Genomic DNA, 57,671 nt, shown 5'->3' on the forward strand with positions numbered 1-57,671 from the left:
GGGTGGCAACGTTATGCAAGATATCAATGGTGAATGCCACTATGGACCTGCTGATTAATAGCCTGCTGGTGTGGATCCAACTTCACACTGAGTACGACACCCGCAGTTTGCCCCATCCTCAGGTAATCATGATGACGCCGAAAGAATTGACTTCAGAACTCTATGCTGACGCGCCAGCGCTGGCCCCGGCTAATGGCATTGATCATCGCATTAATGCCCTGTACGCCTTTGAAACAGGAGAGTCTGGAACCATTTTTATTAAACACCCGACACTGGTTGAAGATTCCGACCGATTTGCTTCCCCTTTGGATAACCCAAAGTTTCGCGAAATCCTGCTACATGAGTTAATTCACCATGTTCAGTGGCACACCGGAGAAGCCCAACAGTGGCAATGCCCCAAACAGGGGGAAACCGAAGCCTATTTACTGGGGGCGAAATACCTTGAACAGCACGACACCGCAGATCCACTGTACGACAGATGGTTTTGGGCGAATAGCTACGCCATCTGTTAACTACTGATTTATTGGATAAATTCCAGCCAGCTTTGCAGCAAGTGCTTAAACTCAACTAATCCGCAGCCAGCCACAGGGCCATCAGAGAATTCTTCTTCAAACTCCTGGCCTGATAACTCGGTATTATTTAAAAATAAATCCACTTCGTCATCGGCGATCACCAAATGATAAATCTTACCGGTGATTTCGGCATCTGCAGCACGTTTAGCCAACAAGCCATCAACAGTTAGCAGTAAATCGCTAATCGCTTTAGTATTGGTGCCCAGGTCATGACTTAACCAATCGCCAAAGGCTTCACTTTCGATATCACATTTGGCCAGGGGCTGGCCCGTTACATCGGTAACAAATTCAAAATCCATGACGATTCTCAGATCAGGTTGTTGGGGAAGAAAAAACGTACCCGGTGTTATCCAGCTCTGTAAGATAAACCCGCACGTCAAATTCCAGTTGATGATAGTCGGGTAACATGTGCTGGCATAACTGATAAAACGCTTTGTTATGGTCTTTCTCTTTGAGATGCGCGAGCTCGTGCACCACAATCATATTAAGAAAAGGCTCAGGCGTATTTTTAAACAGTTCGCTTACCCGCAGTTCATTTTTACTCTTAAGCTTACCGCCTTGCACACGGGATACATACGAATGTAGGCCCAGAGCATGATTAACCACATGAATTTTGTTGTCGAACACGACCTTACTGAGCGGTTGTGTTTTTTTCATGTACTGGTTTTTTATGTCCAGCGCATAATCCCGCAGGGCTTTGTCATTGTTGATGGTATGAATTGTACGATAGCGGGAACGCAGCCAGTCACCCAATTTGTTTTCATCCTGCAAACGACGGATTTGCGCCTGCAAATGTTCAGGGTAATGTGCCAGATAGGGAAGGGGCGTTGCCATGGAATAATCACGGGTTGTCATCGGGGCTGGCATTATACACATCTTTGTATAAGAGGTGATTCAGATTATAAATGAGCCTGGCGCATAATTTATCTAAAAAATGAATAAATGCGACCGGCTATTATCTGATTGTTTGGTGTTTTCATCAGGTTACGCTGGAGTACTAAATCACAAATCCCTGATAAATGGGGCTGCATAGGGTTTATGGAGTGCGATTTCCTCTTTTGACAAGCCTTTTAGCTCGTAAGGAAAGACCAGCCAGTCAGTGGTTTGATGAAGGCAAAAATCCGGCGTCAGGGCAGTGCGGTTATAATCTTTTCTCTGATACAGCGTGGCGATTCTCACCTGCTGTGGCATGTTGCGTTTTAGCTTTGATTGCAGGCGATTTATTACTGCATTGATATTGTGGCCAGAACTAAACACATCATCAACAATCAGCAAGCCATCGTCCGCGTTAAGCTTTTCTATCAGGTATTGTGTGCCATGAACGCGGATTTTGTCCGGCGTTTCCACCATGTTGTGGTATTCCGGCAGACCAGGATAGGAGGTTCTGAGGGCAATGTGATCGGTGTTAACGCCCAGGGTTTGCAAACATTCCTGCACGTATATGCCAACCGAACTGCCACCACGCCAGAGCCCCACAATAAAACTGGGACGAAAGCCACTTTCAAAAATCTGTACACCTAAACGAAAGGCGTCTTCGATAATCTGCTGTTCTTCCAGGAAACGCTTTTCCACTGGGCTACTCCATTATGATACGATGACATCAGGTTATCATAGCACCTGACTGATTGGGCGGGTAATGTCTTTTCTGTAGGAAAAACAATGAAAAGTAAAACATATCTTAGTGCACAAGGGCTGTTGGAAGACTCGTTTAAACTGGCACAAAAAGTGTTTGATTCAGGTTTCAAGCCTACCTTCATTATTGCCGTATGGCGAGGCGGAGCGCCCATAGGTATAGCCGTTCAGGAATACCTTGCTTTTCATGGGATCGAAACAGACAACATCGCTATTCGTACTTCGTCTTATCAGGGTATCGATAACCAGGCCAAAGAGGTCAAAGTGCAAGGCTTAAACTATCTGGTTAAAAACATTCAGCATCATGACCGCCTGTTGATAGTGGATGATGTGTTCGATAGTGGTCGTTCGGTCGAGACCATCATTGCCAGGTTAACCGAGCTGTGCAGGCTAAATACACCAGAAGATATTCGTGTTGCCGTGCCGTATTACAAGCCCGAACGTAATCAAACTAACCTGATCCCCGATTACTACTTGTATGAAACACAAGAATGGCTGAAGTATCCCCATTCACTGGAAGGACTCTCCCCACAGGAAATCGCTGAACACCGGCCAGAATTGTTCGAAATCATTAAACATCACTTACCGGAGTAAGCAGCTGCGGGTTGCTTTACTAGACGAACTGGGCGATGAACAACGCAATGTCTTAACCACGCTGCATCCCATTGGCCGGTTAGGCAAACCAGAAGAAGTTGCTTTGTTGGTTCTGTTTCTGCTTTCCGATCACCCATCTTTCATTACCGGCAGCTACCACCTGGTAGATGGCGGATATACCGCAAGTAATACAGCGGAAACATAAAATTGGTAGCAGTGCATATCAGGTACCAATTTGATGCGTTTCGACAGTCTAAAATCCAGACGAATAACATTATGTTAAATTGAGCGTGAATTTACTTTTAACGTACATTGTTACTAGTTGGGGAAAATACAGATACTCATTAAAATTGAACAAATTGAAAAGTGATACAAATAATCTGACCCTGCGTAATAGCTTTCAATCATCAGATTAGCATTCAGCGCCAGTTGGTGACACTGAAACAAGATTAAGAAAAATAACAGACGTAGGTATTTTAATGTTTGGATTGTTCAGGAAAGACCCCAGCAAAAAACTCAGAAAACAATATGATGTAAAACTAGAGCAAGCAATGCACGCTCAGAGAAATGGCGACATTAAAACCTATTCAATGTTAACGGCTGAGGCCGAAGCCTTGTGGGCAGAGATAATGGCTCTGGAGAGCAAGAAGCAGAATTAACAAAGAAATAAATCACCAGTAAGCCGCGAGTATCAAGCCCGGATATTTGACAACGGTGTTTACAATCGGATTGGTTATTTTATTAATGGCAAGCTGTATATCGATTTAGATTCCGGTGCAGAAAGCAGTGTGATAGTGGCTGACTAAAGGAAGCAGATACACAGCTAGGCCCTCTCAACCGTTCACATATACAATTGCGCATAATGTATATTATGTTAAATAATGTATTTTAATAGCCTTGCAGCAGTAAGTCTTTGAAATTTACAACACAAAACGAGATTTTCTGCCAGCAAGAGATTTTTCTTCTTCATTTTTATGATTCTTCAACTACCAATTTCTCCTTTAGTTTCAAAGTAATGGTTCACAGTCAAAATACTGTATCTGGCACTTCACCAGATATCGAAGAAATGGACAATGCTAATTAGAGATTGGAAAGCGGCCATGAGTCAGTTTATGATTATGTGCAGTGACCGCATATCACTATGATAAATAGCCACTTACACGGAGGATCATCTTACAGTCTCCAGCTGTTTTTCGAGTACGGCCATATGCTGTATCAAATCCTGATGTTTAATTCGAGAAGATTCTAATCGGTTCATAACTTCGTCGTAATTTTTTGAAACATGATAGTAATGCTCGGTCAATTGATTGTCATTGATATGTTCATCACTACCCTCATGGAACATCTTATTTCTATATTCGTTGAAGCTACTTTTTTCGTTTTCTAACATGTGCCTTTTTTCTTGAAGCATATTTATTTCTTTTTCGTACTTATACATTTGATTCCGAACGCTTTCCAACTCTTCTGCCAAATGCATCTGTTGCATCTTCCGGTGTCTATATAGCTCTATCTCTTTATTTCGTTGCTGCGCCAATTTATCACGGCGCCTTACTTCTCTTATTTCTTCGACAATCTCTTCGCTTACTTGTTCGCCCAAATTCTCTCTGGCTAGTTCTAGAAAACGGTCAGCCTGATACATATGAAATGTTTGATTAGCTCTGTCCTTAAACTCCTTTACCAGCTCTGGACGAGGTCCCACCGTCTTGCCTTTGAATTTTTCCCACCAGTCTTCCTTTTTATCATCAGTTACTAATACCACGCCTGTACCTAACTCGATCGCTTTATCTATTACCTGAGTCCACACAATAAGGTCGCCATACTTTCTGCATTTTTCAGAAAAAACCTCACTATCACCCTACTTTGAACCATCTTTAAAGCCGGGTGGTATTTTTTGTTTATATCGTTCTTCACCATCTGCAATTAGTTTCTCTATCTGCCCCTTCTCGTAAGGAAAGCCAACATTATTCTCAAATATTCTTGCAATAGCGTCTTTAATTTCGTCATTATTAATGCGAGTTGTATGGACTAATTTATTGTTTTTTAACTCACGACAAAGCTCATCAAAAACACCACTAACTTTTTCCATAATATCTTTACTTACAAAGGGGTGTTGACGGGAATTTTCTAAATCTCGTTTTAATGACTCAATTGATTTTTCAGTGTCATCATAAGATTTTTCTTGCTGGTCGATTACCGACAAGCGATTATTTAAGTATTCCTCAGCAGCCCTATGGGGGAGCCAAGCTCTATCTCTAATTTTATCCAAAATACGAAGAAACTCTTTACGAGTCGTATCTGAATATCGATAGAGGTTCAGAAGGATATTAGCATCAAATACAAATAGTGACGTTTCCCATACTTCTCTTAGGCTTTTATCGCTTTCCTTAAAATGACCAGGAAATAAATCCTTCATGTTGTCTCCCAAAATGAACAGTTTTTTACTAATACTTCATGGTGACACCGTTTCCTCTGAAAAACCATATCCTGTGTTTTCATGGGAAAGAATATGAAAGTCTGCTTCACGTAAAAAGCCGACCATAGGAAGCCAGTATCAAGATGACTGCTTTTAAACAAAAGCTGCCTTAGCAACGGCAAACCAAAACTATAAATCTTCATCACAACTGGATCAGAGTATCTTGCCTGCATATACATTGTCACATGGTAGAGCACCCTAGTTTCATTAAAAATTATCGGACTAAAATCGGTATTCGAGGTAGATTCCCCGCCCGCTGATACTTCTTACTACTATTGACCTTTCCCCTAATCACAAATAAACACCCGCCCCTTATTCATCCACTCAATGCGGTATCGTATAAGTTTGCAAAAATTCTGGGTAATTGAATTGCTGTTTTTGGTAAGTCATCGATAAGTTGATTCCTTTAAACAACTTCTTAATCAATGAATACTGTATTCCTAAGTGGGAAGATTTGGACTTGTCCCAAGGTAAGAAACCTTGAGTGACGTTATTTTCGATGGCATTTAACGAGGTCATTTTAAACATCCATATAGTGATTAATATTTACTTCCTTGTTCTTTTTATTCCACTACTGCTTAACGTGACTGCTCAAAATTAAAACATATTGACTATTTAATCAACAGTGGCTACGTTAAAAAATACTAAAAAGCCACTTATTCCTAAATGACGATAATCTTGGAATCGGATGCGCTAAGTCATATTGGATTGACCAAGGAAGCAAATTTATGGCCCGAACTTACAAAGAACGTCGAGCTAGTATTGCAATTGCAAGGGGGGAAACGAAAGACTATTTGACTTATCGCAGAATGATGCGAACTCTTTCAGAAGACCGAATCAATATCGTTACTCAAGGCGATTCTTGGTTTGATTTCCCAAGAATAGAGAGCCTTAGTTTAGGGCCTGCGAATATAATAGATTGGCTTGTCAGCATGACGAACTTCGGTGATGGGAAGCTTAAAAAATGTACTTTTTATCGTCTCGAAGAAAATGGTGAAGAAATTGCTACGATGTCTGAACGTGAAGAACTCGAAGATTTAATCGATGCACTGGAAGTACCATGGGATATTCATTATGTACTCCTAAGCGGTGGTGGGAACGATTTTACCGGTTTCGAGCATATTCACGATGTTATTTTGAAAGAACCTAAAGGCGCTATAAATGAACCTGAATCATGGATAAATGACGAAGAGTTTAATCTACGATTAAAGCAAGTAGAGCTATCATTCAGCACTATTATCAACAAAATTCTTAAATACAAACCTGATTCTAGGATTTTATCTCACACCTACGACTACCTAATGCCTTCCGATGTTGGCGTGGAGTTACTTCGTAGAGTAGATCTCAGTAGCATATTCTCAGGCCCGTGGGTCAGCCCAGGTATGTCTAATATTCCAGAAAATCTTCGTCTTTCGGTTGTCAAACTAATGATTGATCGATTTGTTAACGTTTTAGAGACGGTCAAACAGTCTTATCCAAATAATTTTGATTTTGCAGATTTAAGGAACACCTTAACACCTGGGGATCAAACACATTGGTTGAATGAGATGCATCCCACATCAAAAGGGTTTGAAATGCTCGCAGTTAAATTATTAGAAAAGCTACCTTTACTTCAAAATTAAAATTACAAAAGGAATTATTGTCATGTCAGAAGGAAGAAACTTGGTTGTTTGCTGCGATGGTACTTGGAATTCATCCAATAATATGGATGGTGAATCACCTGCCCCTACGAATGTACATAAGCTCTTTTCATTACTTGAAACAGATGATCCACAACAGTTGACTCGTTACCAAGCAGGAGTTGGTACAGAGGGTTACATTGACCAAGTTACAGGTGGATTGCTTGGGATTGGCATAAATGAAGACATACGCGACTGCTACCAATGGTTGAGTGACAAGTATCAACCTGGAGACAGAATATTTTTGTTTGGCTTCAGTCGAGGCGCTTTTGCAGCTAGAAGTTTAAGTGGTTTAATTACGAAAGCCGGATTAATAGACTTTAAGAAGACAAATGCAAACACCAATGCATCAAGACAAGACATAATTAGTGACTTGTATCACTGCGTTTATAATGATGTAGATATAGATTCAGACTACTCGTTCCATCCAACTTCTCAAGGTATCTATTTTATTGGTGTTTGGGATACAGTTGGTTCATTGGGTATCCCAGATGATAAAGCAATTCTAGACTTATTCGATAATCCCGATAAGTACAAGTTTCACAACACAAAACTTAGTGAATTCGTCAAATATGCTCGACATGCAGTTGCATTGGATGAACGGAGAAGTAGTTTTAGCCCTACTCTTTGGACTGAAATTCCTGAGGTCTGTGACGTAAAGCAAATTTGGTTCCCAGGAGTTCATTCCAACATAGGCGGAGGCTATAAAGAAACAGGACTGTCGGATTGTACTCTCTTATGGATGATAGAAGAGCTGAAGGAATTACCTAACAAATTGTTGTTTGATATGCATATGGTCAAACAAATCATACCGAACCCTTTTGGCAGACTGCATAACTCCTACTCTGGTGTTATGAAGGTGCTTCGAAGTTTACCCAGAGCAATCCCGAATATACTAGCGAGTAAAGACGTAAGTGAATATGCAAGGCTCAGGTTTCAAAAACCGCCAATTCAGCAAGGTAAATATCTTCCTCATCGTCAGTTTGTCGAAAACAAAGTGACTGTTGACGTCTATGCAAAACACCGTTGGTATTGGACTGGTATCTATTTAGAAAAAGGAGTTTACGAGTGCACTGCGGAAGGTGAATGGGTAGATAGAACAATACCGTGTTCACCAAAAGGAATGAACGACGGTAAATTTCATATTGGTGAATTGGTACAAATGTTGGGCACTGCAATTGGCTGGTTTGAGTCAGCCTGGAATTGGGCGCGCAGAAACGAACACAAGGATGACCTTATCTCTATAACCAAACGGATAGAAGATGCGGACTGGTTCACTTTAATTGGTGTAATTGCCAATCAGGAGTGCCCTAAGCAAGATGGAGATCCACCCCCTCCACAAATTGAAGTTATCGGCGACTCTGCCAAGTTTACAGTTAACAAACCTGGTTATTTGTACTGTTTCGCTAACGACGTTTGGGCCATGTACGACAATAACCGAGGTTACGTCACTTTAACAGTCGAAGTTCTTCCATCGACAGAATAGATAGGAATGCTGAATAATTCAATGATAGTAGGGTTGCCGAAATTACCTCGAAAAGCGGAACGAATTTTCGATCTGGAATTCAGATTGTGATGAGGGAAAAGCTGTGTTTTGATCATATATTACTTTGTTGACCTTTTACGTTTTAAATTACAAATTATGACTGCCAAAAAATGACAAGAAATATATCAACCGTTTTAATGAACAAGTGCTTATTTTTATTCGCCGTAGTTGCAATTCAAAGTTTCAGTATAACTCACGCTGCGGAACTGAAAGTTGATGAGAACATCAAAGAGGGTAATCGCTGGGAAGCTGTCATTCCAAAAAATGTATCTGGCTCTTTCCGGCTTGTTTCTTTTACTTTATCTCGATTGGCATCGTACTCAAGAGACGATGTTCTCGCCTTACATGTATATGTACCTGAAAAAGGTCAAACGCATATAACTGCGAACAATATTGTAAAAAACAATGTGAATTACCAGATGGAGGTTAAGAAAACGGATTTTGAGCAAGGCTGGAGTGTATTTACACCGTGGTCAGTTAATGATGTCTTGCTTCCAAATGGTATCAAAGCTAAAAATTTAGGAATAGAAGCTAAATTAGATGAGCAAACATATTTACCTACGGTTTTGAGAAGAAAAGGAGTCAATGATGTTAGCAGCGAGCGAGCTTATGCCCTTCATTTTTTTACTCCTGCGAATATCAAATCCATTCACTATCGTGTTGTTGAAGGAAACCAGAAGAAGCTAGAAGGAGTTCTAACAGATATTTTTGCCGCATCTACCTTTCGTCTTGATCTCAACATGGAGAACATGAGTAATGGCTTCTATAAATTAATACTAGAAATTACTTGGATTAACAATCGAAAATCAATCAAAACTTATCCTTTTTATCATTTAGAATATGAAGATAATTGAACTTAAACAAGAGTTGCCACTTTTGTTCGCAATCATTTTTGTGGCTGTGATTATTGTTGCTATTCTTACCCTCTTTAACAAAAAATCGGACGTTCTAATATCGCTGCAGGTGGAGGCGCTTTCTTTTAAAACTCAGAATGATCTTATTAATTTGTTTGCCTTGAGTAGAACAATTGATAAAACTTCTGTTTTTGTCCAGCATTTTTCTTCATTTGAAGCTCACCACTGGACTGATGAAGGGGGACTGGAAGTAAACAATACAACTTCATCCGACATTTCTGATCGCCTTATACTCAAAAATGTCTATGTCGACGAACTGGATATACCGAAAGGGGTAAGTATTACTCTTTCATCGACCGATTCTGAAATCGAACAAGTGAGTGTTCATTTTCAGGATACTGAGTCGAACTTTAACTTCCACCCTATTGGCAACGATTCATCCTATAATTTTAATGATTTAGGAAGAGAGAAAATTAATGAAGATGGGAAATTCACAGTTAAGCCATCAGATGGGAAATTAAATTTGAGCTTTAGATTCGAGTCTGAAGCAGGGCTTATGGAGAGTGAAATAATAAAAATTGACCATCTTGTTGTTAATAAAATGATAAATCCAACGTTGCAACCTTCTATAAAGTCAGGAAAAATTGAAATATTGAGTACAGGGGAAGAACTCAGCATTCACAAAAATGCTCGCCTCTACTTTCAGGAAAAAGACATTTTTCTTATAACTGATTTGTTCGTTAAAAACGGACTAATCAATGTGGTTTTAGAAGGAAGTACATCGAGTATTTACTATGGCTCGAATAGATCAAACATAATTCCAAACTACCTCTACTTCTTTGCGAAGAATAACTTTGTGCTCATAATCTTTAATACTGTATTTGTACTGATTACTTTCATGATGGCTTTAGTAAGATTTACCAATGAAAATTAAAAATATATTCTTGCTTTTAATCCTTATATGCTCTCAAGCCAAAGCCAGCGCTTCTGTGGAATCGCTTGTTAAAATTCAAAGTGGAGATATGTCTACTAATGGGAACGGAGTGATTTTAGGCCATGATGACAATCATGTTTATTTGGCCACAGCTATGCACGTCATTGATGGTATTGATCTTTCAAAAGTGTTTTTTTCATTTTACCAATATACAAATTATCCGAACTTTAAAAAACTGGAAATTGTCGGTGGTGAAGTAGTCGAAAGTTTTAAGGGTATTGATTTATCCTTTATAAAAGTGCAAAAAACATCTTCTCAAAAGAGTTCTGCTAAGCTCTCTGTAGAGCTTGGTGATACACAACTCTGTAGGAATAGAGAAAAAACGACAATTTTAGGATTCTCAGGTGCAGCTACTAACACATTTCAGAAAGTAGAATCTGAGTTGATGACATTTGACTATTATGATAGTCCTGAGTTTTTTAGGATTACTTCTCCTAACATCGAGGAAGGTATGTCTGGTTCTCCGGTGCTAGGTAATCAAAGTATATGGAGAGGGATTTTGTTATCAAAAGCAAATTCTAACCAAGGTCAAGTCCTACATGTAAATGAGATCATAAAAAAGATCGACTCTTTGAATATCCCAAAAAACAATATTGGAAACCACCTAAAATCAGGAGTGACATGGAACTTGTCTTCAATTTATGTTAAAGCTAAACACGGTAGGCAAGAGATTAATGTCGATGTGATAAAAGAACTAAAAATCAAATTGAATCCAAATGGAAAAACAACCGGAACAATTTCAGCCACATATTGCTATACCGAGACCGGAATCAGGTTTAGTGATGTTAAGGGAAACGGATACACTTTCAATACTCCTAGTTCAAATAATCCAGCTTTCTTTAATCCACATTTCATTTTTTCTCCCACGATATTAGCTCACAATTACCGAATTACTGAGCCTCCTTTCGCATTTAATTTCAATACAGGAAAGGGATCAGAGCCAAAACTTCAACTGGAAGATGAAAGTTACAGACTTCTATTTAATAAATTAAATTAATGTATCAGTTTGTTGTCGCCAACTTCGTATAAGGGAGTCTGAATCGTTTACTTGCGTTGATACTTGTCTGCCCTCACTCTGCCTGATGCATTCTGCGTGTGGTATGTTTGAAGATTGGTGCTAATTCAGGGGAAAGGTCAATTCACCGCCCGCCGAGACTAACTAAATCAGTAAGCAAAGCTATGAACCAAGCAGTATCAGGATGTCAAATGACTATTCAAAAAATAAATCTCATTTTATGTGACAGTGTTTTTTTTGGTAAATTTATAACTCATTGATAATCGTTAGATCTCGGTGGCAGAGATTCTCAAGTTAAGTGGCAGTCATCATTTGAAATTTACAACACAAAACGAGATTTTCTGCCAGCAAGAGATTTATGACTGCCCCACATTTTTCCTGTTTTAGTGATTACCGTTCTTAAAGTTGAGGCAACTTAAATGTTACAGCGCGATTATCTATATCGACGCTTGTTGAATGTTATGCGTAGAACAAGCGTCCGAAGCAGTTCGTAATGTCAGTATTGTTGACACCTGCTCTGGTGAGTCGCTCGCAGACTCGCTGGTACAATAATACGGCCGCTATGAATCAGTTTGTGATTATGTACAGTGAACGCGTATCACAATGACAAACATCCATAAAAAAGCCACTTCAACCGAAGTGGCTTTTTATAGAAGACAACGCCTTACAGTGCATTTTTAAAGATTTGAACAACCTCATTAAGCGTCGCTTTACGAGGGTTAGTCAACTGACAAGCGTCTTTTTTCGCGTTTACAGACATTACTTCCAGGTCTTCTTCTTTCACACCTAAAACAGTGAGGTTTTCTGGAATACCAATAGATAGCCCTAACGCTTTTATACGTTCAATTGCTTTTTGTGCCGCCGCAGTGGTAGAGAGTCCTTCTACGTTCTCACCTAATGCACGGGCGATATCGGCATAACGCTCAGGACATGCAATGAGGTTGAATTGACACACATGAGGTAACAATACGGCGTTACAAACACCGTGAGGCAAGTTATAGAAACCACCAAGCTGGTGCGCCATCGCATGGACATAACCCAGGCTTGCATTGTTGAATGCCATACCAGCAAGGTACTCGGCGTATGCCATCGCATCGCGGGCTTCCATATTTTCACCGTTTGCTACGGCAGTGCCTAAATGTTTACCGATCAACTCTATCGCTTTAACAGCACAGGCATCAGTAATTGGGTTTGCAGCAGTTGAAACATAAGCTTCTACCGCATGGGTCAAGGCATCCATACCCGTCGCCGCTGTTAATGATGGCGGCATGCCAACCATTGAACGAGGGTCGTTAATCGCGATATTTGGTGTACAGCGCCAGTCGACAATCGCCATTTTTACATGGGTATCGGTGTTGGTAATAATACAGAAACGCGTCATTTCACTCGCTGTTCCTGCAGTGGTATTGATAGCCAGGAATGGAGGCATGTTGTGCTTTGATTGATCCACACCTTCGTAGTCACGAATATGACCGCCGTTGGTGGCAACGATACCGATACCTTTTGCACAGTCGTGAGATGAGCCACCACCCAGAGAAATAATGCCATCACATTCGTTCTCGTGATAAACCTTAAGGCCATCGTGAACGTTTTTGTCTGTCGGATTTGGCTCTGCGCCATCAAAGATAACAGCTTGCAAGCCTGCTTCTTCAACATACGATTTAATTTCGTCAGCCATGCCCATTTGATTGATGCCTTTATCAGTCACAATCAGCATTTTTTTAGCGCCTAACGCTTTTGCCTGAGCGCCAGTTTCTTTTGAACAACCTACACCCAGAAGAGAAACATTAGGGATGTAGAAGCCGTAGGTTTGGTCAGCAAGTGCCACAATCAATATCCTTGCGTTGTAGTGAATTCGGTGTCGTTATACACCTTAATATCGGTTACCAGCTTGATTTACATCTATATTTTCAGCGTTATCGCAAGGGCGAACTAAAAAACTGATTTGATTGGATCTGAGCTAGTACACTCCTACTCTTCTCAACTGGCCTCTGCAGCTTGTGCGTTAGTTAAAAAATCAAAACGAATAGCTAACGCCGATTGTTATGCTGTCCCAGTCTCTTGACCTAAAATCAGGGAGTACCTGATAATCTACAAACACATCGAATCGTTCGCTGATTTGATAATCTAATCCAACACCGTAGGTAAAACCGCCTTCTGTTATTGTTTGCTTGTAAGGTACGTTCCCTGTGATGTTGCCTTCTGCATCGTTTTGCTGCGCTAAGCCATTTATTTCGATTTCTGTGTTGGAGTAACCGGCTAACCCGTAAAGCTTAATGGCTTTAAATATTGGGTATTGGGCTTTTAGTAATAATGAAGCCTGAGTATTAATGTCTTCACTGTAATTACCCCATGGTGCGTCGGGCATGCCATAAAAACCGGAATACCCGGATGTTCCGGCTAAAAACCTGACCTCCAGGCCAACATATTGATTATACAGGTAACCTGCTGTCAGTCCCGCAGCATCAAAGTCTCTGCCGTTAATATCAACTTCTTGAAAACTGTATGTTGCGCCTATGCGCCAGACATTTTCAGCATTAACAGCAGATACAAAAGTTAATAGCAGAACTGCACTCGCAATATTCAGTGTTTTTCTCATTTTAAATCCTTTTAATTTTACCAGTGAAGGCATCGACATCATTACTCAAAGAATTCATGCCTGAAGAACGTATGTGGCATAAGGAACTTTCGATTATATTCCTCTATCAAATTTAAGCTAACACAACAGCCTCCAAAATAAGCAATCCTATCCGGTTTTTTGTAGCAAAATCACCAGTTTAGTGTCCGGTTTTTATACATATTAGAATTAAATTAAGTAATATTTAATGGTTAACTTCTTGTAATAAAGGAATTTCTTATTTATGGCCGGAAATATGCTTTACGAAAATGTTACGTGAATCATAAATCTCGTTTAATAGATAGGACATTATCTATCAAAAAAAACAACATTTTTGCTCACGTGATATTTGAAAAGGTCTAATTCAATAAATAATAAAAGGAACATTACATGAGAATAATGAAAAGCGTTGTATTTACAGTCGTACTCCTGTTTGGTGGAGTGGCTAATGCCAGCATAATGTTGTGGCTGGACCCCGCGGTTCAATCAGACGTTGCAACGGGAGATGAGGTTTCTCTCACGCTTATGGTTGGCGGTCTGGGCGATGGCGTGCCCGATTCACTGGGGGCGTTCGATGTAGATATCATGTTTGACGAAAGCCTATTAACTTTCATGAGTTATGATTTGTTCGATGGTTTAGGTGATATTGATGCGTTTGAAGCCGATGATATTAGCTGGGGTTACGATGGTGCAAGCACAATCAATTTGGCCGAAGTTAGCTACCTGTTCGACTTCGAACTGGATGCACTGCAATCTTCTTCTTTTGCCCTGGCAGATATCGTTTTTCAGGTTGGCGCTCTGGCTGCTGGTGAATCAACAACCGTCTCTCTCTCGCCCTTGGAATTCAGTGATAGCTCTGGAGTCAGCCTTTTGGTTGATCTGGGTGATGACGCCGTTATTACCGCAGCTCAAACTGCCGTTTCCGCGCCTGCATCTTCCGCTTTGTTAGGCTTCTCCTTTTTGTTGCTGTATCTAAGACGCCAAACACGTACAGCACACACGAAGAATCTCTCCACTACAATCGCTAACTGCTAATAAAAATTAATGTTTCAACACGCTTAATACATACAGATAACTGTTGTATCTCACTTACGTCGAGATAGTTCTGCTGTTAAAAAGGAAATTAACATGCGTAATATCAGTAAACTTGTAGTACTAGTATCACTAGCATTGAATGCCAACAGTGCATTTGCTAAAAAACCCGAGGGAGTGTCTCAGCTGTTAACCGACACTTCAGGCAATGCTAAAATAAGTATCGATAAAAAATCTGGTAAAGCCCGTTTTATTCGGCTACCCACCTACTCTCCACTCAGTGCACTTACCGTTAACAAAAATAAAGCGGGTGTAATTAATATTGCCGACAACTCAAAGTCCTTTTTACGGGATTACGGCAGCGCTTTTGGTATCAAAAACGTTGATCGTGAGCTGGAATTAGTCAGCACAAGTCGCGATAAACTGACTGGTGAACACGCCACTTTTCAACAATTTTATGAGGGTATTCCGGTATTTGGTGGCGAGATTCGCACTCACTATAATTCTGCCGGTCAGTTGATCGTGGTAAATGGTAACTTCTTATCAGATATCAAAGTTAGTACCAAGGCAACGGTTAAACCCTCTCTTGCTGCCAAAATAGCTATCATGACGGTTAGCAAGGATCCGGCCCAGGCCCTAAACACCGAAGCTTTAGTCTGGAAAGATAAAGAAACGGTATTAACCGGTTCTGAGCTTAGCGCTAAATCAACTAAGTTGATGGTGTTTCGTGAAGGTTTATTAAAAGGTGTACCGGGTAAGGACCACCTGGTTTATGAAGTTGAGGTGACCAACAAAGACACCAGCGTTCGCGAATTTATCTATGTTGATGCACACAGTAAAGATATCGTTGATCAGATTACCGGTATTCACGACGCACTTGATCGCCGCGCCTATGATGCGGAATCACAACCACACCCAGGCCCTAATTACCCGGATTTTCCGTTTTGGGTTGAAGGGGATGCATTCCCAACGGCAAGCTCAGAAGCTGATAATATGATTCTCGCATCTGAGGAAACGTATTCATTGTTTTCCAATGCATGGGGACGCGATTCATTTGATGGCAGTGGTGCCATTATGGATGCCATTTTTAACCGCGGAGACAGTTGCCCCAATGCGTCATGGAATGGTGTTTATATTTCATTTTGTCCGGGTTTAACCAGCGATGACGTTACCGCCCACGAATGGGCTCATGCTTACACACAATATACCAATAACCTGATTTATCAATGGCAATCAGGGGCGTTAAATGAATCCTATTCAGATATCTGGGGTGAAACCGTTGATCGTATAAACGGCCGTGACGATCTCTCTTTACCGAATACACCACGTTCTGACGGTAGCTGCTCCGTTCATGGCGCAGGCTCTCCTAGTGTAGACGACAGTGTTCGTTGGCTAATGGGTGAAGATACATCAGGATTTGGCGGTGCCATTCGAGATATGTATACCCCAACCTGTTATGGTGATCCCGGTAAAGTAACCGATTCTGAATATTTTTGTTCTACAGCAGATTCTGGTGGTGTGCATTATAACTCTGGCGTTCCAAACCATGCTTTTGCGTTGATGGTCGATGGTGGCAGTTACAACGGTTACGCTGGCAGTGGTCTTGGTCTTACCAAGTCGGCGCACATTCACTGGGTGGCACAAAACTTACTCACCGTTTCCAGTAACTTTGCTGATCATGCCGACGCGCTGGAAGCAGCTTGTAGTACCTTGATTGGCGATGATCTGGTTGGGTTAACGGATGGTCTGCCTACAGGTGAAGTGATTACCGCTGCAAACTGTGCTGAAGTTGCCGAAATTATTGACGCGGTTGAACTACGCACACCACCTGAGCAGTGTGGATTCGAGCCAATTTTGGAAACGCCGGCACCAGCACTGTGTGATGGTTTAGGTGTTGTTCAACCGATCTTTACGGAAGATTTCGAAAATGGTTCTGTGCCCTCGGGCTGGACAGTTAGTATGCACGATGTGGCTAATCCGTCGACGTTTGACAGTACTGGATGGGAAGTTACAGGCGATTTACCAACCGGCGCTCTGGGTAGTTTTGCTGCGTTTGCCCCGGATTTAATTGCAGGAGACTGTGCTGCCGATACCGAAGCTGGTGTAATTGCACTGGATAGCCCGGTAATTGTTTTACCAGCAGACGAAATTCCTCATGCTGCCTTTACTCACTGGGTGGCTACTGAGGCTGGCTGGGATGGCGGTAACCTGAAAATCAGCGTTAACGGCGGCCCATTCACTGTAGTGCCCTCCTCGGCTTATAGCTTCAATGCTTACAATACAGCGTTATCAGCAAGTGATAATCCACTGGCTGGCGAAGAGGCCTTTACCGGTGCCAACGAAGGTGGACTTACCGGTAGCTGGGGGCAATCACAAATTGACCTGTTAAACGTGGCAATGCCAGGCGATAGCGTTCAATTCAGGTTCGATTTTGGTACCGATGGTTGTAATGGTGTCACCGGTTGGTACGTTGATGACATTGAAGCCTACTCCTGTTCTGAAGAGCTGCCACCGGTGTGTGGTGATGGCGTGTTAGACATTGGTGAGATGTGTGACGACGGCAATGGTGACAGTGGCGATGGTTGCTCAAGCAGCTGTCAGGTTGAAAGCGGTTACTCCTGTACCCTGCCTATTCCGTCATCAAACAGTAGCAACCTTGTGGGCGACTGGAGCTTTGAAGCTGGCGTACCAAACCCGGATTGGACGCCAAGTTCAACCTTTGGTGGCGTAGCCGGATTCCCTCTGTGTGGACCTGGTAACGGTTGTCCGGTTGATCTTGGTAATACCGGTAGCTGGATGGTGTGGATTGGTGGTTTATCCGGCGGCGTAACCAGCAGTGTTTCACAAGATATTACTTTGCCTGTAAGCGCAACTGAGATCAGTGTAGAAGTACTACGAGGCATATGCGCGGCACCGGATGACACCATCACAGTTACAATCGATGGTAACGAGATTGGTGATGTTGTTTGTGATGCAACGGATGGTGACTATGTTACCCAAACCTTCTCTATCGTGCCCTTCAATGATGGCGGTGAACATACACTGGCTATTGGTGGAACAGTAGGTACCGAAGATAGCCATACTAACTTCTTTGTTGATGACGTTATCATAGAAGACAATATGGCTGTGCCTGGCACACCAAGTGTTTGTACGCCAGTTGTTACAGAGATAGCTTGTAATACCGGTATCGTTGGCTTTGACAGTGGTATCGCCCCTAGCTGGACTGTTGTAGACAACGCTGGTGAAGGTATTGTCTGGACTACAATAGCTGACTCAGGCGTTGGTGGGAACTTCACCGGCGGTGACGGCGATGCTGCCACAGCCAATAGTGATGCTATTCCTGGTGAGTTTGATACTGAACTGCAATCTAACTCGTTTAGTTTAGCAGGCATGTCGTCAGCGACCCTGGAATACCTGGTTAATTACCAAAACCTGGCCGGTAGTGATTTTCTGAATCTGGATATCAGTACCGATGGCGGCAGTACCTGGGCTCAGTTGCTAAGTTGGAATGAAGACCATCCTCCAGGCAGTGCGTTTATCAGTCCTGGAGAGCAAGTATCTGTTGACTTGTCTGCCTACTCTGGTGAAACCGATCTGAAACTACGCTGGCATTACTTTGATCCTAATTCAGGTGATTGGGATTGGTATGCCCAGGTTGATAATGTAGCCTTATCCTGTGAAGAAGGCTCGCAACCGATGCAGTGTGATATTAATGGTGATAATTTTGTTGACCGCAGTGATATACGGTTAATCACTCAAGCACGCAATCAACCTGCTCAACCGGGCGATCCTCGCGATAACGACGGCAATGGTGTAATTAATGTATCTGACGCTCGTCAATGTACACAACTTTGTACTTTACCGCGCTGTGCACCAGCACCATTATAATGGTGGTTAAGTAAACCCTGATTAAGCCCGGCGTATGCCGGGCTTTTACGTGGTATTAAAATTATGTTCAGACTTATATTTTTATTTTTGTTTTCTTTAACAGCCTGTACTGGTAACGCAAAAGCGCCCACCAATGCCGTTTCCGATGATGACAGTTCAACAACCCAGCAACAATCAGGCTCTCAGCTGATTTCAGCAGAAAAACTGGTGTTAGCCGTTAATCAAACCGTTAATTTTAAAGACCTGATATTGCGTGTAGTCGCCATAGAAGATTCACGTTGTGCCATTGGCGAAGAGTGTATTTGGGCCGGACAAATGAAAATCGATCTGGAGATTAGCAAAAATGGCAGTAATCCCGAACGAGTTACGCTAGAACACCAGCGAGAAGCAAAAGCGTATCAGATATTTGGGTACACCTTCAAATTGCTTAACCTTACCCCTCATCCTCAAAAGGGCAAACAGATAACGCTAGCCCAACAATCCGTTGAGCTGCAAATAGCAATAGCAGACTGAATTACTGCCGTTATCTGGCTTTTTAGAAAAGTAAATGCCTCTGCCATAAACGACAAGAGGCACTTATTCATTTAGGTTTTTAATTTAAGCTCGCGAAGGTAACTATCCAGTTTACAGTAGAGCAGTGTCATCAGAGCCACCGCATAAAAATACTTCGACGTAAAAATATAGTCACCACGGCTGAGCGCTAAGTAAAACATCATAACTGCGCAATATATAATATTTAATAACACTAAAAGCTGGCCAAATCGGAAGAGTCTGGAAAAGTCATTAGTGCGTGGCATCATAAAACCCAGCTCCTTTACCTGCACCAATGTTAGTTGCGACCTTTAGAGAACCAATGTTACAGGCAATATCCGACCAGTCCCATAAACCACCATTAATATTCACTGTGTCTGCATAATCAATTTTTTGCATCACTGTCACCTGGTTAACTAATTAAATTGCTTTAAATGAGCTAAGGCAGCTTAAATTAAAGCTAGGCATGGGAACCACTGTCCCTGGGTATAGAATTCACCCATGATCGTCATTCGCTGTAAATTTTGACTGAACTAACAGTATTTAATTTTTGGGGGGCTGTAATCTCTGCTTCTGCGGCATTGCATTAATAAGAAAGGTGCAAATAGAAAAATAAACCTGAATATTGATTGTTACTGATTGTCATTTATTACCTGCAGCAACGAGGTAAAAGCAAACGCGGCGCCTGATAGTACTTCATCCATAGCTTCTTCAGGTACGTCATTTTCGTTTATCTGCCGGGTGATGTAATTCAGTGTTTGCGCGAAGTTACGGGTTTTATTTTTTCCGTAACACTGGTAAAACGCTGTTACATCACCCCTGCCCAACTGCTTTGCCACCCTGGGACCAAGCACCATTCCACCTAAAGCAGAACCTTCAACCACGTACAACATGCCAAGATAAAACAGAGAAGATTTTGCTGGTATTGCTAATGCATTTGCCGGGCTGTTGATTAATGCCTTCGGGCAGACAGATAATGCCATCAGGTCCTTTTCAATAAGTAAATCCTTGGCTTCATAAAACGGTAAGTCCCGCGCTAGATTTAATTTAGTAACTAATGCGTTACCTATGGCTCTGTACCAACAGAGCATGGTAAGTAAAACGCTGGCATAGGATTTTTCTGAAAGATTGGCAGACATAAGAATGCTGATACTATAATGAGAGTCCAGCTGTCTGTGTAAATCGCCAGTATGTGCTTTCAGTAAAGTATGTAGTTGTGATTGCTCGTAGATTACGCTAGTGCTCATGTGCATCCTGCATATTAAGGTTTATCGTTACCGTAGTACCTTTCCCCTGGAGCGAAGAAATCTCAAACTGTCCGCCCATGTTTCTTACCAAAGACTCAGCAATAGAAAGCCCTAGGCCAGAGCCATCCTGATTAGAAAACCGTTGATAAGGTTGCGTACATTTAGCCAGCTGTTCCTGAGTCATGCCGGCACCGGTATCCTTAACCTCAATGCGCACCGTACCATAGAGTTTTTGCACAACCGTTACTGTAACGTTGCCACCAATATCGTTGTATTTGATGGCATTTTCTAACAAGTTAATGAGTACTTGTCTTACGCCCCGAGGCTCTGCATAAACCGAAACCGTTTCACACTGTACGTCAAAACTAATCTGCTTATTGTCGGCAAGGGGTTGTATCAGCAATATAATTTCACTAATCAGGGATTGCAGGGGGATAACACGAAAATTCTGAACATCAACCGTGTCAACAAGCGCTGACGTTTTCAGTGTATAGTCAACCACCTCTTTCATCAGCGAAGCGGTCTGATGTAAAGATTCAATCATAGAAAACGTTTTTTTGTCTTCGTTACTCACGTACTTTCTGCGCAGGATATCTGACAACCCCAGCAATCCATTCAGTGGTGTCTTAAGTTCGTGCATCAGCTTTGCCATCATTTCACTGCGCAGTTTATTTTCGGTTATTGCCCGCTCTCGTGCCGCCACCAGGGAGTTTTGAATACGGGTAGCTTCGGTAATATCCAGAAACTCATACATAATAAGCCTGACTCTGTCCGGCTCTTCCGATACAAAGTGACAATAATCAAACAACAGCGCTTGTTTAAGCTCGACATTACGTACACCGGAACTGGCGGTTTTAATGGTCAGTGAATCTGAAGAATGAGACTGAATGTGTTCAATGCCCAGTAAGCTGGCAAACTCGGTCAGCGTTATCCCAATCAAATCGGTATGACTTACGTTAAAGGCCTCTGCAGTGACATTGTTAATAGCCACAATTTCACTTTCTGCCGAAGTCCCCTGCTCTATACCTATAGCAATTCCGGTGGTAATGCTGTCAATCAGATTGGTGGCAACGCTTCTTAACTGTTCCCGTTTTTTTATGGCTCTGCGCATTCCGTTACGCAATAATATTGCAAGCTCTGTTTCATCCACCTCCAGGTCTTGCCGAATATTGGCAAACGAACTGATAAACGCTTTTTGGTGCACCTCACTCCAAGGGACAGACTGACCTTCGACGTTTTCTACCCAACGTTTAAAGCTCTGTCGGGGCGAATAACGCAGGGTTTCCTTTTCTTTTTGCGCAAAATGGCGCGGATCCCCACCCCAGCATATGGTTTGATTAAGCATTTTTCTGAACACAAAAAAGCAGCTAAAGGGCTTTACCGACAGACAGTACATTGCCATACCGGCAAGACCATGAGAAATGGGGAAATCGAACGGTGATTTATCCCAAAAATAAAAGCCAGGTGAATACTTAGCCTTAATACGGCTGACCATTTCTCTTATTTCAGATAGGCCTGGCACAATACCAATGGAGACAATCTCTTCATCAATAACCATTGTTATCCCCTGTGCCCCAACAATTTTATGCAGTGCTGTTTCTGACAGGAGTAACGTGTTGAAGGGTTCGAGATCATCTCGCAGATTTGTCATCAGCCGGTCTACCGCTTTAACACTTTGTTTGGCCAGGATCTCTTTTTCGCGTTCGATTACATCGGCAAAAATAGGGTTAATAAAGTGCACCAGCTTTTGAAAATACACATATTCATCAATGCATGCTGCTCTGGACCGGGCAAAGTGCAGAGAAATTAACCCCCACAGTTTACCGTCCAGAATAATTGCGCAGGAAACCGTACTGCCAGTGCCCATGTTCTTCAGATATTCAATATGAAATGGCGAAATACTGCGGGATACACACTGGGATAAATCTACCGTGGTTATGTCATCGTTATCACAAGCAACAATATCTACGGCTTTATTTAGTGAAAATAAATGGCGACTTTTTAATTCCAAATAAAGTGAACGGGCAATTTTGGGAATATCCGTCGGCGGGTAACGCAGGCCCAAAAAGCTTTCGTAATGCCCCAACACCCTCTCGGCAATCACCTCACCCGACCAGTCCTCATGGAACTGATAAACCATGACTCGTTCAGCCTTGGTTTTTTCGCTGAGTAAATGGCATATTCGATCAGAAAGCTTCCATATGTTTGCCATTTCCTTGCTGGCAATGTCTTTAAATTCTTCAGGCTCAAATGCAGCAAAGGAATGTTGTTCGGCACTTCTCTCACAGATAACGTAACCATTTTGTTCGTGCCTTAACCATTTGCCTTGCTGTTCCACTTCCACTATCTGGTGGCCTGAACCCAGGATCTCAGCACCGGGGGCAGACAAAATTGCTGGTGCGGACTCAATTAACGGTGAAGATGAGCCAGTATCACTGGCAATGAGTTTCCCATCTTTAAAAATAAGCACATCAAACCCTGGCTGAACAGCGCCAGTCGCCCTTAAATTTTCACTTTCGCATTCTGCAAATTCTTTCTCGTACTCAATATTGCTTTTAATCATGAAGCAACCTTTACATAGGCCGAGATCCGCCGCTCGAACTCATCAAAAGCCATGGGCTTTAAGAAAACGTCGGTAAACCCAAGTGCCTGAAAATGATCGATGTCAGCTTGCTGAGAGCGCGCGGTAAAGGCCAGTATCGGGCAACTAAATCGCGCTTTTATGGCAGGCAAAATTTGCGTGGAATTACCGTCTGGTAACATTATGTCAAGCATAATGAGGTCGTAGTCTGCCGACGGGTTGGCGTTGAGACTGTTCATGAGTGATTCCAAAGTGGTATGGTGCTCCACATCCGTGATTTCCATCATGTCCAGCATCTCTATCGCTACCAGGCTGTTCATCGGATTATCTTCTAAATAAAGTACACGGGTATTCATTTAACGTAACCTCTTTATCCTATTCGATAGTCGGCATTTTCTGAACAACCAGTTAAAGCAGTCACTGAGCTAAACAACAAGCCAGCGATGCCGTGCTGCCTTCATCAATTCATTAAGATAATTGTTTTTAGTGGGTAAAACGTATAGCGCTTTAATAAAAGATAGATTGGATTTTGTGAACCCACAATAAACTTTAGGTTGAAATACCAGACCTGCCTAGTCATCCGTAGTGGCAGTTAAAAAGCATGAGTTTCTGCTAATACAATCAGGCTGCTCAGTAATACTCACTGCGTTCCCCTACACAAATTCAATATCACGTCATTTTCCAGCAACTGATGATTAGAAAATGGGCGAAACCTTAGATAAAACAATAACAAAGCTAAGCGAGAGTTTTAGGCAATAAACTCAGAGCATCAGTCAAATCCGTTCTAGAGGTAATTACGAATAAACAAGTACACAAGTTAAGTCGGTACGACTAAACGAGTACAAGCGTGTCAGCAAGCGTCACTCTGCGCGTATCTATTTTAAATACGAAATAAGGAGAGCATCATGTTGAACGACTATTACACACTAGCCAACAACGTAAATATTCCCAAAATTGGTCTGGGTACCTGGATGATTGAAGATGACGACGTAGAACAAGTCGTTATTGATGCGGTAAAAGCGGGTTACCGTCACATTGATACGGCGCAGGCCTATCAGAACGAAGCCGGGGTAGGACGAGGCATTAAAGCCTGCGGTGTACCACGCGAAGAACTATTTATCACAACCAAGCTGGCAGCCGAAGCCAAAACGTACGAAGAAGCCAAACAGGCTATCGATGAATCGCTGGCCAAGATCGATGCTGGCTATATCGACATGATGATCATTCACAGTCCGCAACCCTGGGCTAATTTTGGTGATGACGATCGGTACTTCGATGGCAACTTACAAGCCTGGAAAGCACTGGAAGAGGCCTACAAAGCAGGCAAGCTGAAAGCGATTGGTCTGTCTAACTTCCAGCAACAGGACATCGAAAATATTCTTAAGCACTGTGAAGTTAAACCCGTGGTAAATCAGTTGTTAGCGCACGCCAGTAATACGCCTTTTGAATTGATTGAATACGTGCAAAAGCAGGAAATGCTGGTAGAAGCTTACTCCCCTGTTGGTCATGGCGAGCTATTTAAAAACGACACTATCACTGAGATGGCTAAAAAGTACGGTGTGTCTGTGCCACAGCTGGCCATCCGCTATGACTTACAGTTAGGGTTGTTACCGCTGCCTAAGTCTACCAATCCGGATCACATGAAAAATAATGCAGACGTAGAATTTGAAATCAGTAAAGAAGATATGGAAACGCTGAAAAATCTACCAAAAATTAAAGATTATGGTGACGCCAGCAACATGCCGGTGTTCCAATAATCTAAAGTAATTTAATCAGGGCTGCCCATGGGCGGCCCTTTTTTTGTTACACCAAAGTGGTGCTTGAATGGCTAACAAATGAACCAAATTAGTTCATTACCAAGCCACGAAACCAGCATAAAATGCCCAAGTAATTGATTTTACTTCACTATTTTTACTGGCATCGAATGTGCTTTAATAATCGATGAAATTTGATTAAAAGCGCAACTTACGTGCTTGAGCAAAGACGCTCACGCTGCTTCAACCTGTTGAATGCGGCTGAGCGTTTTTTTGTGCCCAAAATAAACTAACGCGACACAGGATAACTATCATGATTACAGATCGTTCTCAGGTTACTGCTTTAATTCAGTCAGCCAAAATCACAAAAGGGATTAAATGGTCAGAAATAGCCGAAGTAGTCGGGCAATCCAAAGAATGGAGCACGGCTGCCTGTCTGGGGCAGATGGCAATGACCAAAGAACAGGCCGAGGGCGTAGGTGCATTACTTGGTCTGACTGATGAAGCCGTAGCATGGCTGCAAATCGCCCCTTACAAAGGGTCGTTACCTACAGAAGTCCCAACCGATCCGCTTATTTACCGCTGGTACGAACTGGTTAATGTTTATGGCACCACATTAAAAGAACTGATCCACGAAGAATTTGGTGATGGCATCATGAGCGCCATCGATTTCTCCATGGATTTACAGCGCGAAGAAGATCCTAAAGGCGATCGCGTGCACGTTGTCATGTCTGGCAAGTTCTTACCTTACAAAATGTACTGAGTTTTATTGGCTGTTCCCTGCCAACTCCGCAGCCTGAATTATCAGGCTGCGCTTTTTACCTTAAATCCCGTGGCGACGACCCCAACACCATCACAAGTAATAACATAATCTGGTATATTGCCAACTATCCGTTTGCGCGCAGCGCGTTATTACTCTCTGAATTGACTCATAAATGACCCAAACTTCTGTTTTTACGCCTCGTTTTACCTGGTTTTTATTTGGACGGGGTATTTTTAGTGCCATAGAATCCATTATGGCTGTGGCTTTTGCCTGGCACCTGTACGAACGCACCGGCGATCCTTTCGATTTAGCCCTGGTGGGATTATTTCAGATAGTACCTGTATATCTACTGTTTCCCATTACCGGTTGGGTGGTGGATCATATTTCCCGCAGCAAAATCCTGCTGGCTGGCGCAACAATGCAACTGCTGGTGTTAAGCGGTTTCGCGTTATTAATGATGACCGCTGATTTTAATAAATGGTTATTGCTTTCACTGATTAGTATTCATGGCTGCAGCAAAGCTTTTATGTCACCTGCTCTGCAGGCAACGCTACCCAATCTGGTTCCACCCCATCATCTTAATCAGGCCGTTGCTATTACCAGTACGGTATGGAATATCGCCCTGACCGTTGGCCCCTTTGTCGCCGGTATTTTAATTGCCCTGCTGGACCGTAATATCTATTGGCTCCTGGTGAGTGGAGCAGCTATAACTTTGTTGTGTTTTTATCAAATCCCAGCCATTGGTGCAGCCAATACGGGCACAGGCAAGCGGGACTTAATGGGGGGGCTGCGGTTCGTAAAACAAAATAACATTGTTTTAGGCAGTCTTAGTCTGGATCTGTTTATTGTTTTATTGGGCAGCGTGGTAGCACTATTGCCAGTTTATGCGGCGGATATTCTTAAAGTGGGGCCAGAAGGCTTAGGCCTGTTACGGGCGATGCCCGCGGCCGGTGCAGTATTGATGGGCATCTACCTGTCTAAATTCAAAACAGAGTTCCAACAAACCGGCTCAACGCTGTTTATTTCGCTTAGCGTTTTTTCGCTGTCAGTGATTGTTTTCGCGCTGTCAGAAACCATGTGGCTGGCTGCGACGGCTTTATTTGTTTACGGCGCGTCAGACATGATCAGTGTGGTCATTCGCGGCGCAGCGGTGCAACTTAATACACCTGACGAATTAAGAGGCCGGGTCAGTGCCGCTAACTCCATTTTTATCGCCTCTTCCAATCAGCTTGGCGATTTTCGTGCTGGTGCCGTCGCCGCCGCTATCGGCCCGGTAGCAGCCACGCTGTTAGGTGGTGGCTGCGCACTGGCCATTACGCTGGGTGGTGCCATCTGGTTTAAAGAATTACGTCAGCTCAAAAGCCTGAAGAACTAGCGGGTACGTAATCGTACCCCAACACACCAACATAAGCACAATTGCCATAAAGACGGCGGCAGAGCCAATGTCTTTGGCTTTACCGCTGAGTTCATGAATTTCCGGGCCAATGCGATCGACAACCGCTTCTATGGCACTGTTGAGCAGCTCAACAATAATGATCAGCAAAATCGAGCCAATCATTATGAGCCGCTCGAGCCCGCTAACATCCAGCCACAAACTAAGCCCGGTACCCACTACCAGTAATGCCATTTCCTGGCGAATTGCCGGTTCACTCAAAAAAGCGGCTTTTAACCCTTTAAGTGAATACATGGTTGCATAATATAACCGCTTGTATCCGGTTACTTTAGTGACAAACATAACTTCCCTTCTTACTGCGCTTCGCTAATTTACCGCACAATCTGAATGTGTGGTGTATAGATTGCAAATAGATTACAAATAGATAGCAAGATAACATTTTGGTTCATTTTTTGTAATCTGGCATGTTTAGATTAAGGGAATCTTAACCTATGGAAATTATTGATGTTTTAACATCTAAACAAAGTCTCCTCGCAATCGGTTGCCTGGCAGTAGTAGTGGTGTTGTACATTGCTAAGCGCCTGTTTCTGGTGCGTTTACGCGCACAAATGTTGCAGCAGGATGCTGAACATAATCATTTTTACCAGGTGCTTATCCTTGCCCTGAATGCTCCACTCAATCTTACGATCATCACTATTTTACTGTGGTTGGCCCGTTATGGCGTTACCATTACCGGTGTATTGCCTAAAGAAGATACCGAGATACTTGGTCATGTGGTTCAGGCGCTGGTAATTATCACCCTCATCTTATTTATCGAGCGTTGGCTCACCTATGCCATCAAGGTTTACGCATCACGCTCGCCGTTATTGAATAACACCCGTAGCATTGCCAGCGGCGCTATCAGAGCGGTGTTAATTGGTCTTTGCGTACTGCTGGTATTAGGCTCGCTGGGCATTTCCGTTACGCCACTAATAGCATCACTGGGTATTACTTCTCTGGCTGTAGCACTGGCACTACAACCTACGCTGGAAAATTTCTTTTCCGGCGTGCAAATATTAATTGATAAACCCTTCAGGATTGGCGATTTTATTGAGCTGGAAAGCGGCGAGCAAGGCTTTGTAGATAAGATTGGCTGGCGTTCAACCTGGATAAAAATGCTCCCCAATAACATTGTGATTGTGCCTAACGGAAAAGTATCGCAGTCTAAAATTATTAATTATTACTATCCCGAAAAAGAGTTATCGGTGCCGGTTGAGGTGGGTGTGCATTATAATTCTGACCTGGATTTTGTTGAGCAAATTACACTTGAAGTAGCTAACCAGGTGTTGTTGGAACACGAATGGGGAGTAGAAAGTTACGAACCCTTTGTGGTGTATCATACCTTTGATAATTCCAGCATTAACTTTACCGTTATGCTGAGAACAAAGGAATATTTTAACCGCTTCTTTGTCAAATCAACGTTTATCAAAGCGTTACATAAGCGCTTTAATCAGGAAGGCATTGTTATCCCATTCCCGATTACCGCATTAAACTTACAACAGGAAGGCGCTGAAGAAATATTGGCCGCACATCACAAACCTTAAGCGCCAAAAATAACTAAGGCGCTCAGCCAGTAATAGCTAAGCGCCCTCGCTTTATACTTTTACAGCAAGTAAATCGCACTCAATACCATGCAATACAGAGTTAGCGGTAGAGCCAAGCAGAAGCTGCACACCACTTTGGCCATGGGTGCCCATCACAATGAGATCGGCATTCAATTTTTTCGCCATCTCATGAATTTCCTCTGCTGCTGAACCAATAGCAACATGTAAATGCGTACGAGGCACGTTATGGCCGTCGGCAATACCCTGCAGTTTTTTCATCGCCTGATCACGTACTTCTTCAGAGAAGTCGCGCTCTAAAAACAAGCCGTAGGGCTCAAAGTTGGTTTGTGGATAAGCCACATAAATCAGATTGAGTTTGCTTGCCGCTCCGGCAAGTTCCAGGGCCTTTTCCACTACCTTTGCGTGCTCGTTAGCAAACACGTCAATTGCGACTAAAACGCTATTATATCCACTCATTATCAGCCTCCTTAATGGCTGTTTGTTTACTATAGTGTAATCCAGTTTCTATAAAACTATTTGACGTTTATCAATAAATTACTATTGAGGTAAAGCTTAACTGCCATTACACCGACTGAGTTTCGTGATTTATCTCAGCCAGGGTATTTGCGGGCTTAAAGGTTGACGCACAGGCTTCTTTAAGGTGCAACTGGTAACGTTTTGGTGCCGTTTCTTCGTTAATAAAGCTACCAGGCTCGATTAACGGAAACAGTTCGTCGTAACGCATGATCGTTTGTTGATCCACCCGTCGAAAGATATGCGTACGATTTAATTGTTCGGTACTGCCATGACCCGTTGACGACAGAATATCCACGGTAGCCAGTATAGTTTTTTTATGAAATGTCGCCACCCGGGTACTTTTATGGTTAACATCCAGCCCTTTATAGAGTTTAGGATCCTGAGTAGCCACGCCCGTTGGACAAGTATTGGTATTACAGGACAACGACTGTACACAGCCAATCGCAAACATCATGCCTCGTGCACTGTTACACAAGTCTGCACCCAAAGACAGATTTTTCACAACTTGAAATGCCGTAATAATTTTTCCGGATGCGATTAACTTGATCCTGTCCCGCACACCAAAACCCACTAATGCATCGTCGATAAACGCCAGCGCTTCTCGTAACGGAAAGCCGATAGAATTAGAATACTCCAGTGGAGCTGCACCAGTGCCGCCCTCGCCGCCGTCTACGGTGATAAAATCCGGTGTGATACCCGTTTCTATCATGGCTTTACAAATGGCCAGAAACTCACTTTTTCGCCCCAGCGCCAGCTTAAAACCTATGGGTTTACCATCGGACAGCTCACGCAGTTTCTGGATGAAATGGCACATTTCAACAGGTGTACTGAACGCTTTATGGGTAGGCGGCGAAATAACGTCCTCACCAGCAGTAACACCGCGAATTTCGGCAATCTCGGGGGTATTTTTATGTGCCGGTAATATGCCACCATGCCCGGGTTTAGCCCCCTGAGACAATTTAATCTCAATCATCTTAACCGCAGGTAATGCGGCTTTTTCCTGAAAAGCCAGCTCATTAAAGTTACCGTCTTTGGTACGACAGCCAAAGTAGCCGGTGCCAATTTGCCAAACAATATCCCCACCGTTTTCCAGGTGATAAGGCGTTAAGCCGCCCTCTCCGGTATTTTGATAAAATCCCCCCAGCGCAGCCCCTTTATTAAGCGCCATGACTGCATTTTTACTTAATGCACCAAAGCTCATGGCTGACACATTTAAAATACTCGCCGAATAAGGCTGCTTACAATCAGGCCCGCCGATGGTGATTCGCGGATTGTGGTCTACCTCATCCACACTGAGGGCGGATAACGAATGGCCAATCCACTCATAGCCGGATTTGTAGGTATCAACCTGGGTACCAAAAGGAACACTGTCCACACTGCCCTTCGCCCGTTGGTAAACGATTGAACGAAACATGCGACTGATAGGCCGGCCACTGGTTTCGGTTTCCAGCAGATATTGTTGAAAGAACGGCCGGAAATCTTCGATTATCCAGCGCATTCGGCCAATTAAGGGAAAGTTAACCAGTAACGAGTGACGGTGCTGCATCGAGTCGTAAATGCCTACACATAACAAACCACCGCTGATAAGGGGTAGCCACCATAAACCCGAAAGCCATAAGGCAAGACCCAGAGTTAAGACAAATATCCCAATGAGGTAACTAAAAATAACGTGTCGCATAGCAACTCCCTGTTGGCCGCTTTACGCTGGCTCTATGTGAATGATGACATCATACAGATCAAATTCTTGTTTGAGGCGGTCTTCGAACGCATGAGACAGTTCATGTGCCGCAGTTAGCGATAGCTGAGGATTAATAAGCAAAGTTAAATCACAGATAATCTGCTCACCCATAGCCCGACTGCGAATATCGGTGACATTTTTTATATCGGGGAATTCCGCCAAAATAACTTTTAGTTCTGCTGAGGAGAACTGTTCTGCGGTTACATCAGCATCCGTCAGGACTGGCAATGCTTGCTGAAACAGCTCCCACGCGAGCTTGCCAACAAATCCGGCAACCAGTAAACAAAAAACGGTATCCAGCCAGTAATAACCCAGTGCAGACAGTTGCCAGCCTATCAAAACGGCTACTGAGGTAAGCACATCACTAAAGGTATGCTGAGCATCGGCGGCAAGTAACTTAGATTGCAGCTTTTGCGCCTGGCTGTGTTCCCAGCGACTCAGTGCAAAGTTAACCACGATGGCCAGAATAAGAATAACCAATCCAGTGTAACTCTGCTCCACCACCTGACCGTGATTGTCGATGGCATAGGTCACCAGTTCAAAGGCAACTACGCTAAGCAGAACGGCTAGTATGAAAATAGCGACGTATTCAAACTTTTGATGGCCATAAGGGTGTGTGTGATCCGGTGGTTTATGGCTAATTCGAATAGCAACAATAGCGATAAAGTTATTGGCTAAATCCGTGAGGGAATGAAGCGCATCAGCCAGTATTACGGAAGACTGAGTAATTAAGCCAATCACCAGCTTTACCAGGCTCATTAACAAATTTACCGAGCCTTCTATGAGTAGCACACGGGTGACGCCACGGCTTTTTGACGCTCTATCGTCCATTTTCTGCACCTTTAAACATCTTTACAGGTCAAGTTATTTTAATGAAAAAATCAAACAGTTAAACGCAAAAAACACAAATACTGATTATTTTTTAGTCAAAAGTTTGACTTTTGTAGCATTGCGTGCTCAATTATCAACCTGTAATATCCGATAAGAAATCAATAGATTTACGATTTTTATACTCATAATAATCCATAACAATAAATTCTGACATTAAATCAGTCAGATAAAATAATAAGTGCGCAAAAATGGAAAAATTAGAAACCGTAAAACGACTTGTTCGTCAGAACAATTACAAAAATAATGACATTACCTTTAAGCAATGTCAGGATTTAGGTGTCACGGTAAACCGGGTGGGATTAGAAATCTTTGCCCGTAAACTGCGGGCCATGGATCGCGCAGAGGAAATCAACCTCTATAAAGAACAGCCCATGGAACAAGCACACACCAGCGTACAGCCTTCTGCCACGCTGTCATTCGAAAAGTCATCGGTTGAATTAGGCAACTACAGCGAACACTATCGCGCTCGAACCCAGGTTTCAAATGTTACCCATTTGAGCAAAGCTGAAGTTCTTCGCAAGCCATTGCCTAACGATCCTGCTGAACGCAAGCGGGAAATTACGTTTGAGTTAGGCACCATCAAGGTTCGGGAACACGAATTGCTGCAAGAACTCAACTCTATCGAACACAAAGAAAGACTGGCTGGCGCTCATTAACCGTCATTTATAAGTAAGATAATGGTATTAATACCGCCATTTTGAGCCTGATTGTGGCTAAGTAGTTTTGCCAGTACCAAAGCTATCATGATATTTTGGTATTAAACCGATTATTCGATAGCTTTTAATGGAATATATATTTTTACTTTTCGCATTTATTTGTGGTCTTGGCGTAAAGCTTATCGGTATCCCGCCGTTAGTGGGTTACCTCGTAGCAGGCTTTCTCCTTAACGCCTTTGGTTTTGTTGCCACGCCAGCTATCGATACCTTCGCCAACCTCGGCATAACCATTATGCTGTTTACCATTGGCCTCAAGCTTAATCTTAAAGATCTCTCAAAACGTGAAGTCTGGGCCGGCAGTATAGGCCATACTGTGCTGTGGGTGGTTATCACTTCCGCTATATTACTGTTCGTGGGCACCATAGCCACAACCATGACCGGTCATCTGGACTGGCAATCCGCTGCTCTGATTGCTTTTGCGCTGTCTTTTAGCAGTACAGTATGTGTAGTTAAGGTACTTGAGGAGGCAGGAGAATCCAAAACCCGTCATGGCAAACTGGCTATTGGTGTGCTGGTTATGCAGGATATCTTTGCGGTGATTTTTCTGGTGATCGCCACTGGCAAAATCCCGAGTCTCTGGGCTCCGTTACTGTTACTACTCATTCCGGCAATGCCGTTACTCAAGCGAGTACTGAATCAGTCAGGACACGGCGAATTACTCCCCCTTACCGGGTTTATTTTTGCGCTGGGCGGCTACCACCTGTTTGAACTGGTCAACATTAAAGGTGATCTGGGCGCGTTAATCTTTGGTTTATTATTTGCTCCCCACCCCAAAGCCTCAGAGATGGCTAAGGCGCTACTGGCTTTTAAAGATCTATTCCTCATCGGCTTTTTCCTGTCAATTGGTCTTACCGCCCTGCCAGACATGAATATGCTTATCATCGCAGGTTTGCTGGTGCTGTTAATTCCGGTTAAATTTTTGCTGTTCTTCTGGCTGTTTACGCGCCTTAATTTACGCGGAAGAACGGCCTATCTGGGTGGACTGGTGCTGTCTAACTACAGTGAGTTTGGTTTAATTGTGGGCGCGCTGGCGGTTAGCCTTGGTTTGCTTGGCGAAACCTGGCTGGTGATGCTGGCTGTGGCTACCAGCATTTCTTTTGTTTTAACCAGTATTATTTATCGCTATTCGCACAGCCTGTATCAACGGATCAAAGAGCCGGTAAAACGACTGGAGAGTCCGGTCAGATTAAGTGAGGACATCTATCCCGAAATTACCCGCGCGAAAATTCTGGTGGTTGGTCTTGGCCGTGTTGGCATTGGCGCCTTTACATCGCTGAATAAGGTTGCAGATGCCAACGTGTGGGGAATGGATGCCGACCGGGGTAAAATTCAGCGCCTACAAAAAGACGGTTTAAACGTCATTAACGGCGACGGTGAAGACGTCGATCTGTGGGAAAATCTGGATATCAGGCATGTGCAGTTAGTTTTGCTCGCTCTTCCCTCTATTGAAGATGCCATCAACATTACCAAACAGCTAAAGAATGCCGGATACCAGGGCAAGATTGCAGCGATTGCCCGTTATGAAGACGAAGTATCAGCACTGGCCGAAAATGGTGTTGATAAGGTCTTTAACTTCTTTACTGAAGCCGGTTTAGGTTTTGCAGAAGAAAGTTTGTCGCTGGTAGATTAACTCAGCTGGCGATCCAAATACTAATAAAGGACAGACCGATAATTGTTATCATTTGTATGTGACTGTTTTTTAAAGCAAAACTTGAAATGCCGTACAATACAACCTAAACTTCACTAATTAAACGTACAGGAATCATTTTATGCAAGGCGATAAATCGGTCATTGCCATATTAAACGAAGTGTTAACCAGTGAGTTGACCTCGATCAATCAATACTTCCTTCATGCCCGTATGTTTAAAAACTGGGGCCTGGAAGAACTCAACGAGAAAGACTACAAAAAGTCAATTAAAGACATGAAACAAGCCGATGAACTCATCGAGCGCATTTTGTTTCTGGAAGGTCTGCCTAACCTGCAGGCGCTGGGTAAGCTGTATATCGGTGAGCACACCGAAGAAATGCTTCAGTGCGATAAGAAGTTTCAGGAAGAGCAACTTCCCCTGCTCCGTAAGGCAATCGCGCTGTGTGAGGAAAAGCAGGATTATGTGAGTCGCGATATTCTTGAATCGTTACTCGAATATGAAGAAGAACACTTAGACTGGCTCGAAACCCAGGAATACCAGATTGAAAACATGGGTATCGAGAACTATCTGCAAGCACAAATAATGGGAGACGACTAATGCAGGGTAATCAAAAAGTCCTTGAGGGCCTCAACGAACTGCTTTCCTATGAGCTGGCAGCCATGGATCAGTATTTTATTCATGCACAAATGTATCTCGACTGGGGTTTCAATAAGCTTTACGAGCGCATTAACCACGAGTTCGACGACGAAAAAGGTCACGCCACCAAGTTAGTCGACCGGATGTTAATGCTGGAATTTGCCCCGGACATGACTCAGCGTACCGGTTTCAAAGTAGGTAAAGATGTACCGGAAATGCTCGAGAGTGACCTGCGTGTTGAGTACGAAGTTGGCGCTAAGCTCAAAGAAGTGATTGCCGTGTGCGAAGAAGCCCAGGATTACGTTACGCGTGACTTTTTAGTTGAACTGCTCGACGACACCGAAGTGGACCATGCGCACTGGCTTGAACAACAGCTTAAACTGATTAAAATCTTAGGCTTACCGAATTATTTACAGTCTCAAATGTAATTACATTTGGGTGGTGAAATAAACTAAAACCGGCTCCGGCCGGTTTTTTAGTGTTATCACCATACGCCACTGCATCGTGGGTTCCGAACAGGCACCCAGCATAAACCACCCCGTCCATTCACCGTTTTCGTTGTGCTTGAGCGGCACCGGAATTTTCCCCATAAACATGTTCACCCCTTCAATGTACGCGGCGTCAATCATTTCGCCCTGGGGGAGCCTGAAGGTGAGCGGAATTTGTTCTTCAATTGTCGGCAAACGCGCCATAACCACGGTTAATATTCCTGCTGGTAGATTAACTTCACAAGAATTACCAGTTAACAAACATGACGATTTATTATCATAGTTATAGTTATTATTCTTAGTAAGAATATTTAAATTAAGCAGCACCACTGCAACCAGTAAAATAACCGCTAAAACAACTACCTGCGGCTTCTGCCACGACACTGCATTTGTTAATTTTTTGATCATTAATATCACTATTTTGTAAACGTCAAATTTTCTTTATTGACTAGGATCAAGCGCTCCTAGTTTATGGTATCTTTTTATTATTAAAAACTTTATTATCCGGCCTACCAACTGGCCTGTAGACAATAAACCATAAACTACGGGCTTCAGGGGATGTCCGCAACCTCACCTGAAAAATGTTTGTAGCACGGTTGGAAACCCTTTTTTAAAAGAAGTGGAAGATTCATTACAATGAGTGAAATAAGCCAAGCACAGCCAGATTACAACTACAAAGTTGTACGGCAATTTACCATAATGACCATCATTTGGGGTATCGTGGGAATGAGCCTTGGGGTATTTATTGCAGCGCAATTATTTGCCCCGGCCCTGAACTTCGACATTCCATGGTTAACCTATTCTCGCCTACGTCCTTTGCACACTAATGCCGTAATTTTTGCATTCGGTGGTTGTGCATTGTTTGCAACGTCTTACTACATCGTTCAGCGTACCTGTCAGGTTCGATTGTTCAGCGATAAACTTGCTCAGTTCACCTTTTGGGGTTGGCAGGCAGTTATCGTTGCGGCAGTTCTGACCCTGCCTTTTGGTTATACAACCAGTAAAGAGTACGCAGAATTAGAGTGGCCAATCGATATTCTGATTGCCCTGGTTTGGGTTGCTTACATTATTAACTTCTTTGGAACCCTTGCTATTCGCAAGGTGTCGCACATTTATGTAGCGAACTGGTTCCTGGGTGCCTTTATGTTAACGGTTGCGGTGTTGCATATTGGTAATAGTATGGCGCTTCCTGTTTCATTCATGAAATCATATTCCCTGTATGCTGGTGCTGTAGATGCCATGATGCAATGGTGGTATGGCCATAATGCGGTAGGTTTCTTCCTGACAGCTGGCTTCCTGGGGATGATGTATTACTTTGTTCCTAAGCAGGCTGGTCGTCCGGTTTACTCGTATCGTTTATCAGTAGTTCACTTCTGGGCACTGATTTCGCTGTACATCTGGGCTGGTCCTCACCACTTACACTACACTGCCCTGCCTGACTGGACTCAGTCATTAGGTATGGTAATGTCGGTTATCCTGTTTGTTCCGTCATGGGGTGGTATGATCAACGGTATCATGACCCTGTCTGGCGCCTGGCACAAACTGCGTACTGACCCTGTACTGCGTTTCCTGATTGTTTCTCTGTCTTTCTACGGTATGTCTACCTTCGAAGGCCCAATGATGGCAATCAAAACTGTAAATGCCTTATCTCACTACACTGACTGGACTGTTGGTCACGTACACTCTGGTGCACTGGGCTGGGTTGCCATGGTATCAATTGGTTCTATCTACCACCTGATCCCTCACCTGTTCGGCCAGAAAGCCATGTACTCAACCAAACTGGTTAACGTTCACTTCTGGTTCGCAACTATCGGTGTGGTTCTGTATATCGTAGCAATGTGGATGTCTGGTGTACTGCAAGGTCTGATGTGGCGTGCAGTTAATGCTGACGGTACCCTGACTTACAGCTTTGTTGAGTCACTGGAAGCATCTAAACCTTTCTACGTGGTACGTTTTGTGGGTGGCTGCTTCGTTGTTGCCGGTATGTTAATCATGGCTTACAACACTTACAGAACTGTAAGTGCACCTAAAGGTAGCCTGGTTCCAGAACCAGCCGCAGCTTAAGGAGTAGTAGAGATGCGTAATCCACATGAAATAATTGAAAAGAACGTTGGTCTGTTAACTGTTCTTATCTTAATCGCTATCAGCTTTGGTGCACTGGTTCAGATCACCCCGCTGATGTTCCAACAGCAGGTTATGGAGCCAGTTAAGGGCCTTAAGCCTTACACTGCGCTGCAATTAGAAGGTCGTGACATCTACATCCGTGAAGGTTGTGTTGGTTGTCACAGCCAGATGATTCGTCCATTCCGAGCTGAAACTGAGCGTTATGGTCACTACTCTGTTGCTGGTGAGTCGGTATGGGAACACCCATTCCTTTGGGGTTCTAAGCGTACTGGACCAGACCTGGCCCGTGTTGGTGGTCGTTACAGTGATGAGTGGCACCGTGTTCACTTGATTAATCCTCGCGATGTTGTACCTGAGTCAAACATGCCAGGCTTCCCATGGTTAGCAGAAAATACGTTAACCGGTGAAGACACTGCTAAGAAAATGGAAGTATTCCAAACTCTGGGCGTGCCTTACACAGCGGAAGATATCGCAGGTGCAGAAGCGGCAGTAAAAGGCAAAACCGAAATGGAAGCCCTTATTGCTTATCTACAATCCCTTGGCACATATTTGAAATAATATGGACCAGGGTACTGTAGGCAGCATTTTTACTGTCATCGTCTTCGTCGTCTTTATTGGCATCGTTTGGTGGGCATTTAGTAGTCGTAACAAAAAGAAGTTCGACGAAGCCGCTAACCTGGTGTTCGCTGACGAAGACAAAGAAGAATCAAAGCAAAGAAAGAATAGCGGGAGTTAACACTCATGAGCATGTTTTGGACAATTTGGATCTCTGTGATCACACTGGGAACCATAGTCGGAAGTTACTTGCTGTTACGTTGGAACCTGACCAACTACACCGGCCATCCGGAAGGCGAGTCAATGGGACACGAATTTGACGGGATTGTAGAAATCAACAATCCGCTGCCAAGATGGTGGACCATTCTGTTTTACCTAACAATCGTATGGAGTTTCTTCTACCTGGCGTTGTACCCTGGCTTAGGTTCATTTGAAGGCTTTTTGGGCTGGAGAAGTTCGAACCAGGATGTACGTACGTTAGAAGAATCTGCACAGGCGCGTATTGACGCGAAGGAAGGCGAGTATCTGGTTCAGTACGATCGGGAACTGGACTTCGCTGCAGAGAAGTTTGACCCAATCTTTGAAGCTTATGCAAAAGTACCGGTTGAAGAACTGGTTAAAAATGAAGAAGCGGTAAAAGTAGGTCAGCGTTTATTCCTGCAAAACTGTTCTCAGTGTCACGGTTCTGATGCCCGCGGTAACCAGGGCTTCCCTAACCTGACTGATAACGACTGGTTGTACGGTGGTACTGGTGCCAAGATCAAAGAAACCCTGACTAACGGTCGTAACGCGGCAATGCCAGCGTGGATCGATGCGATGGGTGAACAAGGTATCAAAGAAACCGTAGCTTACGTACTGAGCCTGAGTGGCCGTGAAATGGCAGAAAACCATGACACCCTGGCAGAAGCAGGTAAAGCCCGCTTTATGGTCTGTGCGGCGTGTCACGGTATGGACGGTAAAGGTAACCAAATGCTTGGTGCGCCTAACCTGACTGACAACACCTGGTTATACGGCGGTTCTGAGCGTGCTATCACCGAAACCCTGACCTACGGTCGTAACGGTGTAATGCCTTCGTTCAAGAAAACCCTGGGTGACAACAAAATTCACGTAGTTGCTACTTACGTGTACAGCTTGTCTCACTAAGATTTTAAAATATAATGCAAAAGCCTCGTTTTTTACGGGGCTTTTTTATTCAAGGTACATGAGTGCCGATACGCATAAACTTGCTGGTAAATTTATCCGTATCGATATTCAACCGGTTCCATAAAGTTCATTAGGAATGCAGTAATGGAAAAAACAGATACAAAACCCTGGTACAAATATTTCTGGCCGTGGTTTCTAATTGCCGTACCTACCTCGTCATTTATCATGGCGTATTTTCTGGTGAATTTTGCCGCCAATACCGAAGACTCGTTGGTCATTGATGACTATTACAAAGAAGGTAAAGCGATTAACGCCAGCATGGCAAAAGTCGAACAAGCCCGCCGTATGCGCATTATGACCGACCTGACCGTTATTGATGGCCAGATCGCATTGGAGTTCCACAGTGGTATTCCCGAGTCAGGAAATGCATTAAAGCTGAGTTTTTACCACGTAACACTGGAAGATAAGGACTTCACCATGCTACTGACCCGCGACGCCAGCGGTATTTACCGCGGCTATACCGAGGTGGATACCAACGGTAAATGGCGAGTGTCGCTCACACCAATGGATGAAGCCTGGAAAGTGCAACAGGAAGTGTCTTTACCCCGTAACGATAAGATTCGATTTATCCCCTGATGAATGTGACTGCAATAGCGTGTTATCACTGTGGTCTTCCGGCTGAAGAGAACAGCCCCTACCATGCGGTTATTCTTGGTGAAGACCGGGTAATGTGTTGCCCGGGTTGTCAGGCAGTGGCTGAGTCCATTGTTGAAAATGGCCTGGAAGATTATTACCAGTTTCGCACCGAGCCCGCAGCTCAGGGTGACGTGGAATTTCAGGATACCTTGTCCAAACTCGCCATGTATGATGATCCGTCGTTACAGGAAGATTTTGTTTACGATGAAGGTAACAATAAGCAAATTCAACTTACTGTGGAAGGGATCACCTGTGCCGCCTGCGGCTGGCTTATTGAAAAACAGCTGGCCAAAGTCAATGGTATCGCTCAGGTTTCGGTAAATGTGTCCGAACGTCGTGCTGCGGTCACCTGGTCACCTGAAACCATTCATTTAAGCGGCATATTAAAAGCGCTGAAGAAAATTGGCTATACCGCACTGCCCTTTCAGCCCGATCAACATGAAGCATCTTACAAAAGTGAGCAAAAGCAGTTTTTAAAGAAACTGGGGCTGGCCGGCATTATGACCATGCAGGTGATGATGCTGATGACCGGACTGTATTTTGATTTATTCGGCGCTATTGAGCTGGAAACCCGCCAGTATTTTTACTGGGTCGCTCTGGTTCTCACCACACCAGTCGTATTTTATTCTGGCAGCACCTTTTACCTTGGCGCCATTAAGGCACTCAGCGCCCGTACCGTAAATATGGATGTGCCGGTAACCATAGCCGTGTTTGGTACTTACATCGCTGGCATTAAATCCATATTACTGGAAACCGGCGATGTGTATTTTGAATCCATCTGCATGTTTATCTTCTTGCTGCTGCTTAGCCGCTATCTGGAACACCGCTCGCGGCATCGCGCTACTCAGATATCAGCCAATATGATGCAGTATATCCCGGTAACAGCGCACAAATTACTCGCTGATGGACAGCTTGAGCCCTGCCTGGCTAAACACCTTCAGGTGGGGGATAAAGTACTGGTTAAAGCCGGTGAGACGATTCCGGTTGACGGGCGCATTATTGAGGGTGCCTCAGCCATTGATGAATCCATGTTAACCGGTGAGTTTGAACCAGTCCACAAAGGCGCCGGTGCCGCAGTTTTTGGTGGTACGGTAAATCAGCAAAGTACTTTAACCGTCGAAGTACATCAGCAATTAAAATACGCGCTGGTTAACCAAATCATTCGGTTGCAGGCTACGGCCATGGCAAATAAACCAAAAGCTGCCCAGTTAGCCGATTCATTTTCGCGTTATTTTGTTACCGCCGTACTGGTAATAAGTGCCCTGACCTTTGCTTATTGGTATGGCCAGGGTAATGATGAAGCATTCTGGATATCCATTGCCGTTTTGGTGGCAACCTGCCCTTGTGCATTGGGGCTGGCGACGCCCTCCGCGCTTACCTGCGCCATGGCGCGCTTAAATAAACAGGGGATCCTGTTAAAACGCGCTGATGCGCTTGAGCAACTCACCACTATCAACACCATTGCACTGGATAAAACCGGCACCTTAACCGAAGGTAAATTCAGTATTGTTAATACCTGGTTCGCCGAAGACATGAATGCAGACTACCTGTTTGTTGTTGCATGCAGTCTGGAAGCCAGATCAGAGCACCCTATCAGCCATGCTTTTACCAGTGAGCAGCATCTGGTGGTGACTGATTTCGACGTCGCCGCGGGTGGCGGGATTCAGGGTAATATCAATGGCGTGCACTACCAGTTAGGTTCGGCCAGTTTTACTCAGGTAATAACCAATGAGGTTCCCATCGAAGCCAATGTGTACCTGACGGCAAATAACGCCGTGATTGCGGCATTTGAAGTTGCCGATGGCCTTAAGGCTGATACAGCTGCCACACTGGACCAACTCAGAAACTATCAGTTGGTTTTGCTTAGCGGCGATACTCAGCGCAATGTGGATAAACTTGCCGCTAAGTTGCCGCTTAACGTTGCTCGCGGCGGTCTGACACCAGAACAAAAATATCAGTCCGTTCAGGCCCTGCAAACCCAGGGGAATAAGGTAATGATGCTGGGCGACGGCATCAATGATGCGCCGGTACTGGCCAGTGCCGATGTGTCTGTTGCGGTAGGTAACGCTACGGATATCGCCCGTAATGCGGCCGATGTGGTATTGCTGAGTGAGTCTTTAACCTCAGTGCCAGCCTTGCTGGATATTGCCGGTAAAACCCGCCGGAAAATCAGACAAAATATTCTGTGGGCACTGGCTTACAACCTGATAATCCTGCCATTTGCGGTTTCCGGCTTATTACTCCCCTGGATGGCAGTGATCGGGATGTCATTAAGTAGTATCATTGTGGTTTCTAACTCGACCCGATTATTACGATAAGGCGGATACGTGAGTATTATCTATGTCCTCATCCCTTTAGCTATCATTTTAGTAGCGGTGGCGATAGGTATTTTCTTTTGGGCGGTAAAGTCTAACCAGTTTCAGGATCTCGAGCGCCACGGGTACAGCATTCTCTTCGACGACGACTTACCCGAAGAGCAACGTAAACAAGCCGAAGACCAGGACAAAGCCAAAAACGATCATGAATGATTTTGGCTTTATCTCGGCGTTTTTAGTGGGTCTTGCCGGTTCGTTACATTGCGTTGGCATGTGTGGCGGCATTGCCGGGGCGTTACGCACCGCTGTTCCCGCAGGTAACCAGCCGTTACCCTATATCGTTAGTTATAATCTTGGGCGTATTATCAGCTATGCCATCGCCGGCGCGATTACCGGCTTACTCGGGCAAATTGCGCGTGCTTCAGTGAGCCATGGTCTTATGGTATTCCAGCTGATTAGCGCGGCAATGCTGATTGCCATGGGCTTATATCTGGCCCAGTGGTGGCGCGGACTGGCAAAACTGGAGTCTTTAGGCAATGGTCTCTGGCAACGTATTCGTCCGCTATCCAAACGTTTTATCCCGTTCAAGTCCCCGTTGTGGGCGTTACCTTACGGTATTATCTGGGGCTGGTTACCCTGCGGATTGGTCTATTCTACCCTGACCTGGGCGCTAGTATCGGGCAGTAGCTGGCATGGAGCCGCGGTTATGGCGTCTTTCGGCTTAGGTACGCTACCGGCCCTGATTGCGGTTAGCATTGGTGCTGGCTGGCTAATAAAAGTCCTGCAAGAGCCTAAAGCTAAGTCATTAGTCGCAATTTTGCTTATAATATATGGGGTTTTCTTGATTTACCGCACCCTAAACGGTAATAATTAGCCGACGCCCACACGGAGACGTAATCTATGTCAAAAGGCTCAGAATTTTCGATTCATTGTCAGAGCTGTAGTTTCAGCCATTTGTGCCTGCCAGTTTCGTTAAATAAAACTGAACTCGATTCGCTTGATGATATTATTGAGCGTAAAAAACCACTGCACAAACACGATAAGCTGGTTAAAGCCGGCGATAAGTTTAATTCATTGTTTGCGGTACGCGCAGGCTCCTTTAAGTCTTTTGTGAGTAGTAAAGACGGCGAAGAGCAAATTATTGGTTTTCACTTTCCCGGCGATATTATCGGTTTTGATGCGCTGCGCGAAAATGCACACCAGAGCTATACTCAGGCGCTGGAAACAGCGATGGTATGCGAACTGCCCTACGAAACGCTGGATAAAATGTCGGTGCAATTTCCTAAACTGCGCCATCAGATCATGAGTTTTATGAGTGCCGAAATTAAACAGGATCACGACCTGATGATGCTGCTTAACAAACGCACTGCCGAAGAACGCCTGATTTATTTTCTTGCGCATTTATCCAAACGCTTTGAAGATCGTGGTTTCTCACCGCGTCAGTTCAATCTGAGCATGACACGGAACGAAATTGGTAATTATCTTGGCTTAACGGTAGAAACGATTTCTCGTTTACTTACACGCTTCCAGAAAGAAGGCATCATTCAGGTGGATGGTAAATTAATTACTATTCTCGATTTTGAAGCCATGGATGCCAAACTGCATAGTATGGACATTCCTACTACCACCATCTGCTAAGTTATCTGCCGGCTGTTTTTCCTTTTTTATCAGTTCGTTGATCCCAAGCAATCGACAAACTGGAGAAACAGCCACAGCAGAGATACACTCTTAATGTAGCCAATACATTAATGGAGTGTCATCATGATCGAATACAGCCAAATTCTGGCCGTGGTTGAACCCGAAAAAGATACCCAGCCTGCCTTATCCCGCGCTCTGGAATTAGCCGACAAAACCGGTGCTCAGATTACCGCGCTAATGACCATTTACGATTTTTCATACGAAATGACCACCATGCTCTCAGGTGAAGAGCGCGAGGCAATGCGTGAAGCGGTGGTTAAAGAGCGTACCACCTGGCTGCAGGAACAACTGGCACAATACAGTCAGCCAATTCAGGCTCTGGTTGCCTGGAACAACCGCCCCTATGAAGCCATTATCAAAACGGCTATTGAGTTAAGCGCAGATATCGTGGTTAAGGCAACCCGTTCACATGATGACTTGCGCTCCGTTATCTTCACGCCAACCGACTGGCATCTGGTACGTAAATGCCCTGCCCCGGTTCTGTTAGTCAAAGAGCATGACTGGCCGCAGGATGGTAAAATCATTGCCGCAGTAAATGTAGGCACAGAAGATCGCGAACACGCACAGTTAAACAACACGTTAACCACAATCGCACAGGACTACGCCAAACTTTTGAGCGGTCACGTACATCTGGCTAATTGCTATCCCGGCACACCACTGAATATCGCCATAGAAGTCCCTGAGTTTGATCCCGAGACTTACAATCAGTCAGTAAAAAATCATCATTTGGAAGAAATGGAAAAACACAGCGCACGTTTTTCTATTCCGCTGGATAATTGCCACGTTCGCGAGGGCCTGCCAGAAAAAGCCATTCCCCAGATTGCCCGTGAACTGGACGCAGAACTTGTTATTATCGGCACTGTCGGTCGTGTTGGCATCTCTGCCGCGCTAATTGGTAACACCGCTGAGCACGTTATTGATGAGCTGAACTGCGATGTGTTAGCAATTAAGCCTGATGGTTTTATCAGCCCGGTAAGTTAATCTATCAAGCGGGCAGCGGCCCGCTGCCTTTTGTTTTTGTAAAACCATAGCAGCCTCATGCACTCTGTACAGCAGCGGCTGGTGCCAATTAAGCAATGGGCAATCGGTAGTGCGTGAATAAACTGCTTCGCGTATAATGCCCGCCATAGCAATATGGGTTTTGGATTATATGAGTTTACACATCAATACTGCCGCCGCTGCCACTCAGTCAAAGCAGAAATACAGCTTCAACAAGTTACAAAAGCGCATTCGTCGAAATGTGGGTAAAGCCATAGATGATTTTGGCATGATTGAAGATGGCGACAAGGTTATGGTGTGTCTGTCTGGCGGTAAAGACAGCTATACCATGCTGGATGTACTGATGTACCTGCAACGCATTGCCCCAATTAGTTTTGATATTGTGGCGGTTAATCTGGACCAGAAGCAACCCGGTTTTCCTGAACACATTTTACCAGAATATCTTAATGGGCTGGGTATCGACTATAAAATCGTGCAGGAAGACACCTATTCTATTGTTAAAGAGAAAATCCCAGAGGGTAAAACCACCTGTTCGCTATGTTCACGCTTACGTCGTGGCATTCTGTATCGCACGGCAACCGAGCTTGGTGCAACTAAAATTGCCCTTGGTCATCACCGTGATGACATGCTTGAAACCCTGTTTCTTAACATGTTTCATGGCGGTAAATTAAAGTCAATGCCGCCAAAACTGGTGAGTGATGACGGTAAACATGTGGTGATCCGCCCATTGGCCTACTGTACCGAACGGGATATCGAAAAATACGCCGCCTCTGTTGAATTTCCTATCATTCCCTGTAACTTATGTGGTTCACAGGAAAACTTGCAGCGGCAAAACATCAAGATGATGTTACAGGACTGGAATAAACGTTTTCCGGGGCGTATTGAGTCTATGTTCAGGGCAATGCAAAACGTGACCCCTTCTCATTTGGTTGACAAAAACCTGCACGACTTTAAGGCCATTAAAGCGACAGGCGAAGCACAACCCGAGGGCGATATCGCATTTGATGCTCCCGAATTCGACACCGTACCACATCCTGACACTGCAGAGTCCATCACTATTGTAAACTTGACGGAATAAGTGGCTATGAAAATTGGGATCGCGCTGGGTTCCGGTGCTGCCCGTGGTTGGGCGCACATAGGTGTTATTCAGGCGCTGGAAAAACTGGGCGTTAAAATTGATGTGGTAGCAGGTTGCTCCATAGGTGCATACGTGGGTGCTGCCTATGCCAGTGGTAAACTCGATGAACTCAAGGAATGGGCTTCGTCACTTACAGAATGGCAGACCCTTAGTCTGATGGGGATTGGTATTCGCCGCGGCGGCCTGGCCAGCGGTCAGAAGGTATTCGATAAACTGGCCAGCGATTTATGCGCCCCTACCTTTGAAGAAATGGAAAAACCCTTTGCCTGTGTGGCCACCGATCTGTACTCAGGCCGGGAAGTGGTGTTTAACAAGGGGGATGTCGGCACGTCTATACAGGCATCCTGTGCCATCCCTGCGCTGTTTTCCCCTATTGCTTATGAAGAGCGCTGGTTGGTTGATGGCGCCGTCGTTAACCCTGTTCCGGTAAATTTATGCCGTCAGCTGGGCGCAGATTTTGTCATAGCGGTAAACCTGAACGCCGACTTCAGACCACTGCAAATTGCTCGCGAAACGTTACGCCACGAAGAGTTTCAGGAAAAAAACGAGCACTTCTTCAAAAAAAGTCAGGACGTCGTTCGCCAGTGGTTTTCGCCAGAGCCGAAAGATAACAGCAAACACGCCCCCGGTATTTTAAGTGTTATGAGCAGCTCTTTGGAAATCCTGCAGGCCCGGGTTACCCGTTCGCGTCTGGCTGGTGAGCCACCGGATATTCTTATTGAGCCAACGTTAACCGACGTGGGATTAATGGAGTTTCATCGCTGTGCGGAACTTTGCGACACCGGCGAGCAGGTAGTTAAAAGACTGGCAGAACAAATTCGTTATCAGCTGGTGCTAGACGAAGTGCTCCCGCCTTCAGCAGTTGATCAGGAAGCGTTAACCGAAAAAGCAGAAGCAGACGACGCAAAACAGGAATGAAAAGTAGCATAGCAATGGTGCTGGCACTCAATACCACACCATTGCCTGCCGGCACTTTTTAACTCTTTGCCAGCGCCGTAATTCGAAGCGGTTTAACCGGCAGTTTCAGTGACTTTCCTTCAGCCAGCCAGTCATTATCCAGCATCAGCATGCCGTTGGTAATTGCTGGCGCGCCAGGCACCATGGCATCTAACTCACTATCACTAAAGCGAAACGTTAAGCCTTTTACCGACGGCATCATAAAGGATAAAAACCCACCCATTTCGTTAAAGAACGCTTCATATTGTTGTTTAATAAACGCTAAGTCCTCTGCCGAGTACTCGGTTTTTAAATGCTCTGCTGTGGTTTCTATCTGCACCGACATATCACACAAGTTTGCCGCTTCATCAAGATCAATCACTACCATCGCATCGGCTAAATTTAGTGCTTTTTCCTTAGGCACTAAAAAGCGCTGCTCTGGCGATACCTCTAGGGGAATATCCTGTTTTTGCGTCACGATAGTTGCTGTATTAATTTTGCAAAGGTGTGTGGTACCCACCCGTAAAAAGCCAAAAGCAAACTGTAGTGCAGCAGTATTTTCGCCGCTTAATTTTTTCACATGGCTGTAAAAACGTTTGTATTCTACTTCAACCACCTCAGCGCAAACATTAAAGGCAGAGGCAAGTAAAGCAACGGCTAAAAGAGTACGTTTCATTCGGTAATAAACCTTTTGTTGTAGCGGATCATATTTTGTAGTTCGTTAACATAGGCCGCTCCGCGTTCGGAGTAATTCATTAATCCTTCAGCCAGAGCCAGGCCCGTTACCGGTAATTGTGCACGACGTAAAGACGCTCTGATATGACGTAGCTCACGATATGCGTCATGGCGATTAATATTTCGCATGTAGGTGTAAGTAGCTCGAGACAGGTTATCAAATCTGGCTACCTCATGGCTGGCACCGCTACTGCGCCGTGATGGCACAAAACCGCAGCCTTTTTGATAACACCACAGGCCAAAAAAATTATAGCCTTGCTGGGCAAACCGGGACGTCCCCCAGGCTGATTCATTAGCAGCCTGCATCAAAACCAGCTCCACCGGCAAAATATCGACCTTGTTAAGCATCTGCTTGATTTGCTTGTCGGCGGGCATATTCTGATCAACCCGGTACTCTTCGGCGAGCCACTCCAATCGCTCGTTGTCGTCTTCGGTAAGTGTATTCCCGGCCGTCAGCTGACGCTGTAGCGTTTGCAAGTAGTGACGCAGACTCAGTAAATAATCGTTTTGCTTTTCAACCTCGGGCTTCAGATAAGCAAAAAATGCCTGTTTACGTGCTTTGGTATCTTCTACAGCTGCAAAATCAGGAACGGGCTGTTCAGCCTGCTCTGTTTCAGGTACATCCAGAATATCGGGCTCACGGGTGCCTGTCATCCAGGCTAACACCACGGTTATTGCCATCACCGCAACCGCAATTAAGATAATTTTACTGGTTTCCCGTTTATGCATCGAGTATCGAGTCCTTGCCGCCGCTATGCAGCTGTTGCGAAGTTTGCGCAAAACCGAAAAGATCGGCGTACAAGCGCCCCATTACCAGTACATAAATGGGACCAACCCACAATACTGCCAGTCCCATGGTAAGCAGAATCAACAAAAACATCAGCACAAAGGCCAACAGAAGCAATGTAAACGGAAACAGATAACGGTTAACAACCTTTACCGACAACACCACAGACTGAACCAGCCCCAGTCGCTTCTCGGCAATCAGCACAACCGTAAACTGAGTAGCCATGTAGATATAAAGCCCGGGCAAAATTAAAAAGTTAAGCCCAATCTGGGTTAACAGGCTAATCAGTAAATTTGCCGTTACCAGCACTAATACATAGGGAAAATACTGGGTGACTTCTTTCACACTGGTACCGGTGTGTGTAGAGAGTTTAACGCCTAACATGCGAAAACCCACTATCAGCGGCGTCATGATTATTAGCATAAAAATATCCAGTAATCCGGCATTACTGCTTTGCATGCTCTCTACTGAAGTCATATCCAGCCCCAGTGCCTGGATCAACAGCATGGTGCAGCCCACACCAATCAGCATCAGCAAGCCGGTTGCTTTTAACAGCATGCCAAGATGCTGCTTGTACAGGCTTTGGGCCTCGGAAAATAACCCTTTGATATTAAATTTATACTCACCAGCAAGGGCGCGCTGTAAATGCGTATTGTTAGCTGGAGACTGGTTGTTTTCGCTCAAAATAGTATCTCATTAATGACATCGGGCGGAGTATATCACTGCCGGGTAAGTGACCCAAATCTCAGGTAGTGTTGCGCGATTGCTTTACAACGTAACCAGACGAATAGCCAGTGCTACCAACACAACGCCCATTAAACGGTCGAGCCAATAGCCTTTATCACCAATTAATCGGGCAACTTTAGACGTGCTTAACAGGTAAGAAAGAAAGCAAAACCACGTTCCGGTTGCCACCGCAAGGTACAAGCCATAGAGCGACTTGACCATGATTGGTGTATCAATACTGATTATTGCGGTAAATAATGACAAAAAGAATAACGTAGCTTTAGGATTAAGTCCGTTGGTTAAAAAGCCGCTGATAAGCGCTTTACGCGGAGAAATCATTGGCCGCTGACCGGCAGACGCTACCGTAGCCGCGGAGTCTGAAGGGCCTGCGCGCAAAGCGCCCCAGGCCAGATACAGTAAATAAGCCGCCGATAAATAACTGATAGTCGAGTAAAGCCATGGCGTGGTTTTAATCACAACGCTTAACCCTACCAACGAGTAGGCCACATGCAGCAGGATCCCTAAACCAATACCAACACTGGTATACATTGCAATGCGGCGGCCGTAACTAACGCTGTTACGCACTACAATGGCAAAATCAGGGCCAGGACTGGCTACTGCAACCAGGTGCACCAGGGCAATAGTGAGAAATTCAGAGGCATATTCCATACTCAACATCACTTAACAGTATTGCTCTATGAAGTCCGCTACAAATTCGGGGAGCACTTCTCCTGCGCGGCCCACAATATGCTCGTCAAACAGACTGTTTTGCTGACTGGGTTCCAGATTAATTTCAATCGTTCGAGCCCCGCTATCCGCCGCCATCGCCACAAAATTAGCTGCCGGATAAACTTGTCCGGAAGTACCAATGGCGATAAATACATCCGCCTGGGCCAGCGCCATGATAATGTCATCCATGTGCATTGGCACTTCACCAAACCAAACAATGTCAGGCCGCATTTGTTCGCCGGGCAGGCAGCAGCGACATTCTGTGGTGTCGTCAAAATCATCCTGCCACACTATGGCTCGACCAGTTTTACAGCAGCGTGCAGACAATAATTTGCCATGCATATGCAGGATCCGCTGGTTGCCCGCTCGTTCATGCAGATCATCAACATTTTGTGTAACTAATAAAAACTGTTCACCTAATGCCTGTTCCAGTTTCGCCAACGCTTTGTGAGCAGGATTTGGCTGTACATCAGGTTGCTGCAATTGAGCACGGCGCTCATTATAAAAGCGGTAAACCAATGCCGGATCCGCCGCAAACCCCTCTGGCGTGGCCACATCTTCGACCCGGTGGTTTTCCCACAGGCCGTTATTGTCTCTGAAGGTTTTGAGCCCGGATTCAGCCGACACGCCCGCACCGGTGAGTACCACTACTCTGGGTTTATATACATTATCCATGAGATACCTCTACTGGCAGCGATTCATCAGCGCCCCACTCTGACCAGGAGCCATCATAAACAGTGACACTCTGCGCGCCAGCCTGCAAGGCAGCCAAACCAATAACGCAGGCGGTAACACCAGAGCCACAGCTACAAATGATTGGCTGCTCCAGACTAACCTGGTGTTGGTAAAAATACGCTGTTAGCGCCGCGGGCGACTTTAAAGTAGTCCCGTTATCGAGGAGTTCGTTAAAGGGCACATTCACTGCGCCCGGCATATGGCCACTGCGTAAGCCAGCGCGAGGTTCTGGTGCCGAGCCCTCAAAACGAGGGCGACTTCGTGCATCCCATACCGACTTATCGCCATGGTTAATGGCAGCCACTACGGTATCACTACCGCAAAACCAGTCAGCCTGATATTCACCGGCAAACCCGGCCGGTATCGGCTCGGCCAATGTATCGGCAACAGGATGACCAGCGTCTTTCCACGCCGGCAAACCACCATTTAAAATTACCGCGTTGGGATGACCCAGAGCCGACAGCATCCACCATACTCTGGGCGCGCAAAACAAGCCTGAGTTGTCATAAATTAATACGGGTTTATCGCCGCTAACGCCAAGTTTTCCAAACAGCGAACTAAGTTCTGCAGCCGCAGGCAGGGTATGCGGTAAAGATGACTGGTGATCGCTACCCTCACCGTCTAAATCGAATTTAATCGCGCCGGGTAAAAAACCGTCAGCCGGATCATCCGCTTTACCGGAGACCGGATTGGTCATGGATGCAAACAACACAACATACTGGCTGAGGTCGTTAACACTTATGTCGTTTACCGAAATCACTCGTGGCAATGTTATCTCCTCGACATGCAACACAAAAAATGACTGCATCACTCGTGACACGCTTGCCAGAGTGATATGAGATATTGCTACACAGGATTATGCCAAACTTCCGGCCAATAATTAAATTATTTACTTAATAACAGAAAGATATGGTTTTCTGCCTGATGATAAGGCACCTCAGGGTAAAAAGTGACGCGCTCTACAATGACAGGAAAGTCCGCCATCTCTTCGTTATAGGCATCAAGGAAGTCTGTGGTCAGGTAATTGACTGCCGACTCAAGGTACGAATCACCACCAACCACTTTTAAGCAGGCATAGCGGCCGGCTGGTATCGTGTCATAGCGCATGTCATCAGCGAGTAAAACCGCTCTGGACGGCCGTTCGCAGGCAAGATCAAAACAAAATGCGTCGGGGGCTACGGTTGTCGGATCATTATGTAAAAAGTTAAAGGTACGGTAAGACGCCGGGGGCAACTTATTTTCCCGGCGCCAACCGATAAACCGTTGAATACTGTTATTAAGCCGGGCTGGTTGCCCGGTATGACGCAGTGCACATACCTGTATTTCAGGCAGGGTATGTATCAATACGTTATCAGCAAATTCTGCATTAACAGGCATAGCTAACTCCTTGTTCCATCGCGTTAAGTAAGGCTGTAAAGGGGATGGCAGATGGCTATTGCCCTGTTTAAACTGTTGTGGTGTATATCCTGTAACCCGTTTAAAAGCGCGGCTGAATGTATCGGAAGACTGGTAGCCGCAATCAAAGGCAATATCAGTTACCGACAACCACCGACGAAACAGCAGCAGATGATAAGCGCGATGCAAGCGTATTAGCTCATTCAGCTTACCGGGGCCGAGCCCCAGTTGCTGCGTGCACAAGCGTTGAAAATGAAACGGGCTGTAACCACAAACCTTCGCTAATGCAGCGAGGGAAACCGCCTTATCGTGATTAGCCTGTAAATAACTCAGTAATTGTTGAACCTGCATAGTGCGTTACGTTTCCAGCCGGCAAGTGCCATCCGTTGTAACAGGCTACCAGAGCGCGTAACACCGCGCCCGGCAGATATTGCTATTTGTGCACTACAGCATGCGAACTTCGCGTTGTGGGAAGGGGATCTCAACTTCCGCCTGTTTTAGTGCGGCAAAAATGGCAGCATTCAGGGCGTATCGAATTTCGAAGTGACGGGTGGTTTCTCCCCACACGCGTACACCAAAATTAATGCTGCTATCACCAAAGCTATCAACGCCAATGGCCGGTTCTTTATCCGGCGAAATTCCGTCTACGGTTTTTACCGCATCTGCAATAATTTGCGTAACGCTGTCGATATCACTGGTATAAGCAACACCTACCTCAAGCTCAATGAGCATCTGCGCTGCAGAATTATGTAGAATTTCGCCAACAATCAGCTTGTTTGGAATTTGAATTGAGACGTTGTCTTCGTTAATTAAGATGGTATAGGGCAACATGACTTTATCTACGACCCCGGCTACACCACACACCTGAATAGTATCTCCCACCACAAACGGGCGCGTGATGATAATAGTGAAACCCGCGGCATAGTTAGCCAGCATCCCCTGAATAGCGAGGCCAGCCCCCAAACCTACGGCACCAACCGCCGCGATAAGGGGTGTTACGCTTATCCCGAGATTGCCCAAAGCAATGATGATGACCAACGCCAAAATAACGAGTTTACTGGCCCCGCCGGTAAAACGGCTCAGTGTGATATCAATATCACGACCAACCATCATATTTTCAACAACACTGCCAATCTTGCTGGCTATCCACCACCCCACCAACAAGATGACCAGCGCACCAAATAACTGAAAGCTATAGGTAACAGCAAATTCAACCAGGGTATCGTATAGGACCTGCGCCTGTTGTAATTCGTCCTGCATAGAAGTGGCTTATTGAGTTGATTGATAACCATCAGAGAATAAACAACATTTTGCAGCATAACAACACGTTAAGCCGAGTGTTGTTAATTTTCATAATTAGCACTTTGATTAAACTTGACGTTACGGGTATTTCAACCAAGCTTGTAGAGAGTGATAAAACAGCATTAACAGGAAAACCAACCATTTTGGGGCAAGTTTGACTCATTTAGGTGCGCGTTTTACCTAATAACCCTATAAGTTATTCATTTTATTTACTTCATTTATACAAAAAAATGGTCTTAACTTTGCAGTAATTAAATTACAAAATAAAAAATTACATAAATACACAATGTAATCCCGGACTTTCTGATTTAAGGATAGCGAATGAAATCAATGATTGCGTTGCCTGCCTTGGTGCTTATCAAAGCATTTGGCCTTAAACAAGGCGCATTTTTAATCATATTTTTTAATCTTGCCGGTTATCTTTACATTGCTCTGTCCCCAGAGGCCTATCTGCCGGTAACGCTGTTATGCGGTGTAGTAATGAGCTCGCTGATATTATCCATGCTGGTTTGCTTGCTTGATGAACTCTTTACCATTGATGCAATCCTTGCCCGGGCCAGCCAGCAGCACGACGATTCAGAGTTAATTGCGTCTACCCCCAGCATTCTGACAAATCACTTAAAATCGGTGTTCGATTTAACCAAAGAAATCTCCCGGGAACGGGACAAACTTGAAGAGTATTTTTCCGAAATGAAATACTCCTCATTACAGATGATAGACTCAGCTAATAAAGTCTCGGTTAATGCTACCGAACAATCTGCAGCCACAGAATCTACCGCCGCAGCAGTAAATGAATTAACCGTTTCACTCGGCGAAATCGTGTCGAAATTTTCCCGGGTAAACGAAGCGGCCGAGCGCGCAACAGACTTTGCTCATCAGGGCTCACAGAACATCTCAGATTTAGTCGCCGAGTTTGACATGGTGTTAAAAGATGTGGGCGATACGCAACAAGCAATTACGGTACTGGGTGAGTCTATTGAGACCGTTTTATCGTTAACCAGCGCTATCCAGACTATAGCTGAACAAACAAACCTGCTGGCTCTTAATGCTTCTATAGAGGCTGCACGCGCAGGCGAAATGGGACGAGGTTTTGCCGTTGTGGCAGACGAAGTTCGCAATCTCGCAGCCAGCAGCAGAGAAACCGCTGACACCATAAGCCGTCACATGGCCGATTTGGATTCGCAGCGGAATCTGGTAGCAGATAAAATGCATCAGGTTACCCAACGCTCGCAAACCTGCTCAGCAAAAGCGCTAAGTACTTCTGAAATACTGAACCACATTGAAAGCGAGTCAGAGCACTCAAAATTACAGGTAATTGAGGTATCGGCAATTACAACACAACAGAGTAAGGCAACCGAAGAAATATCCAGAAGTATTGAACGAGTAGTAGAAGGCGCAATGGAAAACGCCAGCATTGCCCAACAGACTTCTACGGTAGCAGATTATCTTCGTACCCTGACAACCCGCTAGGAGGCAGCAATGATTTTCGTGATTTCCGCACTGATCGCACTCTTGTTTATCCTTGTCGCCATTCAACTGGGACTAACTAAAAAGAAGCAAAAACAGCAGTTTCAATCCACCCTTACACTGGTCGCCATAATAAAACGAATTATTGGGTTAACCCAGAAACACCGAGGCCTGACAGCGACCTATTTACAGGGTAACCAATCGGCGTCTACAGACATTTATGCCCTCAGAAATGAAATTAGCGGCCTGATAAAGCAAACTAACGAACTTGAGCAAGTCAACATCGAATCACGCTGGGAAGCTTACCTCGACCACTGGCAACGTCTGGAGTCGTCCAGCATGGGCTTAACCGCCCCGGAGAGCTTTAAACAGCACACCAGCCTGATTGGTACCCTACTCTATTTGCTCCAGGATGTTGCTGAGCACATTGAGTTTTCTGATATGGAACAGCAACTTAAAGATACGCATTTTTTGTGGCGTGAGTTTCCACAACTCGTTGAATATATAGGACAAGCCCGTGCTGTGGGTGTAGCTACAGCGACAAAAGGTGAATCGACCCAAATTGATAAAGTAAAACTTGGTTACTTGTGCGAGAAAATTAACCTGATGAGCGATACCGTGTTTAATAAGCTGTCTGCTGTTGCGCAGGTTTCAGAAAACAGCCAGTTAAATCAGGCAAAACAAGCCTGTTTACAGTTGGTATCGCTTATTAACGAACAGCTGATTAAACCCAATAAGGTAAGCATTGGCAATCAGGAGTATTTTGCTACCGCCAGTTCAACTATGGATCAATGCAATACCCTGCTGGACAACGAGCTTAACGCTATAGTGAACAAACTAGGCTGAAGCAGGCCCGCCTCGTTGCGATGCATGGGAAAACCAGGTGTCTGCCCCTGACTAATGCGTTACTGTTGGCACGGCACTATCTGCGGATAACGCTGCTCGTTTGATATCGTTGATGATAGCTTCCGGGTATTCGTCCCTTTCGTTGGTGGCAACAAATACGAATACATCTTCATCTGGAAAATAGCTGAATTCAGCAAAAGAATAACCATTGGAGCCATTATGAGTTATAAGCCTTTTCCCTGCTTCAAACTCTCTGACAGACCAGCCATAACCATAAAACACTTTCTCGCTTATTTGCACATGCGGGGTAAAAATCTGCTGCCATGAAGCTTCCGTTAAGATAGCTCCGCTTCGTAAAACCCGAAACCAACGTTGCATATCGTTTACTGTTGACATAAATCCACCGGCCCCTTCAATCCAGCGTTCTCCCGGTGTTTTAAACCGATGCTCCAATGAGTGACCCACACTTTTGCTTTTCGCCTGAAGATTAAATAATCGCTGGAAGCCATTTTGATCAGCGCCATAGTTAATGGCTAATCGATGAGGAGCATATTCTGGTATCCGGTAGCCTGTCTCAGTCATCTTTGCAGGTATCAGCAAATTCTCCCGGATAAATCCTTCCCAATTCTGACCAGACACCAGTTCAATTACTCTGGCCAGTAAGCTATAGCCAATATTTGAATAGAGATACTGCTCGCCCGGTAGCGACTGTAGCGATTCGGAAAATGCTTTTTGTGGCAATAGGCTATATGGAACAACATCGTAAAGCTGATGGTTAGATAACAGCGCAGGCAACCCTGAAGTATGGGTTAGTAAATGATGCAACGTAATAGCTTGCTTATCTGCTGGTACATCGGCAAAAAACAAGGTGAGGGGATCATTCACAGAAAGCTTGTTTTGCTCAGCTAATAGCAAAACAGCACTGGCGACAAATTGTTTAGTGATAGAGCCAATGTCAAAAACCGTGTTATCAGAAAAAGTAATATTCTTCTTACGATTAGCCAGCCCAAAAGATTCGTTATGTACTATGGAGTCGCCCTTCGCTATCCAAATCACACCAGCAAAATCCTGCTGACGAAGCTGGTTATCCAACTCAACAAAATTTGCATTAGTTGCCCAGGCTGGATTAACAACTAGCAGAAAGAGCAGCACAGAATAAAACGCTGTTATACGCATAACTTCACCATCATTCATCAGAATGCCGCTAATTGTACTCCAGGCATGAAAACAAAATGATACCTAAAGTCCAGCATTGCTAACCAGACGTCTCTAACACAGAACAATAAACTGTTATAGCGTCATCATCCAAGTGGACAAAAATAGGGCTATAGCAATCAAGCTAAATTAATTACACCGTTTGCAACGGGTTAACCACAATATCATTCTCTAGAGAAGTGGTAATGGTACGTCCCCTGCCCTTATTCTTGGCGGTATAGAGTAACTTATCGCAATGGGCGATAGCATCATCAATATCGTTGTACTGACTTAGCTCTACCAGCCCGCAGGAAAATGAAACAGAGAAATTGGCAGAAGTACTTTGCCACTTATTTATGCCACTCAGCGAGAGCCGAATATCGTCCATAATGTCTTTTGCCTTAGGCACGGAAATTTCCTTGAGCAATAGCAAAAATTCTTCTCCACCATAACGGCAATACTGATCAGTACTGCGTAACCGACTTCTGATAACTCGGCTACAGGCTACTAATACCTCATCGCCCGTTTGGTGCCCGTACGTATCATTAACTCGTTTAAAGTGGTCAATATCGATTAAGGCAATGCAATTACCAGTTCGGGGTTTAGCAAAAGCCTTTGCCAAGAGGTTAAACATAAAACGCCGGTTTGGCGCACTGGTAAGGGGATCGGTATAAGCGAGATGATGTGTACGACGGCGCTGCACGAAAAGCCACGCAGCAAGCGTGGCAACAAGCGTAATAACCAGCAG

Annotated in this window: 58 protein-coding genes and 1 pseudogene (1 of these 59 cut by a window edge); 34 read left to right on the forward strand and 25 right to left on the reverse strand. The window is 44.5% G+C overall.

Annotated elements, in window-relative coordinates; all coding sequences use genetic code 11:
* Window positions 1-26: 26 nt before the first annotated feature.
* Window positions 27-512, forward strand: a complete 486-nt coding sequence (locus BFC17_RS09015; RefSeq protein WP_070176102.1) for a hypothetical protein — start codon at window positions 27-29, stop codon at window positions 510-512.
* 8 nt (window positions 513-520) lie between these two features.
* Here BFC17_RS09015 and BFC17_RS09020 read toward each other — a convergent pair whose 3' ends face one another.
* The 3 genes from BFC17_RS09020 to BFC17_RS09030 all read right to left on the reverse strand — a co-directional run bounded on the left by BFC17_RS09020 (window position 521) and on the right by BFC17_RS09030 (window position 2,144).
* Window positions 521-871, reverse strand: coding sequence for a YacL family protein (locus BFC17_RS09020; protein WP_070176103.1), 351 nt, complete (start codon window positions 869-871; stop codon window positions 521-523).
* A 13-nt stretch (window positions 872-884) separates the two neighbouring features.
* Entirely contained in the window at window positions 885-1,406 is a 522-nt protein-coding gene (locus BFC17_RS09025) for a M48 metallopeptidase family protein (RefSeq protein WP_070176297.1), read from the reverse strand.
* A 168-nt stretch (window positions 1,407-1,574) separates the two neighbouring features.
* Window positions 1,575-2,144, reverse strand: coding sequence for a phosphoribosyltransferase (locus tag BFC17_RS09030; protein WP_070176104.1), 570 nt, complete (start codon window positions 2,142-2,144; stop codon window positions 1,575-1,577).
* 87 nt (window positions 2,145-2,231) lie between these two features.
* Here BFC17_RS09030 and BFC17_RS09035 point away from each other — a divergent pair, with 87 nt between their 5' ends.
* The 3 genes from BFC17_RS09035 to BFC17_RS09040 all read left to right on the forward strand — a co-directional run bounded on the left by BFC17_RS09035 (window position 2,232) and on the right by BFC17_RS09040 (window position 3,457).
* Complete coding sequence (locus BFC17_RS09035; RefSeq protein ID WP_070176105.1) at window positions 2,232-2,798, forward strand: phosphoribosyltransferase; 567 nt, start codon at window positions 2,232-2,234, stop codon at window positions 2,796-2,798.
* 28 nt (window positions 2,799-2,826) lie between these two features.
* The gene (locus BFC17_RS22800; RefSeq protein ID WP_373287135.1) at window positions 2,827-3,003 is read left to right on the forward strand and encodes an SDR family oxidoreductase; all 177 of its coding nucleotides are present in this window, start codon (window positions 2,827-2,829) and stop codon (window positions 3,001-3,003) included.
* Between the two features lie 274 nt (window positions 3,004-3,277).
* Window positions 3,278-3,457, forward strand: coding sequence for a DUF6435 family protein (locus BFC17_RS09040; RefSeq protein WP_070176106.1), 180 nt, complete (start codon window positions 3,278-3,280; stop codon window positions 3,455-3,457).
* Window positions 3,458-3,966: 509 nt separating this feature from the next.
* Here the strand turns inward: BFC17_RS09040 and BFC17_RS22805 are convergent.
* Window positions 3,967-5,211, reverse strand: a pseudogene (locus tag BFC17_RS22805) (PIN-like domain-containing protein).
* Between the two features lie 788 nt (window positions 5,212-5,999).
* Between BFC17_RS22805 and BFC17_RS09060 the strand changes: the two are divergent.
* The 5 genes from BFC17_RS09060 to BFC17_RS09080 all read left to right on the forward strand — a co-directional run bounded on the left by BFC17_RS09060 (window position 6,000) and on the right by BFC17_RS09080 (window position 11,341).
* Window positions 6,000-6,893 carry a hypothetical protein gene (locus tag BFC17_RS09060; RefSeq protein WP_070176109.1) on the forward strand — a complete coding sequence of 298 codons (894 nt, stop codon included), beginning with the start codon at window positions 6,000-6,002 and terminating at the stop codon, window positions 6,891-6,893.
* Between the two features lie 22 nt (window positions 6,894-6,915).
* Complete coding sequence (locus BFC17_RS09065) at window positions 6,916-8,436, forward strand: DUF2235 domain-containing protein (RefSeq protein ID WP_070176110.1); 1,521 nt, start codon at window positions 6,916-6,918, stop codon at window positions 8,434-8,436.
* A 170-nt stretch (window positions 8,437-8,606) separates the two neighbouring features.
* Window positions 8,607-9,350, forward strand: coding sequence for a hypothetical protein (locus BFC17_RS09070; protein ID WP_139142032.1), 744 nt, complete (start codon window positions 8,607-8,609; stop codon window positions 9,348-9,350).
* A gap of 22 nt (window positions 9,351-9,372) precedes the next feature.
* Complete coding sequence (locus tag BFC17_RS09075; RefSeq protein ID WP_139142033.1) at window positions 9,373-10,284, forward strand: hypothetical protein; 912 nt, start codon at window positions 9,373-9,375, stop codon at window positions 10,282-10,284.
* The gene (locus tag BFC17_RS09080; RefSeq protein ID WP_070176113.1) at window positions 10,274-11,341 is read left to right on the forward strand and encodes a S1 family peptidase; all 1,068 of its coding nucleotides are present in this window, start codon (window positions 10,274-10,276) and stop codon (window positions 11,339-11,341) included. The genes BFC17_RS09075 and BFC17_RS09080 overlap by 11 nt, the downstream gene beginning before the upstream one ends.
* Window positions 11,342-12,023: 682 nt before the next feature.
* Here the strand turns inward: BFC17_RS09080 and BFC17_RS09085 are convergent.
* Complete coding sequence (locus BFC17_RS09085; RefSeq protein WP_070176114.1) at window positions 12,024-13,187, reverse strand: iron-containing alcohol dehydrogenase; 1,164 nt, start codon at window positions 13,185-13,187, stop codon at window positions 12,024-12,026.
* Between the two features lie 189 nt (window positions 13,188-13,376).
* The gene (locus BFC17_RS09090; protein WP_070176115.1) at window positions 13,377-13,991 is read right to left on the reverse strand and encodes a porin family protein; all 615 of its coding nucleotides are present in this window, start codon (window positions 13,989-13,991) and stop codon (window positions 13,377-13,379) included.
* A 375-nt stretch (window positions 13,992-14,366) separates the two neighbouring features.
* Between BFC17_RS09090 and BFC17_RS09095 the strand changes: the two genes are divergently transcribed.
* From BFC17_RS09095 to BFC17_RS09105, 3 genes are all read left to right on the forward strand, one after another.
* Window positions 14,367-15,011, forward strand: coding sequence for a hypothetical protein (locus BFC17_RS09095; protein ID WP_139142034.1), 645 nt, complete (start codon window positions 14,367-14,369; stop codon window positions 15,009-15,011).
* A gap of 93 nt (window positions 15,012-15,104) precedes the next feature.
* Window positions 15,105-18,896, forward strand: coding sequence for a M4 family metallopeptidase (locus tag BFC17_RS09100; protein WP_070176117.1), 3,792 nt, complete (start codon window positions 15,105-15,107; stop codon window positions 18,894-18,896).
* Between the two features lie 63 nt (window positions 18,897-18,959).
* The gene (locus tag BFC17_RS09105) at window positions 18,960-19,409 is read left to right on the forward strand and encodes a hypothetical protein (protein ID WP_070176118.1); all 450 of its coding nucleotides are present in this window, start codon (window positions 18,960-18,962) and stop codon (window positions 19,407-19,409) included.
* 270 nt (window positions 19,410-19,679) lie between these two features.
* Here BFC17_RS09105 and BFC17_RS22535 read toward each other — a convergent pair whose 3' ends face one another.
* The 4 genes from BFC17_RS22535 to BFC17_RS09125 form a co-directional block, all read right to left on the reverse strand.
* Window positions 19,680-19,826, reverse strand: coding sequence for a hypothetical protein (locus tag BFC17_RS22535; RefSeq protein ID WP_175439553.1), 147 nt, complete (start codon window positions 19,824-19,826; stop codon window positions 19,680-19,682).
* Window positions 19,827-20,059: 233 nt separating this feature from the next.
* Window positions 20,060-20,674 (reverse strand): biliverdin-producing heme oxygenase, encoded by a 615-nt coding sequence (locus tag BFC17_RS09115; RefSeq protein ID WP_070176120.1) that lies wholly within the window; start codon window positions 20,672-20,674, stop codon window positions 20,060-20,062.
* Window positions 20,664-23,237, reverse strand: coding sequence for a sensor histidine kinase (locus tag BFC17_RS09120; RefSeq protein WP_070176121.1), 2,574 nt, complete (start codon window positions 23,235-23,237; stop codon window positions 20,664-20,666). Before BFC17_RS09120 ends, BFC17_RS09115 begins: the two co-directional genes overlap by 11 nt.
* Window positions 23,234-23,611: a response regulator gene (locus BFC17_RS09125; RefSeq protein ID WP_070176122.1), complete on the reverse strand. Its 378-nt coding sequence runs from the start codon at window positions 23,609-23,611 to the stop codon at window positions 23,234-23,236. Before BFC17_RS09125 ends, BFC17_RS09120 begins: the two co-directional genes overlap by 4 nt.
* A 549-nt stretch (window positions 23,612-24,160) precedes the next feature.
* Between BFC17_RS09125 and BFC17_RS09130 the strand changes: the two genes are divergently transcribed.
* The 3 genes from BFC17_RS09130 (at window position 24,161) to BFC17_RS09140 (ending at window position 27,147) form a co-directional block, all read left to right on the forward strand.
* Complete coding sequence (locus BFC17_RS09130; protein WP_070176123.1) at window positions 24,161-25,012, forward strand: aldo/keto reductase; 852 nt, start codon at window positions 24,161-24,163, stop codon at window positions 25,010-25,012.
* A gap of 310 nt (window positions 25,013-25,322) precedes the next feature.
* On the forward strand, window positions 25,323-25,772 hold the full coding sequence (gene cynS / locus BFC17_RS09135; protein ID WP_070176124.1) for a cyanase: 450 nt from the start codon (window positions 25,323-25,325) through the stop codon (window positions 25,770-25,772).
* A 172-nt stretch (window positions 25,773-25,944) separates the two neighbouring features.
* Window positions 25,945-27,147 carry an MFS transporter gene (locus tag BFC17_RS09140; protein WP_070176125.1) on the forward strand — a complete coding sequence of 401 codons (1,203 nt, stop codon included), beginning with the start codon at window positions 25,945-25,947 and terminating at the stop codon, window positions 27,145-27,147.
* On the opposite strand, the gene BFC17_RS09145 is transcribed toward BFC17_RS09140, so the two are convergent.
* Window positions 27,118-27,507, reverse strand: a complete 390-nt coding sequence (locus BFC17_RS09145) for a diacylglycerol kinase (protein ID WP_070176126.1) — start codon at window positions 27,505-27,507, stop codon at window positions 27,118-27,120. The two genes, BFC17_RS09140 and BFC17_RS09145, sit on opposite strands and share 30 nt — an antisense overlap.
* 149 nt (window positions 27,508-27,656) lie before the next feature.
* On the opposite strand from BFC17_RS09145, the gene BFC17_RS09150 reads away from it, so the two are divergent.
* The gene (locus tag BFC17_RS09150; protein WP_070176127.1) at window positions 27,657-28,748 is read left to right on the forward strand and encodes a mechanosensitive ion channel family protein; all 1,092 of its coding nucleotides are present in this window, start codon (window positions 27,657-27,659) and stop codon (window positions 28,746-28,748) included.
* 51 nt (window positions 28,749-28,799) lie between these two features.
* On the opposite strand, the gene BFC17_RS09155 is transcribed toward BFC17_RS09150, so the two are convergent.
* From BFC17_RS09155 to BFC17_RS09165, 3 genes are all read right to left on the reverse strand, one after another.
* Window positions 28,800-29,225: a universal stress protein gene (locus BFC17_RS09155; protein ID WP_070176128.1), complete on the reverse strand. Its 426-nt coding sequence runs from the start codon at window positions 29,223-29,225 to the stop codon at window positions 28,800-28,802.
* A gap of 106 nt (window positions 29,226-29,331) precedes the next feature.
* Window positions 29,332-30,963: an FMN-binding glutamate synthase family protein gene (locus tag BFC17_RS09160; protein WP_070176129.1), complete on the reverse strand. Its 1,632-nt coding sequence runs from the start codon at window positions 30,961-30,963 to the stop codon at window positions 29,332-29,334.
* A 21-nt stretch (window positions 30,964-30,984) separates the two neighbouring features.
* The gene (locus BFC17_RS09165) at window positions 30,985-31,854 is read right to left on the reverse strand and encodes a cation diffusion facilitator family transporter (protein ID WP_070176130.1); all 870 of its coding nucleotides are present in this window, start codon (window positions 31,852-31,854) and stop codon (window positions 30,985-30,987) included.
* 248 nt (window positions 31,855-32,102) lie between these two features.
* On the opposite strand from BFC17_RS09165, the gene BFC17_RS09170 reads away from it, so the two are divergent.
* The 4 genes from BFC17_RS09170 to bfr (BFC17_RS09185) all read left to right on the forward strand — a co-directional run bounded on the left by BFC17_RS09170 (window position 32,103) and on the right by bfr (BFC17_RS09185) (window position 35,343).
* Complete coding sequence (locus tag BFC17_RS09170; protein WP_070176131.1) at window positions 32,103-32,570, forward strand: hypothetical protein; 468 nt, start codon at window positions 32,103-32,105, stop codon at window positions 32,568-32,570.
* A gap of 127 nt (window positions 32,571-32,697) precedes the next feature.
* Entirely contained in the window at window positions 32,698-34,260 is a 1,563-nt protein-coding gene (locus BFC17_RS09175; RefSeq protein WP_070176132.1) for a cation:proton antiporter family protein, read from the forward strand.
* A 139-nt stretch (window positions 34,261-34,399) separates the two neighbouring features.
* Entirely contained in the window at window positions 34,400-34,876 is a 477-nt protein-coding gene (bfr, locus tag BFC17_RS09180; RefSeq protein ID WP_070176133.1) for a bacterioferritin, read from the forward strand.
* Window positions 34,876-35,343: a bacterioferritin gene (bfr, locus tag BFC17_RS09185; protein ID WP_070176134.1), complete on the forward strand. Its 468-nt coding sequence runs from the start codon at window positions 34,876-34,878 to the stop codon at window positions 35,341-35,343. The genes bfr (BFC17_RS09180) and bfr (BFC17_RS09185) overlap by 1 nt, the downstream gene beginning before the upstream one ends.
* Here bfr (BFC17_RS09185) and BFC17_RS09190 read toward each other — a convergent pair whose 3' ends face one another.
* Window positions 35,344-35,811, reverse strand: coding sequence for a hypothetical protein (locus BFC17_RS09190; RefSeq protein ID WP_070176135.1), 468 nt, complete (start codon window positions 35,809-35,811; stop codon window positions 35,344-35,346).
* A gap of 228 nt (window positions 35,812-36,039) precedes the next feature.
* Between BFC17_RS09190 and ccoN the strand changes: the two genes are divergently transcribed.
* The 12 genes from ccoN to rssA all read left to right on the forward strand — a co-directional run bounded on the left by ccoN (window position 36,040) and on the right by rssA (window position 46,989).
* On the forward strand, window positions 36,040-37,467 hold the full coding sequence (gene ccoN / locus BFC17_RS09195; RefSeq protein ID WP_070176136.1) for a cytochrome-c oxidase, cbb3-type subunit I: 1,428 nt from the start codon (window positions 36,040-36,042) through the stop codon (window positions 37,465-37,467).
* A gap of 12 nt (window positions 37,468-37,479) precedes the next feature.
* Complete coding sequence (ccoO, locus tag BFC17_RS09200) at window positions 37,480-38,085, forward strand: cytochrome-c oxidase, cbb3-type subunit II (protein ID WP_070176137.1); 606 nt, start codon at window positions 37,480-37,482, stop codon at window positions 38,083-38,085.
* A 1-nt stretch (window position 38,086) separates the two neighbouring features.
* Window positions 38,087-38,263 carry a cbb3-type cytochrome oxidase subunit 3 gene (locus BFC17_RS09205; protein WP_070176138.1) on the forward strand — a complete coding sequence of 59 codons (177 nt, stop codon included), beginning with the start codon at window positions 38,087-38,089 and terminating at the stop codon, window positions 38,261-38,263.
* A gap of 5 nt (window positions 38,264-38,268) precedes the next feature.
* Complete coding sequence (gene ccoP, locus BFC17_RS09210; protein WP_070176139.1) at window positions 38,269-39,225, forward strand: cytochrome-c oxidase, cbb3-type subunit III; 957 nt, start codon at window positions 38,269-38,271, stop codon at window positions 39,223-39,225.
* Between the two features lie 144 nt (window positions 39,226-39,369).
* On the forward strand, window positions 39,370-39,861 hold the full coding sequence (locus BFC17_RS09215) for a FixH family protein (RefSeq protein WP_070176140.1): 492 nt from the start codon (window positions 39,370-39,372) through the stop codon (window positions 39,859-39,861).
* The gene (locus BFC17_RS09220) at window positions 39,861-42,239 is read left to right on the forward strand and encodes a heavy metal translocating P-type ATPase (protein WP_070176141.1); all 2,379 of its coding nucleotides are present in this window, start codon (window positions 39,861-39,863) and stop codon (window positions 42,237-42,239) included. The genes BFC17_RS09215 and BFC17_RS09220 overlap by 1 nt, the downstream gene beginning before the upstream one ends.
* Before the next feature lie 9 nt (window positions 42,240-42,248).
* Complete coding sequence (gene ccoS / locus BFC17_RS09225; RefSeq protein WP_070176142.1) at window positions 42,249-42,449, forward strand: cbb3-type cytochrome oxidase assembly protein CcoS; 201 nt, start codon at window positions 42,249-42,251, stop codon at window positions 42,447-42,449.
* Complete coding sequence (locus BFC17_RS09230) at window positions 42,442-43,110, forward strand: sulfite exporter TauE/SafE family protein (protein WP_070176143.1); 669 nt, start codon at window positions 42,442-42,444, stop codon at window positions 43,108-43,110. Before ccoS ends, BFC17_RS09230 begins: the two co-directional genes overlap by 8 nt.
* A gap of 26 nt (window positions 43,111-43,136) precedes the next feature.
* Window positions 43,137-43,874: a fumarate/nitrate reduction transcriptional regulator Fnr gene (gene fnr / locus BFC17_RS09235; RefSeq protein WP_070176144.1), complete on the forward strand. Its 738-nt coding sequence runs from the start codon at window positions 43,137-43,139 to the stop codon at window positions 43,872-43,874.
* Between the two features lie 123 nt (window positions 43,875-43,997).
* The gene (gene uspE, locus BFC17_RS09240) at window positions 43,998-44,915 is read left to right on the forward strand and encodes a universal stress protein UspE (protein WP_070176145.1); all 918 of its coding nucleotides are present in this window, start codon (window positions 43,998-44,000) and stop codon (window positions 44,913-44,915) included.
* A gap of 169 nt (window positions 44,916-45,084) precedes the next feature.
* Window positions 45,085-46,011 carry a tRNA 2-thiocytidine(32) synthetase TtcA gene (gene ttcA / locus BFC17_RS09245; RefSeq protein ID WP_070176146.1) on the forward strand — a complete coding sequence of 309 codons (927 nt, stop codon included), beginning with the start codon at window positions 45,085-45,087 and terminating at the stop codon, window positions 46,009-46,011.
* A 6-nt stretch (window positions 46,012-46,017) separates the two neighbouring features.
* The gene (rssA, locus tag BFC17_RS09250) at window positions 46,018-46,989 is read left to right on the forward strand and encodes a patatin-like phospholipase RssA (RefSeq protein ID WP_070176147.1); all 972 of its coding nucleotides are present in this window, start codon (window positions 46,018-46,020) and stop codon (window positions 46,987-46,989) included.
* Window positions 46,990-47,047: 58 nt separating this feature from the next.
* On the opposite strand, the gene BFC17_RS09255 is transcribed toward rssA, so the two are convergent.
* From BFC17_RS09255 to BFC17_RS09290, 8 genes are all read right to left on the reverse strand, one after another.
* Window positions 47,048-47,683 carry a DUF2987 domain-containing protein gene (locus BFC17_RS09255; RefSeq protein ID WP_070176148.1) on the reverse strand — a complete coding sequence of 212 codons (636 nt, stop codon included), beginning with the start codon at window positions 47,681-47,683 and terminating at the stop codon, window positions 47,048-47,050.
* On the reverse strand, window positions 47,680-48,471 hold the full coding sequence (locus BFC17_RS09260; protein WP_070176149.1) for a glucosaminidase domain-containing protein: 792 nt from the start codon (window positions 48,469-48,471) through the stop codon (window positions 47,680-47,682). The genes BFC17_RS09255 and BFC17_RS09260 overlap by 4 nt, the downstream gene beginning before the upstream one ends.
* Entirely contained in the window at window positions 48,464-49,213 is a 750-nt protein-coding gene (locus BFC17_RS09265) for a hypothetical protein (protein WP_070176150.1), read from the reverse strand. The genes BFC17_RS09260 and BFC17_RS09265 overlap by 8 nt, the downstream gene beginning before the upstream one ends.
* 84 nt (window positions 49,214-49,297) lie before the next feature.
* Window positions 49,298-49,924, reverse strand: coding sequence for a LysE family transporter (locus BFC17_RS09270; protein ID WP_083271675.1), 627 nt, complete (start codon window positions 49,922-49,924; stop codon window positions 49,298-49,300).
* A 12-nt stretch (window positions 49,925-49,936) separates the two neighbouring features.
* The gene (gene cobB / locus BFC17_RS09275; protein WP_070176151.1) at window positions 49,937-50,659 is read right to left on the reverse strand and encodes a Sir2 family NAD+-dependent deacetylase; all 723 of its coding nucleotides are present in this window, start codon (window positions 50,657-50,659) and stop codon (window positions 49,937-49,939) included.
* A complete protein-coding gene (locus tag BFC17_RS09280; RefSeq protein WP_229680913.1) occupies window positions 50,652-51,479 on the reverse strand; it encodes a sulfurtransferase in 828 nt (275 codons plus the stop codon). Before BFC17_RS09280 ends, cobB begins: the two co-directional genes overlap by 8 nt.
* Window positions 51,480-51,604: 125 nt before the next feature.
* Window positions 51,605-52,465 carry an AraC family transcriptional regulator gene (locus BFC17_RS09285; protein ID WP_070176153.1) on the reverse strand — a complete coding sequence of 287 codons (861 nt, stop codon included), beginning with the start codon at window positions 52,463-52,465 and terminating at the stop codon, window positions 51,605-51,607.
* A 93-nt stretch (window positions 52,466-52,558) separates the two neighbouring features.
* Window positions 52,559-53,374, reverse strand: a complete 816-nt coding sequence (locus BFC17_RS09290) for a mechanosensitive ion channel family protein (protein WP_070176154.1) — start codon at window positions 53,372-53,374, stop codon at window positions 52,559-52,561.
* 363 nt (window positions 53,375-53,737) lie between these two features.
* On the opposite strand from BFC17_RS09290, the gene BFC17_RS09295 reads away from it, so the two are divergent.
* Together BFC17_RS09295 and BFC17_RS09300 are read left to right on the forward strand one after the other, a co-directional pair.
* Window positions 53,738-54,886, forward strand: a complete 1,149-nt coding sequence (locus BFC17_RS09295; RefSeq protein WP_070176155.1) for a methyl-accepting chemotaxis protein — start codon at window positions 53,738-53,740, stop codon at window positions 54,884-54,886.
* A gap of 9 nt (window positions 54,887-54,895) precedes the next feature.
* Window positions 54,896-55,729 carry a nitrate- and nitrite sensing domain-containing protein gene (locus BFC17_RS09300; RefSeq protein ID WP_070176156.1) on the forward strand — a complete coding sequence of 278 codons (834 nt, stop codon included), beginning with the start codon at window positions 54,896-54,898 and terminating at the stop codon, window positions 55,727-55,729.
* Between the two features lie 51 nt (window positions 55,730-55,780).
* Here the strand turns inward: BFC17_RS09300 and BFC17_RS09305 are convergent, their stop codons facing one another.
* Window positions 55,781-56,923 (reverse strand): serine hydrolase domain-containing protein, encoded by a 1,143-nt coding sequence (locus BFC17_RS09305; protein ID WP_229680901.1) that lies wholly within the window; start codon window positions 56,921-56,923, stop codon window positions 55,781-55,783.
* A gap of 154 nt (window positions 56,924-57,077) precedes the next feature.
* Window positions 57,078-57,671, reverse strand: partial view of a GGDEF domain-containing protein gene (locus BFC17_RS09310; protein ID WP_070176157.1) — the end only. It continues 1,308 nt past the right edge of the window; the window shows 594 of its 1,902 coding nt (coding positions 1,309-1,902); its start codon lies off the right edge, out of view; it ends in the stop codon at window positions 57,078-57,080.

The organism is Marisediminitalea lipolytica (assembly GCF_001758465.1).
In the GTDB taxonomy this organism is placed as follows: Bacteria; Pseudomonadota; Gammaproteobacteria; order Enterobacterales; family Alteromonadaceae; genus Alteromonas; species Alteromonas lipolytica.

Excerpts from the sequence above, each read along its gene's own strand:
- BFC17_RS09015 (WP_070176102.1), top strand. The coding sequence starts at position 27 with ATGGTGAATGCCACTATGGACCTGCTGATTAATAGCCTGCTGGTGTGG.
- BFC17_RS09020 (WP_070176103.1), bottom strand. The coding sequence starts at position 871 with ATGGATTTTGAATTTGTTACCGATGTAACGGGCCAGCCCCTGGCCAAA.
- BFC17_RS09025 (WP_070176297.1), bottom strand. The coding sequence starts at position 1,406 with ATGGCAACGCCCCTTCCCTATCTGGCACATTACCCTGAACATTTGCAG.
- BFC17_RS09035 (WP_070176105.1), top strand. The coding sequence starts at position 2,232 with ATGAAAAGTAAAACATATCTTAGTGCACAAGGGCTGTTGGAAGACTCG.
- BFC17_RS09040 (WP_070176106.1), top strand. The coding sequence starts at position 3,278 with ATGTTTGGATTGTTCAGGAAAGACCCCAGCAAAAAACTCAGAAAACAA.
- BFC17_RS09060 (WP_070176109.1), top strand. The coding sequence starts at position 6,000 with ATGGCCCGAACTTACAAAGAACGTCGAGCTAGTATTGCAATTGCAAGG.
- BFC17_RS09065 (WP_070176110.1), top strand. The coding sequence starts at position 6,916 with ATGTCAGAAGGAAGAAACTTGGTTGTTTGCTGCGATGGTACTTGGAAT.
- BFC17_RS09070 (WP_139142032.1), top strand. The coding sequence starts at position 8,607 with ATGACAAGAAATATATCAACCGTTTTAATGAACAAGTGCTTATTTTTA.
- BFC17_RS09080 (WP_070176113.1), top strand. The coding sequence starts at position 10,274 with ATGAAAATTAAAAATATATTCTTGCTTTTAATCCTTATATGCTCTCAA.
- BFC17_RS09090 (WP_070176115.1), bottom strand. The coding sequence starts at position 13,991 with ATGCCTTCACTGGTAAAATTAAAAGGATTTAAAATGAGAAAAACACTG.
- BFC17_RS09095 (WP_139142034.1), top strand. The coding sequence starts at position 14,367 with ATGAGAATAATGAAAAGCGTTGTATTTACAGTCGTACTCCTGTTTGGT.
- BFC17_RS09100 (WP_070176117.1), top strand. The coding sequence starts at position 15,105 with ATGCGTAATATCAGTAAACTTGTAGTACTAGTATCACTAGCATTGAAT.
- BFC17_RS09105 (WP_070176118.1), top strand. The coding sequence starts at position 18,960 with ATGTTCAGACTTATATTTTTATTTTTGTTTTCTTTAACAGCCTGTACT.
- BFC17_RS22535 (WP_175439553.1), bottom strand. The coding sequence starts at position 19,826 with ATGCAAAAAATTGATTATGCAGACACAGTGAATATTAATGGTGGTTTA.
- BFC17_RS09115 (WP_070176120.1), bottom strand. The coding sequence starts at position 20,674 with ATGAGCACTAGCGTAATCTACGAGCAATCACAACTACATACTTTACTG.
- BFC17_RS09120 (WP_070176121.1), bottom strand. The coding sequence starts at position 23,237 with ATGATTAAAAGCAATATTGAGTACGAGAAAGAATTTGCAGAATGCGAA.
- BFC17_RS09125 (WP_070176122.1), bottom strand. The coding sequence starts at position 23,611 with ATGAATACCCGTGTACTTTATTTAGAAGATAATCCGATGAACAGCCTG.
- BFC17_RS09130 (WP_070176123.1), top strand. The coding sequence starts at position 24,161 with ATGTTGAACGACTATTACACACTAGCCAACAACGTAAATATTCCCAAA.
- cynS (WP_070176124.1), top strand. The coding sequence starts at position 25,323 with ATGATTACAGATCGTTCTCAGGTTACTGCTTTAATTCAGTCAGCCAAA.
- BFC17_RS09140 (WP_070176125.1), top strand. The coding sequence starts at position 25,945 with ATGACCCAAACTTCTGTTTTTACGCCTCGTTTTACCTGGTTTTTATTT.
- BFC17_RS09145 (WP_070176126.1), bottom strand. The coding sequence starts at position 27,507 with ATGTTTGTCACTAAAGTAACCGGATACAAGCGGTTATATTATGCAACC.
- BFC17_RS09150 (WP_070176127.1), top strand. The coding sequence starts at position 27,657 with ATGGAAATTATTGATGTTTTAACATCTAAACAAAGTCTCCTCGCAATC.
- BFC17_RS09155 (WP_070176128.1), bottom strand. The coding sequence starts at position 29,225 with ATGAGTGGATATAATAGCGTTTTAGTCGCAATTGACGTGTTTGCTAAC.
- BFC17_RS09160 (WP_070176129.1), bottom strand. The coding sequence starts at position 30,963 with ATGCGACACGTTATTTTTAGTTACCTCATTGGGATATTTGTCTTAACT.
- BFC17_RS09165 (WP_070176130.1), bottom strand. The coding sequence starts at position 31,854 with ATGGACGATAGAGCGTCAAAAAGCCGTGGCGTCACCCGTGTGCTACTC.
- BFC17_RS09170 (WP_070176131.1), top strand. The coding sequence starts at position 32,103 with ATGGAAAAATTAGAAACCGTAAAACGACTTGTTCGTCAGAACAATTAC.
- BFC17_RS09175 (WP_070176132.1), top strand. The coding sequence starts at position 32,698 with ATGGAATATATATTTTTACTTTTCGCATTTATTTGTGGTCTTGGCGTA.
- bfr (WP_070176133.1), top strand. The coding sequence starts at position 34,400 with ATGCAAGGCGATAAATCGGTCATTGCCATATTAAACGAAGTGTTAACC.
- bfr (WP_070176134.1), top strand. The coding sequence starts at position 34,876 with ATGCAGGGTAATCAAAAAGTCCTTGAGGGCCTCAACGAACTGCTTTCC.
- BFC17_RS09190 (WP_070176135.1), bottom strand. The coding sequence starts at position 35,811 with ATGATCAAAAAATTAACAAATGCAGTGTCGTGGCAGAAGCCGCAGGTA.
- ccoN (WP_070176136.1), top strand. The coding sequence starts at position 36,040 with ATGAGTGAAATAAGCCAAGCACAGCCAGATTACAACTACAAAGTTGTA.
- ccoO (WP_070176137.1), top strand. The coding sequence starts at position 37,480 with ATGCGTAATCCACATGAAATAATTGAAAAGAACGTTGGTCTGTTAACT.
- BFC17_RS09205 (WP_070176138.1), top strand. The coding sequence starts at position 38,087 with ATGGACCAGGGTACTGTAGGCAGCATTTTTACTGTCATCGTCTTCGTC.
- ccoP (WP_070176139.1), top strand. The coding sequence starts at position 38,269 with ATGAGCATGTTTTGGACAATTTGGATCTCTGTGATCACACTGGGAACC.
- BFC17_RS09215 (WP_070176140.1), top strand. The coding sequence starts at position 39,370 with ATGGAAAAAACAGATACAAAACCCTGGTACAAATATTTCTGGCCGTGG.
- BFC17_RS09220 (WP_070176141.1), top strand. The coding sequence starts at position 39,861 with ATGAATGTGACTGCAATAGCGTGTTATCACTGTGGTCTTCCGGCTGAA.
- BFC17_RS09230 (WP_070176143.1), top strand. The coding sequence starts at position 42,442 with ATGAATGATTTTGGCTTTATCTCGGCGTTTTTAGTGGGTCTTGCCGGT.
- fnr (WP_070176144.1), top strand. The coding sequence starts at position 43,137 with ATGTCAAAAGGCTCAGAATTTTCGATTCATTGTCAGAGCTGTAGTTTC.
- uspE (WP_070176145.1), top strand. The coding sequence starts at position 43,998 with ATGATCGAATACAGCCAAATTCTGGCCGTGGTTGAACCCGAAAAAGAT.
- ttcA (WP_070176146.1), top strand. The coding sequence starts at position 45,085 with ATGAGTTTACACATCAATACTGCCGCCGCTGCCACTCAGTCAAAGCAG.
- rssA (WP_070176147.1), top strand. The coding sequence starts at position 46,018 with ATGAAAATTGGGATCGCGCTGGGTTCCGGTGCTGCCCGTGGTTGGGCG.
- BFC17_RS09255 (WP_070176148.1), bottom strand. The coding sequence starts at position 47,683 with ATGAAACGTACTCTTTTAGCCGTTGCTTTACTTGCCTCTGCCTTTAAT.
- BFC17_RS09260 (WP_070176149.1), bottom strand. The coding sequence starts at position 48,471 with ATGCATAAACGGGAAACCAGTAAAATTATCTTAATTGCGGTTGCGGTG.
- BFC17_RS09270 (WP_083271675.1), bottom strand. The coding sequence starts at position 49,924 with ATGGAATATGCCTCTGAATTTCTCACTATTGCCCTGGTGCACCTGGTT.
- cobB (WP_070176151.1), bottom strand. The coding sequence starts at position 50,659 with ATGGATAATGTATATAAACCCAGAGTAGTGGTACTCACCGGTGCGGGC.
- BFC17_RS09285 (WP_070176153.1), bottom strand. The coding sequence starts at position 52,465 with ATGCAGGTTCAACAATTACTGAGTTATTTACAGGCTAATCACGATAAG.
- BFC17_RS09290 (WP_070176154.1), bottom strand. The coding sequence starts at position 53,374 with ATGCAGGACGAATTACAACAGGCGCAGGTCCTATACGATACCCTGGTT.
- BFC17_RS09295 (WP_070176155.1), top strand. The coding sequence starts at position 53,738 with ATGAAATCAATGATTGCGTTGCCTGCCTTGGTGCTTATCAAAGCATTT.
- BFC17_RS09300 (WP_070176156.1), top strand. The coding sequence starts at position 54,896 with ATGATTTTCGTGATTTCCGCACTGATCGCACTCTTGTTTATCCTTGTC.
- BFC17_RS09305 (WP_229680901.1), bottom strand. The coding sequence starts at position 56,923 with ATGAATGATGGTGAAGTTATGCGTATAACAGCGTTTTATTCTGTGCTG.